The sequence below is a fragment of the Streptomyces sp. NPDC058221 genome (genome assembly GCF_042882365.1).
Lineage (GTDB): Bacteria > Actinomycetota > Actinomycetes > Streptomycetales > Streptomycetaceae > Streptomyces.
Window position 1 is genome coordinate 1 of the sequence record NZ_JBHVWF010000015.1, and the last position, 56,187, is coordinate 56,187.

Below are 56,187 nucleotides of genomic sequence, written 5' to 3' on the forward strand. Positions count from 1 at the left end.
CAAAGTTGAACGCTTCAACCGCACCCTGCTGGAGGAATGGGCCTACCTACGGCCCTACACCACCAACACCGAGCGGACAGCAGCCCTCGACGACTTCCTCCACAGCTACAACTACCATCGCTGCCACACCGCACTCGGAGGCCAGCCCCCGATCAACCGAGTCAACAACGCTGCGGGTCAATACACCTAGGGCCTGTCGTCGGGCCGTTGTCCCGCTCCGGGGTGGGAACCGGATGGCGGTTCGCCGGGTGAACGGCGCTCCGCGCGGTGAGGATGTGGGCATGGGATTCCATGTCGACTCCGAGGCCGGGCGGCTGCGCCGCGTCATCCTGCACCGCCCGGATCTGGAACTGAAACGGCTCACTCCGAGCAACAAGGACGCGCTGCTCTTCGACGACGTGCTCTGGGTGCGCCGGGCCCGCCAGGAGCACGACGGCTTCGCGGACGTGCTGCGCGACAGGGGCGTCGAGGTGCACCTCTTCGGGGACCTGCTCCGCGAGTCGCTGGAGATCCCGGTGGCCCGGCGGCTGGTGCTGGACCGGGTCTTCGCGGAGAAGGAGTACGGCCCGCTCGCCACCGAGCACCTGCGGGCCGCCTTCGAGGAGCTGGACGCCACCGAGCTCTGCGAGGCGCTGGTCGGCGGGATGACCAAACGGGAGTTCCTGGAGCGGTACCGCGAGCCGACGTCGGTCCGCTTCCACGTCATGGACCTGGACGACTTCCTGCTCGGACCGCTGCCGAACCACCTCTTCACCCGTGACACCTCGGCCTGGATCTACGACGGGGTCTCCATCAACGCCATGCGCTGGCCGGCCAGGCAGCGGGAGACCGTCCACTTCGAGGCGATCTACCGTCACCATCCGCTCTTCACCGGCCCCGACGCGGGCGCCTTCCATCACTGGTCACAGGGGCAGGACGACTACCCCTCCACCATCGAGGGCGGCGACGTCCTGGTCATCGGCCGCGGCGCCGTGCTCATCGGGATGAGCGAGCGCACCACCCCGCAGGCGGTGGAGATGCTGGCCCGCGGACTCTTCGACGCGGGGTCGGCCCGGACGATCGTGGCGCTCGACATGCCCAAGAGCCGGGCGTTCATGCACCTCGACACGGTGATGACGATGGTCGACGGGGACACCTTCACCAAGTACGCGGGCCTGGGCATGCTCCGCTCGTACACGATCGAGCCGGGCGACGGCCCGCGTGACCTCAAGGTCACCGACCATCCGCCCGAGCAGATGCACCACGCCATCGCCGAGGCGCTGGGGCTGGACTCGATCCGGGTGCTCACCGCCATCCAGGACGTGCATGCGGCCGAGCGCGAGCAGTGGGACGACGGCTGCAACGTCCTGGCCGTCGAACCGGGCGTCGTCGTGGCCTACGAGCGCAACGCCACCACCAACACCCACCTGCGCAAGGAAGGCATCGAGGTCATCGAGATCCGCGGCAGTGAACTGGGCCGCGGCCGGGGCGGGCCCCGCTGCATGAGCTGTCCGGTGGTCCGGGATCCGGTGTAGCCGGCTCGGTCAGCGGCTGCCGGCCTGTTCCGGCTCACGGGCTTCGCTCAGCGGTGCGCCGAACCACCGGTGCAGTGCGGCTCGCAGACCGCTGACGTCGGCCGGCTCGTATCCGGTCCACGCCATGTGGCAGTCGGGACGCAGCAGCAGACCGGTCGCGTTCGTGCCCTCGGCCTTGCCGCTCATGACATCGACCCGGTCGTGCCAGGGCTTCGCGGCCTCGGCGAAGTCGCCGCACAGGTCCAGCAGCAGGGGCCGGGCGCTGGTCGTCAGGTCGGCCAGCCGTCGGGCGCCCGCACCGGTGTGCACGACGAGGTCGGGCGCGAAGCCCTCGGTGGTTCCGGCGAGCAGGTGGGCGATGCGTTCGGTGCCGCCGGGTGAGGCGAGCAGGTCGCCGAAGACGGTCCGCAGGGCACTGACCTCCGGTCCGGGGCGCATCAGCGCCGACTGGGACAGGGTCGAGGCCACGACGCGTTCCGCGACAGGACGGCGCTCCTCGTCATAGGTGTCGAGCAGGCCCTCGGGGGCCCACCCCTGCACCGTGGCGGCCAGCTTCCAGCCGAGGTTCACCGCGTCCTGCAGACCGAGGTTGAGGCCCGGGCCGCCGATCGCCGAGTGCACATGGGCCGCGTCGCCCAGCAGCAGGACCCGCCTGTCCCGGTAGCGCTCCGCCAGCCGGGTGTTTCCGCCGACGAGCCGTCGGAGCAGGTGCGGTCCCTCTCCCACCGGCGGATCCAGCGGGACCGGGACGCCCAGCACGCGTTCGGCGCTCGCCATCATCTCCCCGAACGTCATGGGGGTGGTGTGCTCGTCCGGCGTACCGGTTTCGGTGGTGTGCAGTGCGGGCGGACGGCCGGGCAGCAGCCCCCACACGATGGTGCCGCGCTCCGTGCGCACGTACAGGGCGGGCGGCAGGCTGCCGTAACCGGGGACGGTCAGCTCGCCGTCCGGGCTCAGGTAGTCGTCCGCCACGGACACGTTCGCGGAGCGGGTGACGAAGTCGTCGGTCGTCACTCCGGGGAAGTCGATGCCGGACAGGCGCCGCACCATGCTGCGACCCCCGTCGGCCCCGACCAGATAGCGGGCGGTGAGGGTCTCACCGCCGGCGAGGGTGATCCGGACGAGGTCGCTGTCCTGGTGCAGACCGGTCACCTCCTCGCCCATGCGGACGTCGACCCCGAGTTCCACGGCACGTTCGGCGAGCACCTTTTCTATGTGCTCCTGCGGTGCCGGGAGCACGTGCACAGGGTTGTCACCGAGACCTGTGAGGTCGAGCGTGAACGCGCCGAACATATAGCGGGGCGCGGGCAGGGGCGGCTCGCTGGATCCGCTGATGCGTGTGTAGAGGCCACGCCGGTCGAGCATGCGCACCACCTGACCGACCAGACCGTTCGCCCGGGGCTCCGTCTTCGGGCCGGCGAGACGCTCCAGCACGACCGGACGCATCCCGGCCAGTGCCAGTTCGCAGGCGAGCATCAGTCCGTTCGGGCCACCGCCGACGATTACCACATCAAGCATGACAATTCTCCTCTTCGGGGCATGGAGGGGCAGGGGCTGCGGGTGGCAGCCCCGGTACGGGGTGGGATCGAGGGGTCTGGCGAGGGGGCTACGGAGTGGGGAGTCCCGCGGCCACCATGCGCAGAGCCCGGGGCAGCAGGGTCTTCATCGGCTCGCCCGTGCCGCCGTCCACGAACAGTTCGATGGCGACGTGGTTGGCGGCCATCACGCTCGCGGCCACCAGGCGGGGGTAGAGGTCGGTACCGGGATCCGTGCCCGTGCGGTCGGCGACGGCCGCGGCGAGTTCCTTCTCCGCGATCTTGCTCGCACGCAGCATCTCGGCCTCCAGCGCGGGTTCGGCCAGCATCACCCGCAGGCCGGCCGCCCACTCGTCGGGCCCCTGGGGCGGCATGTGCTCCACCTCGGGCCCCGGCTCCAGCTGCCGCAGCGCCGCACGAGTGATCGCCTCCCACAGGGGTTCACCGGGCGGCCCTTGACGCAGCTCGGCCGCGAGCCGCAACGAGCGCTCGAGGTAGCGGAACACAATCGCTTCTGCCTTGCTGGAGAAGTAGTTGTTGTAGGTGCGCGGAGACACACCGACCGCCGCGGCGATGTCTTCGACCTTGACCGCACCCAGCCCGTGCTCGACCGTGAGCCGGGTCGCGGCCCAGCTCAGTGCCGCGCGTGTGGCTTCCTTCTTCCGTTCCCGAAGACCGCTCATGTGTTTCACATTAACAGAAGTTGCGTGTCACGCAAATATTCGCGCCACGCAACCTTGGCGCGCACGAGAGTGTCGATCCTCTGCCGCTGCGCGCCTGTATAGCGATGCATTCGGTCGTATAGACTTCCAGGGTTATTGTTTGCGTCCCCCGCCCGAACCAGGAGCAGTCACCATGGCCATAGACCTCGCAGGCCGCCACTTCATCAAGGAGCTGGACTTCACGGCCGAGGAGTTCCGCGGCCTGATCGAGCTGGCCGCGGAACTCAAGGCCGCGAAGAAGGCGGGGACCGAGGTGCAGCGGCTGCGGGGCCGGAACATCGCGCTGATCTTCGAGAAGACCTCGACCCGCACCCGGTGCGCGTTCGAGGTGGCAGCCGCAGACCAGGGCGCGTCCACCACCTACCTGGACCCGGCGGGCTCCCAGATGGGGCACAAGGAGTCGGTGAAGGACACCGCACGGGTCCTCGGCCGGATGTTCGACGGGATCGAGTACCGGGGCGACAGCCAGGCGTCCGTCGAGGAGCTGGCGGCCTACGGCGGGGTGCCCGTCTACAACGGGCTCTCCGACGACTGGCACCCCACCCAGATGCTCGCCGACTTCCTCACGATGACCGAGCACAGCACGAAGCCGCTGGAGCGGATCGCCTTCGCCTACCTCGGGGACGCCCGGTTCAACATGGGCAACTCCTACCTGGTCACCGGCGCCCTGCTGGGGATGGACGTGCGGATCGTCGCGCCCAGGGCCTACTGGCCGGCCGACGGGATCGTCGCGGAGGCCCGCAGGCTCGCCGGGGAGAGCGGGGCGACCGTCACCCTGACCGAGGACATCGCCGAGGGTGTGCGCGGCGCCGACTTCGTCGCCACCGACGTCTGGGTCTCGATGGGGGAGCCCAAGGAGATCTGGGACGAGCGCATCACCGCCCTCGCGCCGTACGCCGTGACCATGGACGTCCTGCGGGCCACCGGGAACGCCGATGTGAAGTTCCTGCACTGTCTCCCGGCCTACCACGACCTCGGCACCAAGGTCGGGCGGGAGATCCATGCCCGGCACGGTCTGACCGAGCTGGAGGTCAGCGACGAGGTGTTCGAGTCCGACCGCTCGGTCGTCTTCGACGAGGCGGAGAACCGGATGCACACGATCAAGGCCGTGCTGGTGGCGACGCTGGCGGGGCCCTGACCCGGGCAAACCGCATGTTCATGCGACCAATTGGGTGAACATGCGCACGGGTGCCTATCATGGTCCCCGTTGGTGGGGTTCGAGCTCGCACGCTCGAACCCCATTTTCGTGCGCCCCACCGGCCCCCACGGCCTCCGGCGCACCCCCCCCCGCATGAGTCACCAGAGATGAGAACAGCCCCGTGAGCCCCCTGCGCCTGCCCGGCCCGCCGCACCGCGTCAAGGACCCCCACCAGCTGATCGCCGAGTCGGGGGCCGACCTGGAGGGGCACGGCCTCAAGCGCACCATGGGGCTCTTCCAGCTGGTGTGCTTCGGAGTCGGCGCGGTCGTCGGCACCGGCATCTTCGTCGGGCTCTCCGACAGCGTCGCCGAGGCCGGACCCGCCGTCGTGCTGTCCTTCGTGCTCGCCGCGATCACCTGCATCTTCACCGCGTTCTCCTTCGCCGAGCTGGGCAGCGCGATCCCGGTGTCCGGAAGCTCCTACTCGTTCGCCTACGCCACGCTCGGCGAACGCGTCGCCTTCCTCGTCGGCTGGTGCCTGCTCCTGGAGTACGGCGTCTCGGTCTCGGCCGTGGCGGTGGGCTGGAGCCAGTACGTCAACGAACTGCTCAACAGCCTCTTCGGACGGCAGCTGCCCGACGCGCTCTCCGCCGGCCCCGGCGACGGCGGTGTGATCAATCTGCCCGCGGTCGTCGTGGTCATGATGGCCGCCACCCTGCTGGTGCGGGGCATCCGCGAGAGCGCCGGGGCCACGGCCGCGATGGCCGTCCTCAAGATCACCGTCCTGATCATGTTCTGCGCCATCGCCTTCACCGCCTTCGAGCACGGCAACCTCACCCCGTTCGCCTCCCACGGTGCGGGCGGTGTCACGGCGGGGGCGTCACTGGCGTTCTTCTCGTACATCGGCTTCGACGCGATCACGACCGCGGGCGAGGAGGTCAAGAACCCCCGGCGGAACATCCCGGTGGCGATCATGATCTGCATCGGCCTGGTCACGCTGCTCTACTGCGCGGTCGCGCTCGCCGCCATCGGTGCCCTCGGCCCGGACGCCGTCTCCGACAAGCCGGCCGCGCTCTCGCTGATCGTCGACCAGGTCACCGACTCGACGGTCGGCGGCGGGATCATCGCCTTCGGGGCGATCGTCGCCATCGCCTCGGTCGTCCTCGCCGTGATGTACGGACAGACCCGCATCCTGATGTCGATGTCGCGCGACGGGCTGGTGCCGAGGGTCTTCGAGCGGGTCTCGCCGCGGACCTCGACGCCGGTCGCCAACACCTGGATCGTGGCCACCGTCTTCGCCGTACCGGCGGCCTTCTCGTCCCTCGACGTGGTGGTGAACCTGACGACCATCGGAACGCTCGCCACCATGGTCGCGGTCAATGTCGCGGTGATCGTGCTGCGCCGCCGCAACCCCGAGGTGAAGGGCTCCTTCCGGATCCCGCTCCACCCCGTCGGCCCGGTGCTCGGCGTGGGTTTCTGCGTCTATCTCATGTACGGCACGGGCTGGACGACCTGGGTGCAGTTCGCGGTGTTCCTCGCGGTCGGGGCCGTGCTGTACGCCTGCTACGGGCGCGGCCGCTCCCGGCTGGCCGGGAGGAGCACGGGCTGACCGCCCGACGGCCCGCCGACCGGGTCAGTCCACCGGCCCGGCGGGCGAGGGCAGGGTGAACCACACGGCCTTGCCGCGTTCCGTGGTGCGGTGACCGCAGGAGGAGCTGAGGGTGCGGATCAGCAGCAGCCCCCGGCCGTGCTCCTGCCAGGGGTCCGGCTCGCTGCCGGGACCGGGCCGGGAGAGATCGCCCGGCGGGGCGGGGTCGTGGTCGTGCACCTCCACCTGGCAGCCGTCCGGCAGCAGCTCCACCACCAGCTCGATGGGCTCGTCACCGGGGGTGTGCTCCACCGCGTTGGCGACCAGTTCGGCGGTGAGCAGTTCGGCCGTGTCGCTGTCGGCGGCGGAGTCGATGTCCGCCAGCGCCGTGCGGATCAGCGCACGGGCGATCGGCACAGCCGCGGCAGAGTGCGGCAGTGCGACCCGCCAGGAGGCGGGGGCGGGGACATCGGGCGGCACGGCGGGGGCTTCCGTTCGGAGGGGGAGGCGTTCATCGAACGCACTGCTTCATGGTTTCAACCATACGAAGCCCCACGGCCGGGACAAGGGCCTGTCGACCGGTACGAAGGGGACGTTCGTCACTACGGTCTCACGCTCCGCTTATCGCGTACTCGTGACGGAAGTCACGTACGAGTGATAAATTCGAGGTCGGCAGCAGCCCACGGCTGAAGGGGATCGCCCTCCATGAGTCCGTTTCCGAGCTCCGCAGCACGTACGGAGAACTGGCGCCATCTCCGGGTCACGACGTGCGACGGCGTCGCCACCGTCACCCTCGCCCGCCCCGAGAAGCTCAACGCGCTGACCTTCGGCGCCTACGCCGACCTGCGCGACCTGCTGGCCGAGCTGTCCAGGGAGCGTTCCGTGCGGGCACTGGTGCTGGCCGGTGAGGGACGCGGGTTCTGCTCCGGCGGCGACGTGGACGAGATCATCGGTGCCACCCTCGCGATGGACACCGCCCAGCTGCTGGACTTCAACCGGATGACCGGCCAGGTGGTACGCGCTCTGCGCGAATGTCCGTTCCCCGTCGTCGCGGCCGTGCACGGGGTCGCCGCGGGAGCAGGCGCCGTCCTCGCGCTGGCCGCCGACTTCCGGGTAGCCGACCCGACGGCCCGGTTCGCCTTCCTCTTCACCCGCGTCGGGCTCTCCGGCGGCGACATGGGCGCGGCCTATCTGCTGCCCCGGGTGGTGGGTCTCGGCCATGCCACCAGACTGCTGATGCTCGGCGACCCCGTCCGCGCCCCCGAGGCGACACGCATCGGGCTGATCAGCGAGCTGACCGACGAAGGCCGGGCCGGTGAACGGGCCGCGGAGCTCGCCCGCCGCCTCGCGGACGGCCCGGCGCTCGCCCTCGCCCAGACCAAGGCGCTGCTCACCGCCGAGCTCGACATGCCGATGGCCGCCGCTGTGGAGATGGACGCCGCCACCCAGGCCCTGTTGATGCACGGCGAGGACTACGCCGAATTCCATGCCGCCTTCACCGAGAAGCGGCCGCCCAAGTGGCAGGGCCGGTAGGGCGATGACGTCGCCAGGAGCGCCGGGCACCGGCACCCGGTCCGGGGGCCCGCAGCGCATCGCCGTCATCGGCGGCGGCCCCGGCGGGCTCTACGCCGCGGCGCTGCTCAAGCGGCTCGGCCCGGAGCGCGAGATCACCCTCTGGGAGCGCAACGCCCCCGACGACACCTTCGGCTTCGGCGTCGTCCTCTCCGACGAGACCCTCGGCGGCATCGAGCACGCCGACCCCGTCGTGCACCGCGCGCTCCAGAAGGAGTTCGTCCGGTGGGACGACATCGACATCGTCCACCGCGGCCACACCCAGACCTCCGGCGGCCACGGCTTCGCCGCCCTCGGCCGCCGCCGCCTCCTGGAGATCCTGCACGAGCGCTGCGCGTCCCTCGGGGTACGGCTCCGCTTCCGGACCCAGGCACCGCCCGCCGCCGAACTCGCCGCCTCGTACGACCTGGTGATCGCCGCCGACGGCGTGCACAGCCTCACCCGCACCGCGCACGCCGACAGCTTCGGCCCTCGCGTCACCACCCACCGCTGCCGCTACATCTGGCTCGCCGCCGACTTCGCCCTGGACGCCTTCCGCTTCGAGACCGCCGAGACCGCGTACGGCGTGATGCAGCTGCACGGCTACCCCTTCGCCCCGGACGCGTCGACCGTCATCGTGGAGATGCGCGAAGAGGTCTGGCGGGCCGCCGGGCTCGACACCTGCGACCCCGCGGAATCGACCCGGCACTGCGCGAGGATCTTCGCGGACGCACTCGGCGGCCGGCCGCTGCGCTCCAACAACTCCTCCTGGCTCACCTTCAGCACCGTCGTCAACGACCGCTGGTCGCACGGCAACACGGTCCTCATCGGCGACGCCGCCCACACCGCTCACTTCTCCATCGGCTCCGGCACCAAGCTCGCCGTCGAGGACGCCCTCGCGCTCGCCGCCTGCATCGAGGAACAGCCCGGCCTGCCCGCCGCCCTCGCCGCGTACGAGAGCGAGCGCCGCCCCGTCGTCGAATCGACCCAGCGCGCCGCGGCGGCCAGCCTGCGCTGGTTCGAGGAGCTGGGTACGTACGTCGACCAGCCGCCCCGCCAGTTCGCATTCAACCTCCTCACCCGCAGCCGCCGGGTCACCCACGACAACCTGCGGCTGCGCGACGCCGGGTTCGCCGCGGCCGTCGAGGAGGAGTTCGGCTGCCCGCCCGGCACCCCGCCGATGTTCACCCCGCTGCGGCTGCGCGGACTGGAACTGCGCAACCGTGTCGTCGTGTCGCCCATGGACATGTACTCGGCCACCGACGGCGTCCCCGGCGACTTCCACCTCGTCCACCTGGGGGCCAGGGCGCTCGGCGGGGCCGGGCTCGTCATGACGGAAATGGTCTGCGTGAGCCCGGAGGGACGCATCACCCCCGGTTGCACCGGTCTCTACACCGACGGACAGGCCGCGGCCTGGCGCCGGATCACCGATTTCGTGCACACCGGATCGCCCGGCACCGCGATCGGGATCCAGCTCGGCCACTCCGGCCGCAAGGGCTCCACCCGGCTCATGTGGGACGGCATCGACCAGCCCCTCGACGAGGGCAACTGGCCCCTGACCGCCGCCTCCCCGACCCCGTACGCACAGGGCGTCAGCCAGGTCCCGCACGCCCTGGACGAGGCCGGTCTCGACGCCGTGCGCGAGCAGTTCACGGCTGCCGCCCGGCGCGCCGACGCCTGCGGATTCGACCTCCTCGAACTCCACTGCGCCCACGGCTATTTGCTCTCCGGCTTCCTCTCCCCGCTCACCAACCACCGCACCGACCGGTACGGCGGACCGCTGGAGAACCGGCTCCGCTTCCCGCTTGAGGTCTTCGACGCGGTCCGGGAACGGTGGCCGGACGACCGGCCGATGACCGTACGGATCTCCGCCACGGACTGGGCCGAGGGCGGCACGACGGCAGAGGACGCCGTCGAGATCGCCCGTGCGTTCGTCGCGCACGGCGCCGACGCCATCGACGTCTCCACCGGGCAGGTCGTCCCCGGCGAACGGCCCGAGTACGGGCGCTCCTACCAGACCCCGTACGCCGACCGGATCCGCAACGCCCTGTGCGTTCCCGTAGTCGCCGTCGGCGCGATCTCCTCCTGGGACGACGTCAACTCCCTGCTGCTGGCGGGGCGCGCCGACCTCTGCGCCCTGGCCCGCCCGCACCTGTACGACCCGCACTGGACGCTGCACGCGGCCGCCGAGCAGGGCTACGCGGGGCCGGGCGCACCCTGGCCGCTGCCGTACGGCGCGGGCAGCCGCCCCCCGCCGACCGGCCGCACCGACGCACCCAGACCACGGCTCACTCTGGGCTGAGCGGCAGGCACTCGTGACAGAGGCAGGGGTCGGGGTGCGGGGCGCCGTGATGGTGGTGCCGCTCGTGCCGCGCTATCCGCTCCAGCAGCGCGGCCAGCTCCTCGGCCTCCTCGCGGGTGCGCGGCTCGGTGCCGCACCGCCTCAGCACCGCCGGGCTGTACACCAACTGGGCCCGGAAGGTGTGCAGATGGCGGGTCCCGGTGTCGATGGTGATCCACCGGCCGTTGCCCCGGCCGTGGCCCACCGCCGTCAGCTGCTCGTTGCCCATTCCGGGGTAGGTGCCGATGACGTAGACCTTCGCCCCGCCCCGGAACGCCTTCGTGCCGGGCCGCAGCTCCTGCCCCAGATCCCCGTACCGGCGCCACCGCACCACGTTCGCCGCGACCAGCCAGACCGGCTCCGTCGGGTCATCCATCACGCTCCTCCTCGGCGCTGACCAGCAGCCGGTCCGAGACCGCACGGTAGCCGATGCGCGTGTACACACCGTTGCTCGTCGGGTTGGCGAGATCGGTGAACAGCAGCACCTCGTCCGCCCCCGCTGCCCGGGCGGCCCGGCTGACCTCGGCGGTCACCGCCGCCGCATAGCCGCGGCCGCGGTGCTCCGGCGGGGTGTAGACCGGAGCGACGCGCGCCGTGCCCGCGAGCTGCGGCGAGATGCCCGCCATCGACACGGGCACACCGTCGTGCTCCCAGAGGGTCAGCCGGCCTTCCTCCGTCCGCTCGTCGACCGCCCGCCCATGCCGTTCGCCGTGCCCGGCCGGCCCCCCGATGTCCTCGGCGAACGCGGCATACCACCGCAGCAGCAGGTCCCGGTCCGCAGGAGTCGCGGCCCTCGCCCGGCCGCCGGGGGCAGGCGACGGCGGGACCAGCTCGCCCAGCCGGTACAGCCGCTGCTCCTCGTCGACACGGTGCCCCGGCCAGTGGGCGGCCACCGCCTGAGCCGTGGCCCGGTCGGCGTTGACGTGGGTGAGCCGGCGGGCGGCCATCAGCGGACCCACCGCCTCAGGGACGAGCGCGTTCAGCGTCGCGGGATAGGGCGGGGTCTGGAGCAGGGTGCCCGCCACCTCGCCGTCGGCGCCGCGCCACCAGCCGAACACCGGGGCGTGGTCGCCGTAGGCGTGCGGGCCGTGGCGGCGCAGGGCCGCGGTGACGGTCAGCACGACCGTGCTCTCGGCCGGCCGGGCGGCCAGCGAGGGGCCGACCGTGTCGAGGAAGAGGTCGACGTCGTCCGTGAAGGTCCAGGTCATGCGTCAGCATTCTGCCGGGCGCACCACCCGCGGAGCATGTGCTTTAACCGCGGACGAACTCCGCCCCCGCGTCCCGCAACCGCTCGTGCAGCAGCCCGAAGACCTCCGCGGATCTGCCGCCCGGCCACTTCCGCGGCAGCAGCTCCTTCGACAGCCCCGGGTCCGCGTACGGCACCTGCCGCCAGGAGTCCAGCGCCGTCAGGTAGTCCCGGTACGCTGCCTCCGGATCGGGCGCCTCGTCCGGGCGGGACTCCCAGGACCGCAGCACCGGTTCGTGGTGCTCCAGGAAGTCGTCGTGCAGCCGGGCCACGGCCTCCAGGTCCCACCAGCGGGCCACCGACTCCGCGGTGGCCGCGAAGCCCAGATGGTCACCGCGGAACAGCTCCACGTACGGGGCGAGTTCCAGTCGCTCCAAGGTGTGCCGGGTCTCGTCGTACAGCCTGGCCGGCGCGATCCAGACGCCGGGCGCCGCGGTGCCGAAACCGAGCCGGGACAGCCGTGAGCGCAGCAGGTGCCGCTTGTGGCGCTCGGCTTCCGGTACGGAGAACACGGCGAGCAGCCAGCCGTCCTCGATCCGCGGTTCCGGGTGCCGGTAGATCCGCCGGTCCCCGTCGTCGAGGAGCTGCCGGGCATCGGGGGAGAGGGCGTATCCGGCCGCCCCGCCCGCCGTACGGGCGGCGACGAGCAGCCCGCGCCGCTTCAGCCGGGACACGGAGGACCGCACGGCCGGGGCCTCGACACCGACGGCTCCCAGCAGCCGGACGAGTTCGGCCACCGGCAGGGGGGCGTCGTCCGGAGTGCGGCCGTACGCCCCGTAGAGGGTGACGATCAGAGAGCGGGGTGTGTGCGGTTCGGCCATGTGATCATTCTCGGTCCGGTGGGCCTGCCGCCGCACCGGGTTCGTCCTCCCGGAGCCGGAACCGCTGCAGTTTGCCGGTGGCGGTCCGGGGAAGTGCGGGCAGGAACGCGATGAGTCGCGGGCATTTGTGCGGGGCCAGCTCCGTCCGCATGAAGGCGCGCAGTTCGTCGGCCGAGAGCGCGGAGCCTTCCCGCAGGACGACGTACGCCGCCACGATCCGGCCCCGCAGCTCGTCCTCGCGGCCCACCACAGCGGCCTCCGCCACGTCCGGGTGGCGCAGCAGGGCATCCTCGACCTCGGGGCCGGCGATGTTGTAGCCGGAGGAGATGATCATGTCGTCGGCGCGTGCCACGTACCGGAAGTAGCCGTCCGCGTCGCGCACATAGGTGTCGCCGGTGAGGTTCCAGCCGTGCCGTACGTACTCCCGCTGCCGCTCGTCGGCGAGGTAGCGGCAGCCGACGGGGCCGCGGACGGCGAGCAGCCCCGGCTCGCCGTCCGGCACCGGTGCGCCCTCCCGGTCCACCACCCGGGCCTGCCAGCCGGGCACCGGGACGCCGGTGGTGCCCGGGCGGATCGCGTCGTCGGCGGCGGAGACGAAGATGTGCAGCAGTTCGGTGGCGCCGATGCCGTTGATGATGCGCAGACCGGTCCGCTCGTACCAGGCCCGCCAGGTCGCGACCGGCAGATTCTCACCCGCCGACACACAGCGCCGCAGTGCGGACAGATCGTGCCCGTCGAGCTGGTCGAGCATCACCCGGTAGGCGGTGGGCGCGGTGAACAGCACCGAGACGCGGTGGGCGGCCAGGGCGGGCAGCAGCTGTTTGGGGCCGGCCTGTTCCAGCAGCAGCGCCGAGGCGCCGGCCCTCAGCGGGAAGACGACCAGTCCGCCGAGCCCGAAGGTGAAGCCCAGTGGCGGGCTGCCGGCGAACACGTCGTCGGGCACCGGCCGCAGGACGTGCCGCGAGAAGGTGTCGGCGATGGCGAGCACATCGCGGTGCAGATGCATGCAGCCCTTGGGGCGGCCCGTGGTCCCCGAGGTGAACGCGATCAGCGCGACATCGTCCGACGCGGTGTCCACGGCCCGGTAGGGGCCCGGTCTGGCGGCAGCCAGCCGCAGCAGATCGTCCGGGGCGTCACCCCCGAACGCGGTGATCCGCAGCCCCGGAACCTGTGCCCCGGCCAGGTCGTCGACCGAGCGGACGTCGCACAGCGCGTGGCTGATCCGGGCGATCGAGCAGATGGTCGCGAGTTCGGTGGCCCGCTGCTGGGCCAGTACGGTGACGGCGATGGCGCCGGCCTTCAGCACCGCAAGCCAGCAGGCGGCCAGCCGGGGTGTGGTGGGGCCGCGCAGCAGCACGCGGTTTCCCGGGACGACCCCCAGGTCCGAGGTGAGGACATGGGCGATCCGGTCGACCAGGTCCCGCAGCTCCCCGTAACCGATCACCGCGCCGTCCGGTGTGCGGAAGGCGGGGCGGTCGGCCCCGAAATGGTCCGCCGTGCGGTCCAGGAGCTCGACGGCGCAGTTCAGCCGGTCCGGATAGTGCAGCTCGGGCAGGTCGAAGACCAGTTCCGGCCACTGGTCCGCGGGTGGCAGATGTTCCCTGGCAAAGCTGTCGATGTGCGCTGAGGTCTTCGGGTCCAAGACGGATCGCCCCCTTGTCGCCTCTGGAGCGTATCGTTTGAGTGACGGTAGTCAACGGTCCGCGATAAAACGGGGTACGAGGCAAGGCGCGACAGAACGGCATGCGGAGAGCTGCCGACGGGACTCCGACAAGAGAGGCGCCGGTATGACGGCATTCTCGCTCGATCCGGACCGGACCGCCTGGTGCGAGGAACTGCGCACCCTTGCCGAGCAGCGCCTGCGCCCGCTCGCCGAGAAGGGCGATCCGGGCCATGTGAACCGCCCGCTGGTCGCCGCCCTCGGCGAGCTGGGCCTGCTGGACCGGCTGCTGGGCTCCGGCGCCCTGGACCTGTGCCTGCTGCGCGAGTCCCTCGCCCGCGGCTGCACGGAGGCCGAGACCGCCCTGGCGCTCCAGGGCCTCGGCACGTACCCCGTGGTGCAGGCGGGCACCCCGGCCCACCGCGAACGGTGGCTGCCCGAGGTGCGGGCGGGCCGCGCCGTCGCCGCTTTCGCGCTCTCCGAGCCGGGGGCCGGTTCGGATGCGGCGGCCCTCGCCCTCGATGCCGCGCCCGCACCGGACGGCTGGCGGCTGACCGGCGAGAAGTGCTGGATCTCGAACGCCCCCGAGGCCGACTTCTACACCGTCTTCGCGCGGACGACCGAGGGCGCCGGAGCCCGCGGCGTCACCGCATTCCTGATCCCCGCCGACCGCCCGGGGCTGACCGGCACCTCCCTCGACATGCTCTCGCCGCACCCCATCGGCAGCCTCGCCTTCGACGGCGTACCGGTCACCCCCGACGACGTGCTCGGCGAACCGGACCGGGGCTTCCGGGTCGCCATGAACACCCTCAACCTGTTCCGCCCCAGCGTCGGCGCCTTCGCCGTCGGCATGGCCCGCGCCGCCCTCGATGCCACCGTCGGACACACCGCGGAGCGCACCGCGTTCGGCGGCCCGCTCAAGGACCTGCAGTCGGTCGCGCACCAGGTCGCCGAGATGGCCACCCGCACCGAGGCCGCCCGGCTGCTGGTGTACGCGGCCGCCGCCGCGTACGACGCGGGGGAGCCCGGCGTCCCGCGCCGGGCCGCCATGGCCAAGCTGTACGCGACCGAGACCGCGCAGTACGTCGTGGACACGGCCGTCCAGCTGCACGGCGCCCGCGCCCTGCGCCGCGGCCATCTGCTCGAACACCTCTACCGCGAGGTCCGCGCCCCGCGGATCTACGAGGGCGCGAGCGAGGTGCAGCGCACCATCATCGCCAAGGAGCTGTACGCGAACCGGGAGCCGTCCGCATGAGTCCGATCCACCGGATCAACCCCGCCGAACTGTCCCCGCCGGCGGGCTTCTCGCACGCCGTCACCGCCACCGGGAGCCAACTGGTCTTCCTGGCCGGGCAGACCGCGCTCGACCAGCAGGGCGGCATCGTCGGCGACACCCTGCCCGAGCAGTTCGCCACCGCCCTCGGCAATCTGCTCACGGCCCTGCGCGCCGCGGGCGGTTCCCCGCAGGACCTGGCCCGGGTCACGGTCTACGCCACCGATGTCGCCGACTACCGCGAGCACGCCGCTGAACTGGGCCGGATCTGGCGGCGGCTCGCGGGCCGCGACTACCCGGCGATGGCCGTGATCGGGACGGCCCGGCTCTGGGACGAGCAGGCGCTCGTGGAGATCGACGGGGTGGCCGTACTGCCCTGAGACCTCGAACGCCCGGTGGGGACCCTGGAGTCCGGGTCCCCACCGGGCGTTCAGGGCATGCGAAGCGGTCAGTGCACGAGCCCGGTCAGTACGGCTGCACCAGCACGTGCGCCGCACCCGGGATGCCGACCTTCAGCAGCTCGTCCTCCTCGGGCGTCGTCTCCCCGCCCGTCTCCTGCTTGAGCACGGCGCGCGACATGGCCTGCACCCACATGGCCCGGGGGCGGCGGCGGGCCTCCCACGCGTCGAGGGCGGCCGGGACATCCGCCTCGGCGTCCAGTGACTCGGCGAGCACCAGCGCGTCCTCCACGGCCATCGCCGCGCCCTGTGCGATGTGCGGGGTGCTCGCGTGGGCCGCGTCCCCGGCCAGCACGACCCGGCCCACGTGCCACGGCTCCTCGACGGTCACCTGGGAGATCCGCGAGTAGACCACCGCTTCAGGGCCGGTGACCGTGGCGAGCGCCTCGGCGACCGGGCCGGAGAACATCGGCAGCCGCTCCTTGAGCTGCTCGTGGGACCTCGTAGGGTCGGGCCTGAAGTCCTCGGGCTCGGCGAACACCGCTCCCAGGTACATCAGTTCGTCCGTGATCGGGGTGAGCAGCGCCTTGGCGGCCTGGCCGGCGGTGCTCATCACGACACCCTTGACCTGCTCCTGACGGGGCACGGTGACACGCCAGTTGGCGAAGCCGGTGTACTGCGGGGCATAGCGGTCGCCGTACAGCCGGGTGCGCAGCGGCGAGCCGATGCCGTCGAAGCCGACGACCAGGTCCCAGCGGCCGGCCGAGCCGTCGGACAGGGTGACGTCCACGCCCTGGCCGTCGTCCGCGAGCTCGGCGACGGTGGTGCCGAAGCGGATGGTGGCCCCGGCCGCCGTCGCGGCGGCACCGAGTACCTGGGCCAGCGCGGGGCGGGGGATGCCGTTGTTGGAGGGCGCGTCGCCCATCCGGGGCTGCGGTATCTCCGCCAGGGTGTTGCCCGCCGGGTCCGCGATGGTGAGGGTCTCCCACTCGAAGCCCGCCTTCAGGCAGTCGTCGAGCACCCCGATCTCCCGCATGACGTGCAGGGCGTTGGAGGGCTGGATGATGCCGACGCCGAGTGCGTCGAGCTCGTCACGGAGCTCGGCGACCTCGACGGTGTGGCCACGCCGGGCCAGGGCGGTGGCGAGCGTCAGCCCGCCGATGCCGCCGCCGTGAATCAGGACGCGCAGGGGTGTTGCCATATCGGATCTCTCCAGAGCGGGAAACAGCGGGAAGACTTACGGGAACAAAACGTCAGCCGGCCGCGACGGGCAGGCTCATCAGATGGTCCACCAGGGCCAGCAGCACATCCCGGCCGAACGGCCGCTCGCGCACGTCGCCGACCAGCAGGGGGACATGCGGATCGAGGTCGAGCGCGGCCCTGATCTCGTCCGTCGTACGGGTGTTGTGGCCGTGGAAGCAGTTGATCGCCACCACGAACGGGATGTCCCGGCTCTCGAAGAAGTCGATCGAGGCGAAACTGGTCTCCAGCCGGCGGGTATCGGCGATCACGACGCCACCGAGGGCGCCGTTCACCAGGTCGTTCCACATGAACCAGAAACGCTCCTGGCCCGGGGTGCCGAAGAGGTAGACGACCAGCTCGGGGCTGACCGTGATCCGGCCGAAGTCCAGCGCCACGGTGGTCGTGTCCTTCTGGCCGACCCCGGCCAGGTCGTCGACGCCGACGCTGGCCTTGGTCAGGAACTCCTCGGTCCGCAGGGGCGCGACCTCGCTGACCGCGCCCACCAGGGTGGTCTTGCCGACGCCGAAGCCACCGGCGATCAGGATCTTGACGGCGGCGGGGGCCGCCTGACTGCTTGTCATCTGCTCAGAGTCTCCGGAGTCCGTCGCGAACAGCGGCCAGCACGCCCATGTCCGCACCGCCGGCCGCGCGTGCCACCGAGAGCGGGGCACGGGCCAGCAGCAGGCCATGGGTCACCAGGTCCGCCAGCAGGATCTTGGTCACCGAGACCGGGAGGTCGAGGTCCGCGGAGACCTCGGCGACCGCCGCGGGACGCCGGCAGCGCTCCAGGATCATCCGGTGCTCGGGCTGGAGCCGGCCGGGCCTGGCCGCCGCGCCGTGTTCGTCGCGTGGGTCGTGTGCGGTCGTCAGCACGGTGATGAGGGTGAAGTCGTCCCGCTCGGGGGCGGTCCGGCCACGGGTGATGGTGTACGGGCGCACCATGGTGCCCGCGCCGTCCTCCTCCGGCTCCTCGTCCTCCCGGTGCGGGGTCACGCGTGCGTCCCGTCCCCGCCGCCGAAGGCGTCGAAGTCACCGCGCACCGGGGTGCTGAGCTTCTGACCGACCTGCTGGACGAGGTTGTGCATGGCCAGCGACATGATCTCGGCGTCCACCTCCTGGGAGGCGACGACGGCCAGGTGCGTGCCCCGGGCGGCCGAGATGATGAAGAGCCACAGGTCCGACAGCTCGACGATCACCTGGTGCACGCCGCCGCCGTCGAAGAGCTGGCCGACACCGCGGGCCAGGCTCTGCTGGCCGGTGCAGATGGCGGCCAGCCGCTCGGCATCGGAGCGCTCGACGGTGCGCGAGTGGCTCACCACCAGACCGTCGTCGGAGAGCAGCACTGCGTTCAGGGTCTCGGCCACCGAGTCCACCAGACCGTCGAGCAGCCAGTCGAGGTCCTGGTGAGTGGCGGTTGTGCGTGTCATGACCGGTCTTCTCTCGTGGGGAGGTGGGCGGGCGGGTCGGGCTCCGTCGGCGATTCGTCGGTCGCGCGGGCGGCGCGCGAACGACGCTGGAAGGCCGCGATCGCTGCTCCGGCCCGGCGGGGGGCCGGCCGCGGCGGCGGGTTCTCGTCCCGGCCCGGCGGCTTCGGCGCGGCAGGCCCGGCGGCCGGGTCGATCCGCAGCTCGTCCGCGAGGCTGGCCTGCCGTACCCGGCGCGGCAACGGCGGCTCCGCGGCGGGCGAGGACGGCAGCGCGGGCCGGCCGGATCCGCTGTGCGGGGCGATGGCCTCCGGTGACGGCGGTGCGGGATGGTCGGGTTCGGACACCGGCAGCTGCGCGGGGTGCCCGGCGGCGGGTTCCGGCTGCCGGGGCCCGGGGACCGGGAAGCCGTCCTGATCCGTGGTGACGCCCGGATACGGTCCCGGGTAGGGCTGTTGCGGAGTCATGTGCGGCTCCTCGGGCGTCGGATACGGCTGGTGCGGCACCGGGTACTGGCCCTCGGCCTTCATGTACGGCTCTTCGCCCGCGGCGTACGGATCCCGGGATGAGCTGTACGGGTCCTGGGCGGAGCCGTACGGGGGCACCGGACCGGCGAAGCCGTAGGGAGCCGCCCCGGGCGGGCCGGCATACGGCGGGTACGGGTGCTCGCGGTCACCGAACGGGTCGTCGGCGGGCGCGGGCTGCGGCTGCTGCGCCTCCCGGTCGGGGAAGGGCTCGGCCGCCACGGTGTACGGGGCCGCGGTGGCGTCCGGCGGCGCGCCGGACGCGTGCAGCGCGGTGACATCGGCGAGGGCCTGGCCGCGGCCCCGGCTGGGCAGTGCCCCGCCGTCGCCGGTCGCGGCGGGCACCGGCGGTGCGGTGGGCACGGCGGGCTCGGGGGACGGTACGCCCACCGGACCGTTGCCCGGCTCGGGAACCGTCAGCGCGTCGGGGACGAGCACGACGACCCGGGTGCCGCCGAAGGCGGAGGGGCGGAACTCCACCCGCAGGCCGTGCTGGTCGGCAAGGCGCGCGATCACATACAGGCCCAGACGGATGTCGTCGGAGTGGGCCAGCACGTCCATCCTGGGCGGACGGCTCATCAGCTCGTTCGCCTCGGACAGCTGTTGCTCGTCCATGCCGAGCCCGCGGTCCTCGACCTCGATGGCCAGACCCCGGCTCACCCGGGCCGCCCTGACCTCGACGGGGCTCGGCGGCCTGGAGAAGCTGAGGGCGTTCTCGATCAGTTCGGCCAGCACATGGGAGACCGGTCCGACGGCCCGCTCGGCCAGCCACGGGGTGCCGTCCAGATCCAGCACCACGCGCCGGTAGTCCTGCACCTCGCCCTGCGCGGAACGCATGACGTCCAGCAGCGGAACGGGCTTGCGCCAGCGCCGGTGCGGGGAGCCGCCGGCGAGAATCACCAGATTCTCCTCGTAGCGCCGCAGACGGGCGGTGAGGTGGTCCAGGTCGAAAAGACCGTCCAGCACCTCGGGGTCCTCGTGCTTGCGCTCCAGTTCGTCCAGCTTCTTCAGCTGCTGGCCGATCAGCTGCTGGGTGCGGCGGGCGATGCGCTGCAGCAGCCGCTCGAAGCCGCGGTGCTGGTCGGCCTGTCTGACGGCCGCCTGCACGGCGCTGGTGCGGGCGAGGTTGAGGGCGTTGCCGAGTTGTGTCAGCTCGTCGGACGTGCCGCTCTTCCCGTCGTGTGCGATGGCACCGGCCTCGGCCTCGATGTCGATGCGCTCACCCTTGGAGAGCCGGTCGACGACATCGGGCAGCGTCTTCTCCAGCTCCTCGGCGCGCTCCTGCAGCCCGCCGATGCGGCGGCGCAGATTGCGGGTGAGGCGCCAGGTGAACCAGATGACCGCGATGACCGCGAGCAGGCCGACCACCGTGGTCAGCACGACCCTGATCAGCAGCGAGATGACACTGTCCTTGCCGTTCTCGACCACGAGATCGGTGCGGTGCTCCATCAGCTTCACCAGCTCGGGGGTGAGCCGGTCCATCGCGCCGCGCCAGGTCTTCTCCTCGGCACCCAGGCTGACGAATCCGGCGCTGTCCGCATCCGCGGGCCGCAGCACCCTCGTCTCCACCTGGGTCTTGGTCTTCCAGGCGGGACTGCCGGCGATCTCGTCCCACATCGCCTTCTCGTCCGGCGGGAGGTAGGGGGCGACCTTGGTGGAGTACTGGAACGACTGGCCGGAAACGGCCTGCCGGACCTGCTGGAGGTCCTCCGTGCTCAGCTTGCCCTTCGGCCAGCCACGGGCCAGCAGGGCGTCCGAGCGGGAGATCATCTCCTTGGCCCAGAACAGGTCGACCAGTGGCTGCGAGAGCGTGGTGATCTTGCCGTTGTCCACATGGCTGAGCGCGGTGAACAGCTTGAGGTCGACCGCGATGAGATCCGTGTAGTAGCCGTACACGGCCTTCTGCTGGTCGTTGTCGCCCTCGTCGACCAGGGTGCGCTGCGCGGGCAGTTGGCTGATCGCCTGGCGGGCCTGTCCGACCGCGTCCCGGACCTCGCCGGGCGCGTCGTCGGTGTCCACGTCCGAGAGCGACTGGAAGCTGGTGATCGCCTCGTCGGTCAGCTTGCGCTGCTTGCGCAGCGCATCCGTGCCGCCGTCGGGGCGGGCCAGCGCCGCGGCGCTCAGCCGGCGTTCCTCCTGCAGGTTGTAGTACACGATGTTGGAGGGCTGGCCGGCTTTCTGGGCCAACTGCCCCTGGGCTGCCTGGGTCTGGAAGTCGAGCAGAGTCTGACCACTGGTGACGGCCCAGAGGGCGGCCAGTGCGACACCGGGGACGATGGCCAGTACGAGCAGGGCCGTCCGCAGCGACATGGTGGTCGAGTCGCTCCGCCGAGACGCGCGCGTGCGCAGGGCATGCTCCTTGACGATGATGCCAGCCTCACGACTGGTCAAATCCGTTTAGAACTTCGACAGATAGATATTAGTCACACTGCAAATATGGCGAGGAAGCGGGCTCACATGTGCAACACCGATCACGCACACCTTCACCATCCGCATGCGGAGCCGTCGCGCCCGATCTGACTGCGCCCGGGTGGGCGCGGCGCGCCGTACGGGTGAAGCAGGGCTGGGGATATATCTGTATTTAGTGCCTTCTGTTCGTGCAGCAACCCCCCGTGCAGCAACCCCCCGTGCCGCACCGCGCCGCGCCGCATCTCCCGGCGGCCGTGCCGGAGCACTTCGCGCCGCAGTGCTCCGCGCAGTGTCGGCCAAGCCCCGGACGCCCTCCCGAGGCGGGCGCGGGACGCCCCGCGGAGCCGTATGACCGTCCTCATCGTCTGTCACTTCGTCCTGGCCGCCTTCGCCCACCCGCTGGTCCGGCGGCTCGGCACCCGCGCCTTCGTCGTGCTGGCGCTGCCACCGGCCGCCACCACCTGCTGGGCCCTCACCCAGTGGGACACCGCGGCCTCCGGCTCCTCGGTCACCTGGTCGTGGAACTGGATCCCGGACTACGACGTCTCCCTCGGCCTGCGCCTCGACGCGCTCGCCGAACTGATGGTGCTGCTCGCGGCCGGTGTCGGCACGCTCGTCCTGCTCTACTGCGCCTCGTACTTCACCGACGGCACCCCGCAACTCGCCGGATTCGCCGGGAACCTGCTCGCCTTCGCCGGAGCGATGCTCGCCCTGGTGCTCACCGACGACCTGATCTCGCTCTATGTGTTCTGGGAGCTGACCACGGTCTTCTCCTACCTGCTGATCGGATACAACAGCGAGCACCGGCACAGCCGCCGCTCCGCACTCCAGGCGCTCACCGTCACCACGCTCGGCGGTCTCGCCATGCTGGTCGGCTTCCTGATCATCGGTCAGGCATCAGGCACCTACCGGATCTCAGCCATCCTCGACGATCCGCCCCGCACGAGCGTCGCCGTCTCCGTGGGTGTGGTGCTGATCCTGTGCGGGGCGCTGTCCAAGTCGGCGATCTGGCCGTTCAGCCTCTGGCTCCCGAACGCGATGGCCGCTCCGACACCCGTCAGCGCGTATCTGCACGCCGCCGCCATGGTCAAGGCCGGGGTCTACCTCGTCGCCCGCCTCGCACCCGGCTTCGCGGAGGTCCCCGTATGGCGGCCCGTCGTGCTGGTCCTGGGTGCGGCGACCATGCTGCTCGGCGGCTGGCGGGCGCTGCGGCTCAACGACCTCAAGCTCGTCCTGGCCTACGGCACCGTCAGCCAGCTCGGCTTCCTCACCCTGCTGGCCGGCGTCGGCAACCGGGACGCGGCACTGGCCGCCGCCGCGATGATCCTCGGCCACGCCCTCTTCAAGGCGCCGCTGTTCCTGGTCACCGGCATCGTCGACCACGCGACCGGCACCAGGGACCTGCGCAGACTCTCGGGAGTCGGACGGGCGTTGCCGCACGTCTGCGCCGTCGCCGTGATCGCCTCCGCGTCCATGGCCGCACTGCCTCCGCTGCTGGGATTCGCCGCGAAGGAGGCGGCCTTCGACGCACTGCTGCACGGCGACACGGCGGACCGCTGGGCGCTGGGCATCGCGGTCGCCGGGTCGATGCTGACCGTCGCCTACACCGTACGGTTCGTCTGGGGAGCCTTCCTGCGCAAGCCCGGTGTCCCCGACACCCCCGTCCACCGGGTCGGCTGGGCCTTCCTCGCCCCGCCCGCGCTGCTCGCCGGCTGCGGGCTGGTCCTCGGGCCCGGTGTCGGCTGGACCGACCGGCTGCTGAGCGCCTACGCGGACGCCTTCCCGGCTCCCGCGCACCCCTACCACCTCGCGCTCTGGCACGGATTCGGCACCGCGCTGCTGCTCTCGGCCGTCGCCGTGGTGGGCGGCGCCGCACTCTTCGCACGGCGGGGCGAGGTCACCCGGTTCTCCCGGCGGGTCGCCTGGCCGACCGCGGACAACGTCTTCGGCCATCTGCTGCTCGGCCTGGAGCGGCTCTCCCTCCAGGTCACCGGCTTCGTCCAGCGAGGCTCGCTCTCCGTCTACCTCGCGACCACGCTGCTCGTCATGCTCGGCGGGCAGCTGACCGTGCTCGGCGTGGACCGTCCCTGGCACGGGGCCGCCGCGCCCCGCCTCTGGGACGCACCGCTGCAGGGCGCCGTCGCCGTACTGACATGCGCTGCGGCCCTCCTCTGTCTCACCGTCAGACGGCGCATGAAGGCCGTGGTGCTGGCCGGACTCACCGGCTACGGGACCGCGTTGCTCTTCGTCGTCCAGGGCGGCCCGGACCTGGCGCTCACGCAGTTCTGCGTGGAGACCGTGTCGATGATCGTGTTCGTGCTGGTGCTGCGACGGATGCCCGTGCACTTCCAGGAGTCCGTCAGCAGCTGGCGCCGCACCATGCGTATCCCGGTGGCACTGGCCGCGGCGGCCACCCTGAGCGTCGTCGTCTGGGTCGCGGCGGCCGCGCGCACCGCGAGACCGGCGGGCGCCGCCATGGTCGAGGAGACCGCGCACCACGGACTCAAGGACGTCGTGGCCACCATCCTGGTCGACCTGCGTGCCTGGGACACGATGGGGGAGTCCGCCGTGCTCGCCGCCGCGGCGATCGGTGTGACGAGCCTGATCTATCTGCACCGCCGCGCCGAAGGTGCCGCGGCACCCCCGGAGCAACAGGGGCGCACGGCCTGGTCGGAGACCACGACCCGGCTGACGGGGCTGCCGCAGGGCGACGAAGGGGCCCCGGAGCGCGGCTGGCTGGCGGCCGGTGCCACCCTCGCGCCGGAGCACCGCTCCATCGTCTTCGAAGTGGTGGCCCGGCTGCTGTTCCACCCGATCCTGGTGCTCTCGGTGTATCTGCTGTTCTGCGCCGAGAACATGCCGGGCGGCGGTTTCGTGGCCGGGTTGGTCGCCGGCGTCGCCCTGATCACCCGCTACCTGGCGGGCGGCCGCTTCGAACTCGCCGAGGCCGCTCCGCTGCAGCCGGGCCTCTTCACCGGCCTCGGCCTGTTCCTCTCCACCGGAGTCGGCCTGCTGGGCCTCGCCCACGGCACCGTCCTGCACGCCTGGACCTACCACGGGCACCTGCCGCTGATCGGGGACTACCACTTCGGCACGCCGGTGATCTTCGACTTCGGTGTCTATCTGCTGGTGCTGGGCGTGGTGCTGGACATCGTGCGGGCCCTCGGCGCCAAGATCGACCGGCAGATCGAGCGGGCCGCCGCCGAACTGACGACGCCCGGGCCGACCGGGCCGGCCGCCCCGCCGGAGCCCGGGACGGAGGGCACCGCATGACCGTCAGCGCCTCGCTCCTCGCCACCGCCGCTGTGCTGTGCGCGGTCGGCGGCACCCTCATGCTCACCCGGCCCCTCACCCGGATCCTGCTGGGCGCGGTCATCGCGGGCAACGGCATCAACCTGCTCGTCCTGTCCGCCACCGGAACGGCCGGCCGCGAACCCCTGCTCTACGGGGTCGCGCTGAGCCGGGTGACCGATCCGCTGCCCCAGGCCATCGCGCTCACCGCCATCGTCATCACGCTCGCCACCACCGCGTTCCTGCTGGCCATGGCCTACCGCAGCCATCAGCTGACCGGCACGGACGAGGTCCACGACGACCTGGAGGACCGGCGCATCGTGCTGCGCGCCGAGGTGCTGGACGAGCGCGACGAACTGCGCGAGCAGTACCGGTCCGAGTCCGGCCGTACTGACGAGGAGCGCCGCCGCTACCGCGCGGAGCGACGCCGGCTGAGAGCCAGACTGCGCGCCGACCGCGCCCTGCAGGCCCGTGGCCGGAACGCGACCGGCGATCTGTGGCACGACGTCCTGGGCGCGGACCCGGAGCACTACGCGGCGACGGCTGACGGCGAGGGCCCCGCCCCTGGACCGGACGCCGCACCGGGTCCCGGCACCGGCTTCGCCTCCGGAACCGGCGAGGGACCGGCCCCGGGTCCCGGCGCGGGACCCAGCTCCGACTCCGCCCCCGACGATCCGAACCGAGGAGACACCGGGTGAACGCACTCGTCCCGCTGCCGGTGCTGCTGCCGCTCTGCGCCACCGGCCTGAGCCTCGCCTTCGGCACCCGCCTCAAACAGTTCCAGCGCTTCATCAGCGTCGCCGTGCTCACCGCCGTACTGGGCCTCTCGGTCACGCTGATGATCGACGCGGACATCGAAGGACCGCTCACCGTCCACCTCGGCGACTTCGCCCCGCCGCTCGGCATCACGCTGGTCGCCGACCGGCTCTCCGGGCTGATGCTGACGGTCTCCTCGGCCGTGACCCTGTGCGTCCTCGTCTACTCGCTCGGCCAGGGCATGGCCGACCGGGACGAGGAGACACCGGTGGCGGTCTTCCACCCGGCCTACCTGATCCTGGTCGCCGGGGTCTCGTGCACCTTCCTCGCCGGCGACCTGGTCAACCTCTACGTCGGCTTCGAGATCATGCTGGTCGCCAGCTTCGTGCTGCTCACGCTCGGCGGCACCGGCCCCCGGGTCCGGGCCGGCTCCACCTACGTGATCATCTCCCTCTTCTCCTCGATGCTCTTCCTGACCGCCATCGCCATGACGTACGCGGCTACCGGCACCGCCAACTTCGCCCAGCTGGCCGGGCGCCTCGCCGCGCTCCCGCTGGGCGTCCAGACCCTGATCCAGGCGATGCTGCTGACCGTCTTCGCGATCAAGGCCGCCGTCTTCCCGCTCGCCGCATGGCTGCCCGACTCCTACCCGACCGCACCGGCCCCGGTCACCGCGGTCTTCGCCGGACTGCTCACCAAGGTGGGCGTCTACTGCATGCTGCGCACCGAGACGCTGCTCTTCCCCGGCAACCGGCTCGGCGACCTGCTGATGGCGGCCGCGCTCGCCTCGATGGTCGTCGGCATCCTGGGAGCCGTCGCCCAGACCGACCTGAAGCGACTGCTCTCCTTCACCCTCATCAGCCACATCGGTTACATGGTCTTCGGTATCGGGCTCGCCACCCGGCAGGCGTACGGCGGCGCGATCGTCTACGTCGTCCACCACATCACCGTGCAGACCACGCTCTTCCTGGTGGCCGGGCTGATCGAACGCCGGGGCGGCACCACCGAACTCACCCGGCTCGGCGGAATCGCCAGGGCCGCACCACTGCTGGCCGTCCTCTTCTTCGTACCCGCGATGAACCTCGCCGGGATTCCGCCGCTGTCCGGATTCATCGGCAAGCTCGGACTCATGCGTGCCGGTGTCGCCGACGGCGGTGTCTGGGCCTGGATCCTCGTCGTCGGATCGGCGGCGACCAGCCTGCTCACGCTGTACGTGATGGCCAAGGTCTGGAACCTGGCCTTCTGGCGGGCCGCACCTCCCGGGCAGGCGCTGGACGGCACGGTCCTGGAGTCCGACGAGGAGGACGACAGCGACGCCGACGAGGGCCCGGACCGGATGCCCGGCACCGGCGACGAAGGGGTCCGACCGCGCCACCAGCCGGCCGGACGCGCGGTGGCGGCCACCCTGCACGGTCACGCGGTCACCACCACGACGAAGCTGCCGCGGCCGATGACCTGGGCCACCGCCGCGACGGTCGCGCTCGGACTCGCCTTCACCGTGTTCGCCGGACCGCTGACGTCGTACACCGACCGCTCGGCCGCCGAACTCATCGCACGTTCCCCCTACATCGAGGCGGTGCTCGGACGGTGAAGCGACTCATCACCCTCTCCTACCGGAACAAACGCCTGCCGCCCTTCAGCTGCGAGTTCGGCGGCCGCCGGCGGCGCGTGCTCGACCTCCCGCTGATCGCCTGGCTCACCGTCATCTGGGTGCTGCTCTGGTCCAGCCTGCACTGGGCCAACGTGCTGACCGGGGTGGTGGTCGCGGTCGCCGTCTGCCTGGCGTTCCCGCTGCCGCAGGTCGACCTCGGTCTCCGCCTGCACCCCTGGGGGATCCTGCGGCTGGCCGGCTTCCTGCTCTACGACATGTACACCTCCGGCGTGAAGGTCACCCGCCAGATCTTCGACGACCGCCCGCACCGGGCCGCCGTGATGGCCGTACCCCTGCGCTGCCGCTCCGACCTGATGCTGACGGCGACCGCCGTCGCGGTGTCCAACGTGCCCGGCGGTTCGGTCGTCGAGGTGCGCCGCGCGACCGCCACCGTCTTCCTGCACGTTCTCGATGCGGACCGGCCCGCCGAACTGGACGCGGCCCGGCGTTCCGTATGGCGCCTGGAGGAGCTGACGGTCCGGGCCTTCGGCACCCCGGACGAGATCGAACGCGTCGCCGCTCCGCCACCGACGGCACCAGGCACCGGCGAGCAGCCGGGAGAGCAGGGGGAGGACGCATGAGCGTTCCGGAGACGGTCGACCGGGTGCTGCTCACCGCAGCCGTCGTCGTGATCATCATCGCCGGGGCGGGCCTGCTGACCCGAATCTGGCGCGGCCCCTCCATGCTGGACCGGGCGATCTCGCTGGATGTCTGCGCGGCCCTGATCATCGCCGGGCTCGGCGCCAAGTCGGCCTTCGCGCGCGACCCGTTCTACTTCCCGATCATGCTGGTGCTGGCCTTCCTCGGCTTCACCGGTTCGGTCGGCATCGCGCGCTTCATCGCGGTACGCGACCGGCCGCCGGGCCATACGCGTGCCGACGGCCCCAAGAGGACGGGCGGGGACACACCATGAGGGTCTGGGTCCAGATCACCGACACGGCAGGCGCGGTCCTCGTCCTGCTCGGCGCCGCCATCTGCCTGCTGGGTGTCATCGGCATGCTGAAGCTGCCGGACGTCCTGTCCCGCAGCCATGCCGCCACCAAGCCGCAGTCCCTCGGCATGCTGATCGTGCTGGCCGGGGTCGCTCTGCGGCTGCGCAGCGGCATGGACCTCGCCACCCTGGCGCTGATCGGCTTCTTCCAGCTGATGACCGGCCCGGTCGCCGCACATCTGGTCGCGCGCTCCGCGTACCGGACCGGACAGATCGAGCACGGTGAGCTGCTCTTCGACGAGCTGGACGAGCAGCTCACCGAGGAGAGCTGACGGCGACGAGGCAGCCGCGCCACGGCCGGTATCGAATCAAGTCGCTCTGCTGCCCCGAATGTTGGAGAGGCCCGGGCCCGCGTCGCGGCCTCGCGTCCGGTCGGCCTGCGCGCTGTCCATGACCTCGGCGAGGAGCGCCAGTGCGTCGAGCACCCTCGTCCGGTCCTCGCCCAGGCCGGAGAGCAGCTGCGCCTCGACGGCGAGCTGGCGCGGGAAGAGCTGGTCGATGGCCTGCTTCCCCGACTCCGTGATCGTCACGAGCGCGGCCCGCCGGTCGGCGGGGTTCTGCGTGCGTTCGATATGGCCGCGCTTCTCCAGCTTGGCCAGCGTCTTGCTGACCCCGGCCCGCGACATTCCCATGTTGTCGGCCAGCCGGCGGGCGATGGCCGGTTCGGTGGCCCAGCGGAGCGGAATGAGCAGATCCGCCTCGGGCGCGGTGAGCGGGGCGCCTTCGTAGAGCGGTTCGAGAGCGCGGTCGAACAGCGAGGACACCTGCTTGACCAGCGCCACGACCTCCATGGCGGAGACGTTCAGGCCAGGGTTGTGGCTGACCCATTGATCACGGACCCCGTCGGGATGGGACTGCACCAGCACTCCTTTGTTAACCAGTGAACCATCGGTTATCTTTATCTCCATGCTATCGCCTTCCTCCGCCTCCGACGAGGCGGCATCCCACGCTGCCCGGTCCGAGTCGCCGTCCCACCCCGGGTCCCGGCCCCGGTCCGGCCCGCCCGCCTCGCCGAAGCAGCTCTCCGCCCTGGTCGCCGTGCTGGGCGCGCTCACCGCAGTGGCCCCACTGGCCACCGACATGTACGTGCCGGGCTTCCCCTCGATGGGGGCCGCACTGCATGCGAGCGGTTCCGCCGTGCAGCTCACGCTGACCGCGTTCCTCGTCGGCATGGTGGTGGGCCAGCTGCTGATCGGCCCGATGAGTGACGGCTGGGGCCGCCGCAGGCTGCTGCTCGCCGGTACGGGGGGCTTCGTCCTCTTCTCCCTGCTGTGCGCCGTCGCCCCGAACGTGGAACTGCTCACGGCCGGCCGGTTCCTCCAGGGATTCGCGGGCGCGGCCGGCATGGTGCTCGCCCGCGCGGTGATCACCGACTGCTTCCGCGGGGCGGACGTACCCCGCTACTTCGCGCTGCTCTCGCAGATCCTCGGCATCGCGCCGATCGCAGCGCCCGTCGTCGGCGGACTGGTGCTGTCACTGTCGACCTGGCGCGCCGTCTTCGTGGTCCTCGCCGTGCTCGGCGGGCTCCTGCTGTTTGCCGTACTGAGGAAGGTCCCCGAGACGCTGCCGCCCGAGCGCCGGCACAGCGGAGGCCTCACCGGCACCTTCCGCACCATGGGCACGCTGCTCACCCACCGGGCCTTCATGGGGTACGTGCTCGTGCTCGGTTTCACCTCGGCGGCGCTGTTCGCCTATATCAGCGGGTCCAGCTTCGTCTTCCAGAACGTCCACGGCGTATCGCCCACCGTGTACTCGCTCATCTTCGCCTCGAACGCCGTGGGCATGCTGATCGGCGGATTCACCTTCGCGCGGCTCGCCGCACGGGTCCGGCTGAACACTCTCCTGATCTCCGGCCTCGCCATCTCCGGCGCCGGCGCCGTCGCCCTGCTCGTGATCCCGGCCCTGGCCGGCCAGAGCCTGGCCGTCAGCTGGATCTGCCTGTTCGTCACCATGTCGGGCATCGCCCTGATCTTCCCCGCCACCATGAGCATCGGCCAGCACCTGGGCGGCAGCGCACCGGGTGCGGCATCGGCGCTCATCGGCGGTCTCCAGTTCCTGTTCGGCGCAGTGGCCTCACCGCTCGTCGGCCTCTTCGGCGAGGACACCGCCACCCCCATGGCCGTCATCATGCTCATCGGGCTGGCCCTGGCGGGCCTCGCCCTGGTCCTGCTTGCCCGCCCGTGGCTGAGCCACGGCGAGATCGCCCCCGAAGCGCGGCCCGGGGACAGCCGCGCCTGACGGCAGCACGCGGGTGCCCGGGAAGCGCCCCGGACCGACCGGTGGCCGCCGCATCCGCCCACCGGTCGGAAAGTCGCTGTCCCGGCGGCCGGAAAGGACGGAAACTCATGGCGTGGCTGACATGGAGGCGTTCAGAGAAGCGGTGACCGCATGGGCGGCGGGTGGCCAGGGCGGCCCCGCCCGCGAGCTGGCCGAGCGGCTTCCCGTGCGCACGGCAGTCCTGCTGGAAGGGCCGAGCGACGTCGCAGCGGTCGACGCGCTGGCCGCGAGTCGCAGCCGGCAGCTGACAGCCGAAGGAGTCTGCGTGCTGTCGATGGGCGGTGCGATGAGCGTCGGGCGGTTCGCCGCCCTCCTCGGGCCGTCCGGACTGGGTCTGCGTCTCACGGGCCTGTGCGACGAGGCGGAGCGCGGCTACTACAGCCGCGCCTTCCAGCGGTCCGGCGCGGCGCAGCCGGATTTCTTCGTCTGCGCGGCGGATCTGGAGGACGAGCTCATCCGCGCGCTGGGCGTGACCCGGGTGCAGGAACTCGTCCGGGAGGAGGGCGACCTGCGCGCGCTGCAGACCTTCATCCGCCAGCCCGCGCAACGGGGCCGCGCTCCGCAGCAGCAGTTGCGGCGCTTCCTCGGCACGAAGAAGGGGCGCAAGATCCACTACGGCCGCGTCCTCGTCGAGGCGCTCGACCCCGACCGCGTACCGGCCCCGCTCGACGGGCTGCTCGCGAGCCTCTGATCACTGATCACTGACCGACGTCGGGCGACGCCCTCGGACCGGTGCTGTGCACGGCGCTGAACGCTCGTCAGGCGGCGTTGTCAGTGGCTCCTTCTAGTGTGAAGACATCACTCGGGGAGCTGCGGAGAAGGAGCAGAATCATGTCCAACAGGATCCAGCACAAGGTGAATCATGTCGCGCTGGTCGTGGACTGTTCGGGTTCCATGCGCCCGCACCAGAGCCAGCTCATCCGCGTCGTGGACGAGTTCGTGGCGGGTCTGAAGGCCGAGTCCGACAGCCTCGGGCATGAGACCCGGATCAGCCTCTACTCCTTCGACCACAGGGTGGAGAACCTGGTCTGGGACATGGACGTCAAGCATCTGCCCTCCATGCGCGGCCTGTACCAGGTCAACAACGGTGCCACGGCCCTCATCGAGGCCTCGCTGAAGTCCCTGGACGATCTGGGCCACATCTGGGAGGAGTACGGCGAGCACAGCTTCCTCCAGATCGTGGTGACGGACGGCGAGGAGAACGCCTCCGGCGGCGACAGGCGGCACGACGGCGACATGGCGATCCTCGGCCCCTGGCTCGACAGGATCGCGGCGAGGATGGGTGCGCTTCCGGGCCACTGGACGTCCGCGATCCTCGTCCCGAACTCCCTCGCGAAGCGAACCGCTCAGAACTACGGCTTCCCGTCCGGGAACATCGCGATATGGGACGCGGATTCGCAGCAGGGCGTCGAGGAGGCGATCGGCACCGTCCGGGCCGCGGCCACGAGCTTCCTCCGGGGGCGCGAGCAGGGTGTGCGCGGCACGAAGAACCTGTTCGCGGTCGGCCAGGACATATCGGTCGACGACGTACGGGCGAGCCTCGAACCGGTCCCGGCCGACAAGTACCGGCTCCTGAAGGTCGACACGGAGGTCGAGATCCGTTCCTTCGTCGATTCGCATCCAGGTGTGACGTACGAACGAGGCGCGTGCTACTACCAGTTGGGCACCCGGGTTCAGGTCCAGCCCGACAAGGAAGTCATCGTGGTCGAGAAGGACACCGACCGCGCCTATACGGGCGACGCGGCGCGCAGTCTGCTGTTCGGCGCGGGGGTCCGGGGGACCGTCTCCGTGAAGGCGGGGAACAACCCCGAGCTGGAGGTGTACGTGCAGAGCCGTTCGGTGAACAGGAAGCTCAAGGCGAAGACGCGTCTGCTCATCATGCTGTGAGATGGGCGGACGAGCGGAGGGCGGGGACCGGCCTGCGAGCGGAGGTCTCGTTCCCACCGCCGGCCTGGCTGACGACGGCGTGAAGGAAGAGAGCCTGTGGACGAGAACCGCATGAGGGCACGCGAGTCGGGCATCCCGCTGACAGGCGAGCCGGGCCGGTGGAACGCGATCACGGACGTGCCCGGTGTCGAGGTCGGCTATGTGACCCTCTGCGAGGGTGATGACATACGCACCGGAGTGACCGCGCTGCTGCCGCGCGGCCGGGAGGGCGTGGGGCAGCCCTGCGCGGCCGGCTGGCACTCGTTCAACGGCAACGGCGAGATGACCGGCACCGCCTGGATCGAGGAGAGCGGCTCACTCGCCGTACCGGTGCTCATCACCAACACCTACGCGGTGGGACCGGTCCACCGCGGTGTGGTCGAGTGGGTGGGTGCCAACTGCCGTGGCATGGCGCCCGAATGGCTGCTGCCGGTGGTCGCCGAGACCTGGGACGGCCACCTCAACGACATCCACGGCACGGCCGTGGAGTCCCGCCACGCCGCGGCCGCCATCGAAGCGGCGGCCTCGGGTCCGGTCGGGGAAGGCTGCGTAGGCGGCGGTACGGGGATGCGCTGCTACGGCTTCAAGGGCGGCTCGGGGACCGCGTCACGGCTGGTGGAGTACGGCGAGGACCGCTACACAGTGGGTGCGTTCGTCCAGGCCAACTTCGGCGCCCGGCGCGAACTGGTGGTGGCGGGTGTTCCGGTGGGCCTCGAACTGCCCGACAGCCCCGGCGGGGCGCCCGACGGCGAGCGTCAGGTGCCGCCCGGTGCGGGCTCGGTGATTGTGGTGGTGGCGACGGACGCGCCTCTGCTTCCGGGGCAGTGCAAGGCGCTGGCGCGCCGCGTCACCCTGGGGCTGGCCCGCACGGGCACCACCGGCAGTCACTTCTCGGGAGACATCTTCCTGGCCTTCTCCACGGCCAACGAGTCCGCCCTGACCAGCACGTTTCCCACCGATGACGGCAGTGCTCCGTACGAGTCGATGCGGTTCGTGCCGTGGGGCCGGATGGATTCCTTCTACAGCGCGGTCGTCGAGTCGGTGGAGGAGGCAGTGCTCAATGTGCTCACGGGTGCCCACTCGATGACCGGCCGTGCGGGCCACCACGTCCAGGCACTGCCACTGGACAGGATGTCCGAACTTCTGGCGGCACGCGGGGTGATGGCCCGGTAGGGGCCCGGCCACGAGCGACGGACCGCGCCCGGCGAGAGGCCGGTCCGTCCCGGCCCACTGCCCTCGACTGCTCCCTGTGTGACACAGGTCTCAAAGGTGCCGTGCAGCAGAACCGGCCCCTGCGCAGTCAATGGGGGGACAGGAAGGGAGGGGCGGTGTGGCTCTGGCAGCCAAATGGAATTCACTGCTTTCCGAGACGAGTCGAACGGACCGGCCCGGGTGGGGAAACCGGAGCGACCGCAGTGGCCGGTCCGATCCGGCACCGGCCGGAATGCGCCCGGGAATGGATTTCCACTCCTTCGTCGCGGTCCGTTCGGCGGCGCTGTTCCGAGGGGCCCTGGTCCTGACCGGAAGCCGTGAGGCGGCCGAGGATCTGGTCCAGGAAACTCTGGAACGTGCCTGCCGTCGTTGGCGCACCATCGCAGCCAAGGATGCCCCGGACGCTTATGTGCGGCGCATCATGGTGAATCTCGCCAACGACCGCTGGAAGCGGTTCCGCCGTGTCGTACCCCAGCAGGACACCGGTGACGACCGGCCGTCCCCGGGTGACGAATACGGGCGTATCGACAGCCGGGACCAATTGGTCCGTGCCTTGCAACGTCTGCCGATAGGCATGCGCACCGTCGTGGTGTTGCGCTACTTCCACGACCTTTCGGATGCCGAGATCGCCGAGGATCTGCATATCTCGGCGAGCGCCGTACGGTCCCAGCTCACCCGAGGCCTCGAAAAGCTCCGGACCCAGATGCCCGCACTGTCCGAATCTTCGTCGCCGTCGCTCCGGAAAGGAACCTCGACCCGATGACCGGCTACGCGTCGCCGCCCTCGGACGGCCGCGACGGTGACACCTCCCTCGAATTCTTCGAACAGGAACTGGTAACCGCCTTGAACGACTTCGCGAACACCTCTCCCGCGCCGCAGTTCGACGCCACCGGCATCAGGAGCCGCACCCGCCGCAGGCGTGCCGGAGTCATGGCCGCCGTCTCCGCGGCCCTTGTCCTGGCCGGCGGCGGCACCGCCCTGGCCACCATCGGCAACGGTTCACACACCGCGCCTTCCAGCGCCGCCCACACGGGCACGGCCGAAACCAAGGGGAAGGGGAATGTCACCACCGTGCCGTACATCAAGCCGTTCGACGTGGGGGGCATGAACCTGGACATGGCCAGGGAGGCTCTGGGGCAGGGCGGCCTCAAGGTCGGCAAGGTCACCTATGCGAAGATCGCCCGCTGCAAGCCGGGCGCGGTCATCGCCGTCTCCCCGCTCAGCCCGACGGTCCTCCGGAGCGGCGACAAGGTCGACCTGACTCTCTGCGGCTGATCCTGCCGTTCTGCCCGCGCAGCTGCCGTCGCCTCTTTCCGATCAGGGATTCTCCTGGTCCGGAAAGGGGCGCCGGCATCTGCGCGCAGCGCGTCGACCGTGGAGCTGCGCGTACCAACTCCACCGCCCAGGCACCGGATTGCGGTGGGGCATGCGTGGGAGTCGTGAGGGTTCGTGCAAGGTTCCCGGGAGTCGGTGACGGGAGCGGAAAGCTCGGAGGGCTCACCCGGCGCTCTCGAACAGGTCCGGCGCCGCCCTATGCGATGGGAGACCGATCAACGATGTTCACTCTGGTACGGAGCAGAGTGCGAACGGCCGCGCTCGCACTCTCGGCCGTCGCGGCCCTCGCCTTCGGCACGACCGTCACGACCGGCGCGGCAGCGGCCCCCGTTCCGGCTCCCGCTCCCGCGAAACAGGGGCCGACCTCGGTGGCGTACGTCGAGGTGAACAACAACAGCATGCTCAACGTCGGCAAGTACACCCTCGCCGACGGCAGCAACGCCTTCGACGTCGCGGTGATCTTCGCAGCGAACATCAACTACGACACGGGCAAGAAGGCGGCGTATCTGCACTTCAACGAGAACGTGCAGCGCGTTCTCGACAACGCTGCCACGGAGATACGGCCGTTGCAGGAGAAGGGCATCAAGGTCGTCCTCTCGGTGCTCGGCAATCATGAGGGCGCGGGCTTCGCCAACTTCCCGAACGAGCAGGCGTCTTCGGCGTTCGCGACGGAACTGTCGGACACCGTGTCCAAGTACGGCCTCGATGGCATCGACTTCGACGACGAGTACGCCGAGTACGGCAACAACGGCACCGGCCAGCCCAACGACAGCTCGTTCGTGCAGTTGGTGACGGCACTGCGCACGAACATGCCCGACAAGATCATCAGTCTCTACAACATCGGCCCGGCCGCATCACGGCTCTCCTACGACGGCGTGGACGTCTCGTCGAAGTTCGACTACGCCTGGAACCCGTACTACGGCACCTGGCAGGTCCCCGGCATGGCCATGCCCAAGTCGAAGCTGTCGCCGGCAGCCGTCGAGATCGGCCGGACCGCGCAGAGCACGGCCGCCGACTTCGCCCGCCGCACCGTCAGCGAGGGGTACGGCGTCTATCTGACGTACAACCTCGACGGCACCGATCGCAGTGCCGACGTCTCCGCGTTCACCAGGGAGCTGTACGGCAGTGATGCCGTCTACACGCCGTAGGGCGGCCGTGGGTCCGGCGCGAGATGCCCTCTCGGGGCCTGTGGCATCCCGTGGGGACGCGACCCGCACAGACCGCGGCTTCGACAACGATGTCGGGGGTGCGGTCGCACGCCACGGTCCCGACCGGAGGCCCCGGTAGGCCCCAGCGGGGTCCCGGCGCAGACCGATGCTCTCCTCCTGCTGAGGGTCGGCTCAGAGGGCAGGCATCGGTACGGCTGACGGTTGCCACTCTCGCCTGATCAACCCGAACACCCACGAATCGGATACCTCGCCGTTCACGACGCAGTCCTCCCGCAACGTCCCTTCGCGCACGAATCCGATCTTCTCCAGCACTCGGGCCGATGCCACGTTGCGGGTATCCGTCTCGGCCTGGACTCGATTCAGGTCCAGTGAGTCGAATGCCCACCGGAGCAAGGCATGCGCGGCTTCGGTCGCGTAGCCGTGGCCCCACATCGCATCGTCGAGGACATAGCCCAACGACGCGCTGCGATAGTCCTGGTTCCACCCGCTCAGAGCGCACCAGCCGACGAAGGCCCCGTCAGAGGCGCGGTCGATGGCCACCCGCGCTCCGGTGCCTGCGTCCGCCATCTTCCGGCACATCGTGATGAAGCGCTCGGCGCGGGCCCGGTCGGTCCATGGCGGGGAGTCCCAGTAGCGCATCACGTAGGCGCTGCTGTGCAGTGCGAAAAGGGGGGCCGCGTCGGTGTCGGTGAAGGGTCGCAGTCGCAGGCGAGCGGTGTGCAACACAGGGGTGGCCAACGTCATGTGCACCATCTTGTGTCCCCATGGGGCGGGCGGACCACCGAATTTCTGATCCTGTCCGACCCTCATGTCCCAGGCACCGCCTGCCGGCAGTTCGTGCGGGCCTGCCTTCAGCCGGCACCCCGGGGCAGGCCGAGGGCCGCACCGGCGGAGTGCGGCGCCACCTCGACCGGGATGCCCGACCGGCCCGAAATCGAGCGGGAGATCTTCTTGCGCACCGGAATCACCGCGGACGAGCCAGGATTCGCGTGACAGGACACGCGTAGACAGCGTCTAACGGGTCGTGGTAGACACTGCCTACGCATCATTGGGGCTCCCTGCGAGAGCGGTTGGTCGACGACGACCGCCTCGGCCCCACCGTCCGAGCCGTGCGCCGGCTACCTGAGTGCTGTAGCCGCGTTGTCGGTGGCCGCCGGCCGGCTCGGTGACCGGTACGGTCCCTTCCGGCTGTTGGTGATCGGGGTGCTCGGGTGCGGGGCCACCCTGGCCGCTCTCCCTCTGCTCACCGCCCGGCTGCTGCTGCCCGGCACCGGCCCCAGACCGTGATCCCCTCATCAGAGTCCACTCGCCGGCCGAAGGAGAAGGTGCAGTGAATCCCGAACCAACTGACGGAGATTTCGAAGTCCCCCCAGATGACCGCTATTTCGAGGATTACACCGCCGGCTTCACTCAGGAGTACGGCAGCCTCGTCGTCACCGAGCAGGAGATCATCGGCTTCGCCGCCCAGTTCGACCCCCAGTCCTTCCACCTCGACCCCGCCGCGGCCAAGAACGGTCCGTTCGGCGGCCTGATCGCCAGCGGGTGGCACACCGTGGCGCTGATGATGAAGCTGTTCGCCGAGCATTACCTGTCCACCGTCGCGAGCCTGGGCAGCCCAGGTGTCGACGAACTGCGGTGGCTCGAACCGGTACGCCCCGGCGACCGCCTGCATCTGCGCGTGCACACCCTGGACACCCGGCTTTCCCGCTCCGACCCAGGGCGCGGCGTGGTCCGCACCCTGGCGGAACTGATCGACGCTGCGGGCTCACCAGTCCTGCGCGTGACCGTGGTCAACCTGCTGCGCACCAGGCATTGCGACGGCTGACCGACTCAACAGACCGCCGGCCGGCCCGCCCGGCCCCGGTTGGCCGGCGTGCCGCATCAACACCCGGCATGTCGCGGGCGGGTTCCATCAAGAAGGCCGCGACATCCGGGACTCCCGTGGCAGCCTTGTCGCACGGTCTCGACAGTTGGCCATACTCCAGTGGCTGAGTGGGCGTTCGGTCCTTCGAGGCGGAGCACGGCGTCGTTCTCCCGAAGCCGTACCGCCCGTTCGTGGGAGTCCTTGTCGAGATCGGGGCAGGCCTGGGTCTCCGGCAAGGAGAGGTGCTGGGGCCGAGTGCTGATGGCTTCGGCATTGCCGAGGAAGCCGGCCATGGCCGGAGCAGGCGTGCCAGGAAAGCCCCACAGATGCCGCCGCCCCTTTTCGAGCCGGCGCTTCGCCTGGTCGGAGAGGGGGGCGGCATCTGCCGATCAGATGTCCCGGAAGACACCGCGCAGTTCCATGACCTGCGACGATACGCGGTTGCAGAGCGTCGACCTGCGTGGATCATCTTTCAGATGTCTCCTGTGCGTGCACGTTGATGCGGCCGAAAGTCCCAGAGAAGTCCCAGGGGTCCCTGCAGCCAACGACCGTTCTCCGGGCTACACGCGGACCTTTGCGATGCGAGCACGGTGGAACGGATTACCCGCGTGTGCGGTCGGCGGTGTAGGAGCCCTCCACCACAGGAGACTGGACGGCGCCGCGAGTGCGGGAAATCGTCGAAGTGTTTCCGATGACGTCGCATGTTGAGTGTGTGGCGATCCTCGAGCCTACTGACAAGGGTGCCTGACCTGCGGGTTCGTGGCGGGGTCGGGCGTCGACCTGTTTCCCTCCGTGCAGCGGGTCGAGCGGACGGAACGATCCTCGCAGGCTGCCTGACCTGCGCGTCCATGGGGGAGACGCCCGCATCGGCGGCGCCTTCAGGGTCGCGTTCGGAGCTTCCTGACGCTCGGATGACGCTTGCCTCGGGGCCCTGAGCAGTCGCACTGCTCTGGTGACTGGGGCGATCGCAGGGCGATTTCGGTACCTCGGACCCTGCGGGGAGGTTCAGTTCCCAGAGCCGTCGATGTGCTTCGGGTGGGGAAGTCGGTGGCTCCGGGATCGCCACGCACTCAGTGGGTCGCACGCACAGCCATGGCGTGACGCTCCCGTGGCGGACTACGGTGAGGCGGGTTCCTCGTGACCTCAGTCCTGGACCGCTCCGCCGCCCGGCCCACCGACGGACGGCAGAGCGGCAAGGTCCCGCAGGAGCTCACCGGCGGCGCCGGTGAGCAGCCCGACGTCGGAGGTGACGGCGAAGAACGACGCCCCGGCAGCGAGCCACTCGGGCAAGTGCGCCTGTGGTCCCATGACGCCGGCCGGTCTCCCTGCCGCGCGCGCCTGACTGATTGCCTCGCAGGATGCCGCGACGACGTCCGGGTGCCCGGGACGGCCGGGGTGTCCCATCGAGGCGGCCAGGTCGGACGGGCCGACCAGGACGGCATCCACGCCCGGCGTGGCGGCGATGGCGGCGACGTTCTCGACGGCGGCCACGGACTCGACCTGGACGATCACCCCGATACGGGAACCGGCCACCGCGACGTAGTCCTCGTACCGCCGCCAGCGGGACGACCGGCCGAGGCCGCTCCCCATGCCCCGTATGCCCTCGGGCGGATACCGGGTCGCGGCCACGACCGCCGCCGCTTCCCGGGCCGATTCCACCATGGGTACGAGGATGTTCTCCGCACCGATCTCCAGGTACCGCTTGACAGTGACAGGGTCGGCCGACGGCAGTCGTACCACGGCCTGAGAGGTGGGGCGCCCTGCGGGGAGACCGGACGCCGCGCTGTCGATGGCCTGGAGCTGACGCAGTACCGAGCGGATGTCGTTGGGTGCGTGTTCCGCGTCGATGAGCAGCCAGTCGTAGCCGATGCCGGCGAGGATTTCCGCCGTGTACGAATCGGCGAGCGCCAGCCACAAACCGATCTGCCTTTGGTACGCCTGCAACTGTTCCAGGAACCTGTTGCGGGGAGAGGGACGAGCGTGAGTCATGCCGCGGTGTCTCCGTCCAGGCGGAAGGAGATGGTGCCGAGCGGTCCGTAGTCGGCGTGGAACACGTCGCCCCGGCGTCCGGCGACGGGACGGGTGAAGGACCCGGAGAGTACGACCTGACCTGCTTCAAGACCCTCGCCGAACGCGGCGAGCTTCCTGGCCAGCCAGACGATTCCGGCTGCGGGGTTACCGAGGACGCCTGCGGCCACCCCCGTCTCCTCGATGACCTCGTTGCGGTACAGCAGGGCGCTCGCCCAGCGCAGGTCCAGGTCCCACGGGCGGACCGGACGGCCGCCGAGGACGATGCCGGCGTTGGCCGCGTTGTCCGAGATGGTGTCCAGCACGGTGCGCGGTGTCCCGCTGCCCGCCGCGAACCGCTCGATGCGGGAGTCGATGATCTCCAGGGCGGGCAGGATGTGGTCGGTGGCCGCCAGTACGTCGGCGGCCGTCAGGGCCGTCCCCCTCAGGGGGCGGGCCAGGACGAAGGCGAGCTCGACCTCGACCCGCGGTTCGATGTAGCGGGTGAACGGGATCTCGCTGCCGGACTCGTGGAACATCTCGTCGAGCAGTACACCGAAGTCGGGCTCCGTGATCTGGGAGCTGACCTGCATGGCCCGGGACGTGAGCCCGATCTTGTGGCCGCGCACGACCTGCCCCTCGGCGGTCTTGAGGCCGACCCATTCGCGCGCGATGGCGTACCCGTCGGAGATCGTCATGCCGGGGTGGCGGCCGGAGAACTGCGCGACGGGGAGCCGTTCGTATTCGGCGCGGTGGAGTTCGGCGGCGAGTGCTGTGATGTCGGCAGCGCTGAGTGTCGTCCGCGTCATCGGACACCTGCCGTGGTCACGGCACGCTGGACGAACGGCACGGTCGCCGCGGTGAACTCGGCGGGCTGCTCGTACTGTGCCCAGTGATCGCACCCGCCCAGTTCGACGAGTTCGGTGGCCGGAGCCGCGGCGTGGACGGCGTAGGCGTTGTCGAGGAACATGCCTGGGGCGTCGACCGCGGCGATGACCATGACGGGCTGCTGGATGCGGGCCCATTCCTCCGGGCTGAGGTGCTGGCCTCCCCGTGTGAAGGCCAGCAGGCGTGGCATCGCTGCGGTCATCGAGGGCTGCCGGTAGATGGCGAGCCGTACGGCGATGAGATCGTCCATCAGCTGCTCGGGGTCGAGGACCAGCGAGGTCATGGCGGCCGACACGCTCTGCCACGAGGGTTCCGTGGCGGCGGCGGTCCGCCGCTTGCGGACGCCTTGGGCCACGGCTGCCTCCTGCTCCGCGTCGGTGATGATGCCCGCAGGAGCGATCATGACGAGCGAGGTGACCCGCCCGGGGTGGTCGTGCGCGAGCCGGGCCGCGACCCAGGACCCCAGGGAGACCCCCACCAGCGCCGCCGAATCGACGTCGAGGGCGTCCAGGAACCCTCGGAGGTGTTCGGCGTAGTCGGTGATCAGGTAGTCCTGCTCAGGCTTGTCGGTATAGCCGCAGCCCAGCATGTCGAGCGCCAGTACGCGGAAGTGCTCGGCGTACGCCGCGACGTTGACGCAGAAGTTCTCCAGGCTGCCGGCCGTGCCGTGCAGCATCACCACGACCGGGGCGTCGGCGGGCCCCGCATCGAGGAAGCGCGTCGATACCCCGTCGACGTCCACCCAGGACAATCGGTGCGGTGTGGTGTTGAGATGGGTCCACACACTCTCGTACTCGGACACGCGGGTCGTCCTCCCTCACGCGGAATGTAGGGCGACCGTAGTAGCCACCGGCCTCGTGGTCTTCGGCCAGAAGAACCGAAGGACACCCGTCGTTCGTCACGACGGTCAGCGGGCCGCGCCGGAAGGGTTCAGGCCGTGAGCCCGACGTCCCGCAGAGTGAGCCACAGGCGGCTCGCGACATCGGGATGGTCGATATCGACCTCGAGGAGGCGCTGAGCGGTCGCGATGCGGTACCGCAGCGTGTTGCGGTGCACGGACAGAGCCTCAGCGGCGGACTCCCAGCGTCCGCGGGCGCGCAGATACTCGACGACGGCGGCGAGGACATCGGGGCCGCCCTGTTCCTGCAGTGCCTTGACCCAGTCGCTCGGTGTCGATCCGCTGTGCTGGGAGACGTCGATGAACGATCCGACCGGACGCTGTCGCAGCACACGGCCCCAGGACTGTCGCCGGTGGAACAGCTTCGTCACGGGCACCTGCTCACTGATGAGCATGGAGAGGGCCCCGTCCTCCGCCAGGAGCCCCCGGCCCTCGCGGAGGACGCCCTCCACCTGTACGGGTGTCAGCAGGATCCAGAGCTCAGCGCCCTCGGCGTAGGCGAGCAGGTGCTGACTGCCCCGGGGCATCGCGGACTCGAGTCGGTCCAGTACGCCTTCCGTATCCCCCTCGGTACGGCGAAAACAGGCCACATGCGGGCGGGCGGGCGGGGCGGCGACACCCAGATCGGCGGCGAGCTCCGTGGCGCTGGCCGTGTGACCGGCGAAGACCAGGCGGGCGATGCAGTCCCGCACGATGCGGGACGCGGCCTTCGACGCGCGGACGTCCCGCATGAGACGGCTGAGTAGGGCGCCTGCCTCGGTACCGAAGCGGTACGCCTTGGTGTCGAAGTCCTCACGGCCAGCGATGACAAGGACGCCCAACGGCCTCCTGTCCAGCCCGACGCAGACCGCCAGGATGCTTGTGCCGTCGGCGTCAGCGTCGGCCGTCACCGCCGTACGCCCCTTCGCCGGCTCGACGAGGCTCAGCGCAAGGGAGACGGCGGCGGGCCCCGCGGACCGCGGAGGATGCTCCTCGATCACGTGTCCCGAGGGGGTGACGAGTGCCGCCCACTCGCCGATTGCGGACGTCAGGGTTCTGAGCACGGCCGACGTGGGATGGGACGTCGAGACCGCCGCCCTCACCAGCTCGGCATAGGGCAGTTCATCCGACATGCGAGACCTCCTGAAAAGCCGTCGAGCACCCCTCCGCCGGGCACGTGTCGCACTGGCGGAGAGGTGGCTCAAAGCTATCCAGCAGGACGTTCCCTGGGAAGTCCCGTCAGATGAGCGCCAGCTGGTACTTCTCGAAGTCGCTCAGCGGTTCGATGTCGACATCGAGGTGGGTCATCACCCGGGAGACCATCCGGTAGAAGCCGATCAGGAGGAAGACCTCGACGAGCTGCCGTGCGTCGAGGTCCTTCGACACAGCCTCGAAGAGGTCGTCGGGCATCCGTGTCTCGTCCAGCACGCTGTCGGTAAAGAAGATCAGCAGTTGCTCGAAGTCGGTGAAGATCTCCGAGATCTCGGGGAAGGCCGCGATCGCGTCGATCTTCTCGTCCGACAGCCCGGCGCGCCGGGCCGCGCGCCGGTGCTTGGAGAGCTCGTACTCGGCTTCGCAGGCGTGCCCCACCCGCAGCAGAACGAGTTCGCGCTGGGCGGGATCGAGGGTGCTGTGGCGGCTGAGGGACTGCCCGAGGTCGAGGACCATCGGGGCTGCGGCGCCGGCGTGCGCCAGCATGGAGAAGATGTTCAGCTTGGAACGGTTGGCCAGAGCGAGTTTGAGCTCGTCCTCGGCGTCCGCCACGTCGTAGTAATCGATACGGGCCATCGGTGCTCTCCTGAGGTGGGGGGATGATCGGAACTATCGCGCTGCCGCGGCGCTGTGTTCGGGTACGGGGCGCGGATGGTGACAGGCGACGGTGTGGTCGGGTCCGGCGTCCACCGGCTCGGGGGCGTCGCTCCAGCACACCCGCGTTGCCGCAGGGCAGCGTGGCGCGAAGGGACAGCCGGCCGAATCGCCCGGCTGCGAGTGGGGCTCCGGTCCCGGCGCCTCGGACGGCCGCTGTGCGTACGCGTTCGGGACGGACGAGAGCAGCAGCCACGTGTACGGGTGCCGCGGTTCCGCGTACAGGTCCTGGGACGGGGCCACCTCGCACAGTCTGCCGCGGTACATGACGGCCACCCGGTCGCTGACGTTGCTGATGACGGCGAGGTCGTGCGAGATGAAGACCATCGACAGAGAGTGCCGCCGCTTCATCTCCTCCAGGAGATTGAGCACCTGCGCCTGCACCGAGACGTCGAGCGCCGAGACGGGCTCGTCACAGATCACGACGTCCGGGTCCTGGACGATGGCGCGAGCTATCGACACGCGCTGGCACTGTCCGCCCGAGAGCTCGTGCGGGCGCCGCTGCGCCATGTGCTCGTCCACCCCGACCTCGGCGAGGACGGCCAGTGCCTTCTCCTCCGCGCCGCTCACCTTCCTGAACAGCAGCGGTTCGGCGACGATCTGCAGTGCGGTGCGCCGGGGGTTCAGGGAAGAGATGGGGTCCTGGAAGATCAGTTGCAGGCGGCGTCGGACCGGGCGCAGGGCCCGCTGGGACAGTCCCGTGATCTCCTGCCCGTCAAGGACGACCCTGCCCGAGGAGGGGGGCGGCAGCTGGACGAGCGCGCGTCCTGTGGACGACTTGCCGCAGCCGGACTCGCCGACGAGCCCGAGGGTTTCCCCCGTACGCAGTTCGAGCGAGACGCTGTCGACCGCGCGGAAGGCGCGACCCTTCTTGTCGCGGTACTCGACGACGATGTCCGACGCGTCGAGGACAACCGGTGTGTCCGGTCCGGGTCGCTCGGGTGCCGTCTCGGTCTGGGTGATCATTGGGTGACTCCTTGGGGCGTCCGAGCCCCGTCTGCCGGTGCGAGTGCGACCGGGTGGAAGCACGACACGGAACGGCCGGGGCCACTCTCCCTCGGTGCGGGGATGTGTTCGAGGCAGTCGTCCTGGGCCCGGGGGCAGCGCTCGGCGAAGGCGCAGCCGGGCGGGAGGTGGGTCAGCGGGGGCGGGTTCCCCTGGATCGTCCGCAGCACGGTGTGCGGCTCGTTGTCCAGCTGCGGCCGGGCTCCCTCGAGCAGTTGGCTGTAGGGATGGTGCGGGCCGGCGAAGATCTGCTTCGCGGGGCCCGACTCCACGATCCGACCCGCGTACATCACCGAGACCTCGTCGCAGCGCTCCGCGATGAGCTGGAGGTCGTGCGAGACGAGGAGCACGGAGAGCCCCCGCTCGGCCCGCAGTCGGTCGAGCAGGTCCATGATCTGTGCCTGTACGGTCACGTCGAGTGCGGTGGTCGGCTCGTCAGCGACGATCAGCTCGGGGTCGCACGAGAGTGCGATGGCGATCATGACCCGCTGCCGCTGGCCGCCAGACAGCTCGTGGGGGTAGGCCCGCATGCGGTGGGCGGCACGGGGGATGCCCACCTGTTCCAGGAGGTCCAGCGCCTTGGCGGCGGCCTGCTGCCGCGAGAGGCCGAGGTGGCGGCGGACCGGGAACGCCACCTGGTGGCCGATGCGCATGGCCGGGTTCAGCGCCGTCATGGGGTCCTGGAAGACCATGGAGATGCGGCGGCCCCGCATCTCCGCGCGCATCTGCTCCTCGGAGAGTTCGAACAGGTCCCGGCCGTCGTAGCGGACACGGCCTTCCTTCAGCCGTACCGCGCCGGAGGGCAGGATGCCGAGGACGGCGCGCGAGGTGACGGACTTGCCGGAACCGCTCTCTCCGACCAGACCGTGCATGCTGCCCTTCGCGACAGCGAGATTGACGCCCTGCACCACCCGGGCGACGCCGCGTGCGGAGGCGAAGTGCAGGTGGAGGTCCTCGATGCTCAACAGGGGCGTGTTCACAGGGCCGACTCCCGGATATCGAATCGCCGGCCGAACTGCTCGGCGAGGAAGTTGAGCGCGAGCAGGGTGAGCATCATCGCCAGCGCCGGCAGCAGTACGATGTGCGGTTTCGAGTTGAGCTCCGAGCGGCCGCTGCCCATCATCGAGCCCCAACTGGACGACGGTGGTGGTACACCGAGCCCGAGGAAGCTCAGGCTCCCCTCCGCCACGATGGCGACGGCGAGCAGAACCATGCTGTACGCCAGTACCGGCACGATGACGTTGGGCAGCACCTCGCGGCGGATGATCCGCCAGCTTCCCGCCCCCATGCCCTGTGCGGCGACGACGAACTCACGCTCGGCATACGTCTTGGTCGCCGCGCGGCTGACCCGTGCGACGGCGGGCGCGCTGACGATCCCGATCCCGACGACGATCGTGATGAGACCCGGCCCGAGAAACACGACGAGGGCGATCAGGGCCACCAGGGCGGGGAAGGCCAGCTGGATGTCGATCACGGTGCCGATCACCGGCGCGACCCAGCCCCTGAAGTAGCCGGCGAGGATTCCCAGTGGTGCTCCCGCGAGAACCGCGATCGCTACCGCGCCGATACCGACGAGGAGGCTCACCTGGCCGCCCGTGATGAGCCGGGCGAGAATGTCACGGCCGATCTCGTCGGTGCCGAGCAGGTGCGCTCCCGAGAAGCCTGGAGGAACGGCGACGTTCTGGTAGTCGCTCCTGGCCGGATCGGGCAGTGGAAGGAGCGGCCTGACCGCCGCCAGGGCGACGAGGAAGACGATCCAGAGCAGCGAGAGTGCGACCATCGGCCGGGCCCGCAGCGAGATCAGGGCGCGACTTTTGATCGGTGGTGTGCCGCACTCCGCGGCCGGTGGGGCTGCGGTCAGCGTGTTCATGCGCGGGTCCTCGGGTCTATGACGGTTTGCACGAAGTCCACGGCGAAGTTGGCGACGACGTAGGCCGCGGCGATGAACAGGACGACACCTTGGACGAGGATGTAGTCGCGGTTGTTGATGGCGGTGAAGAGCAGGCTGCCCATCCCGGGGAGCCCGGTGATGAGCTCGATCACGAGCGTGCCGCCGATCAATGTCCCGATGTTGATGCCGATGACCGTAACGAGGGTGGGCAGCGCCGGCCTGAGGGCGTACCGGAACAGGATGGTGCGGGATCTGAGACCCTCGGCCCGGGCCACGAGCACATGGTCTTCCTGCAGTACGCGGATCATCTCGTTGCGCAGGACGCGAATGTAGACGGGTACGAGAGTGAACGACAGGGCGATCGTGGGAATCGTGACGCTCTGGGCGTTCTCCCACACGCCGTCCGACAGCGGGGTGAAGCCGACCGCCGGCAGGACGCCGAGTGTCACGGCGAACAAGAAGATCATGACGAGGCAGACCATGAAGTTGGGTACGGACTGCATCCCGAAGGTCAGTACGGTGACGACTCGGTCGAGCAGGCGGTCGCGGTGGTGGGCGGCGTACACCGCGAGGGGCACCGCGACGGCCACCGACAGCGCCAGGGCGAGGACGAGCAGCTCCACCGTCACCGGGAGGCGGCCGCCGATCGCTTCGGCGACCGCCTCCTTGCTCCGGTAGGAAATGCCCAGGTCGCCCTGGAGCGCGTGTCCGAGCCAGGTGGCGTAGCGCTCGAAAAACGGTTCGTCGAGGCCGAGTTGGGACCGGACCCGCGCCTCCGCCTCGGGCGACGGATCGTCGCTCCCGGCGACGAGCACGGACGCCGTGTCTCCCGGCAGCAGGCCAAGAAGCAGGTACACCAGGAAGCTCACCCCCAGCAGCACACTGCCGAGTTGAGCGATTTTCACGGCGAACGACCGCAGTTTTCTTGTCACGTGTTCTCTCCTCTCCACAACCTGCCGGTCCGGGGCAAGCGGCTACTTCCTGACCCAGACCGTGCGGCCGTCCCACCACTGGGTCTGCGGGATGGTCCCTCCGAATCCGGCGACACGGTCCCCGACCAGGTAGGCCACGGACTGCTGGAGCAGAGGGATGACCGGCGACCAGGTGGTGAGCCGGGCCTGGATCTTCTGGAGGATCGGTCGGCGCTCTTCTTCCGTTGCCGTACGCCCCTTCGCCAGCAGCGCGTCGAGATCGGCGTCGCCGGACTTGGTGAGGTTCGCCGGGGACGTACTGCCGTAGGCGGTGGAGAAGATCTGGAGCGGGTTGGCGGGCACGCTGGTGTAGCGCAACTGGGCCTCGAACGCTCCGCTCTGGACCGCGCTGATCAACGAGGGCTGTTCTGCGACCTCCAGCCGCATCTCGATGCCCACGTCCCGCAGCATCTGCTGCATGATCTGGGACTGCTTCTGGAACTCGGGCGGGGCGGTGGACACCAGCGTGAAGTCCGTCCGCTTCCCCTGGTTCTTCAGCTCGGCGACCGCAGCTTTGGCTTCCTTCGGGTCGTACGCCGGCCATCCCGTCTTGACGTGATCGGGGCTGCCCGGAGGGACAAGGCCCGAGGTCGGGGCGGCCATGTTCTGGAACACGGCCGCACTGAGTGACTTCAGGTCGATGGCCTGGGTGACGGCCTTGCGGAACGCCGGGCTGTCGAAGGGTTGCCGACTGAGGTTCATGACGATGTCGTAATACGTCACCGCGGGCTGTCTCAGTACGCGCAGGCCGGCTTTCTCGGCCTCGGGGAAGTCGGTGGGCACCTGTGACAGGGCGAAGTCGATGTCGCCCGATCGGACGGCGGCGAGTCTGGCGTCGCTGTCGGTCATGGGCGTGAAGTCGATACTGCTGAGGTAGGGCTGGCCCTCGACGCGGTAGTCCGGGTTGGCCTTGAGGGCGATGTCACCACCCGGGCGGAACGATGTGACCTGGTACGGGCCGACGCCGACCGGGTGCAGGCCGTACTTGTCCCCGTACTTCTTCACGGCCGCCGGGCTGGCAATCATTCCGGGTGCGCCACTCGACCCGCCGGACGGGGCGAAGATTTCGTCGAAGCCGGTCCAGGGCTGGGAGAGCCGGAACTCGACCGTGGTGGTGTCGAGCGCCGTCACGCTCTCAAGCGTCTTCAGGGTGGACTGGCCGGCGGCCTTGCAGCGCTTGGTGTTCGCCACGACGGCGGCGGCGTCGAAGCCGGTGCCGTCGGTGAACTTCACTCCCGACGGGAGGGCCATCGTCCATGTCAGCCCTTTGTCGTCGGTAGTCATCGACTTGGCGAGTTCCGGCTCGACCGAACCGTCCTTGGTCGTCGACATCAGCGTGTCGTGGACGAGCAGCCCGACCTGCTTGGTGTCGAACGAGGTGTTCTGGCACAGATCCAGGCTGAGCACACCGGACGTGAGGGCGGTCTTGACCTGCCCGCCCCGGGCCGGGGTGTCCGATACGAGTTGCTGTCCACCCCACTTGTTGAGGGTGACTCCCTTGCCCGTGGCGGTGATGGGCCCGGTCACCGACGCCGACGGAATGGTTCGTGAGTAGGTTGTGCAGGCGGACAACAAGGCACAGGCGGCTGCAAGGACGGCCACAACGGGTAGTCCTCGTGTGCTTCTGAACAATCGAGGTGACCTTTCTGGCGGTCCGGGCCGGTGGCCCGGACGCGTGTCGGCTGTGCGGCTCCGACAGTCGACAAGCGCCGCGGCAGGCAATGTTTGCCCGTCAAGGAGCGGCGAGAGTGAGTGCCGGGCGTCGCGACGGGGCGAACGCTGCCTGCTGCGGCACTAGTGCGCGAGGCGGACCTTCGCGGCCTCCATCTTCTGAGCCATTTCAGCGATCCACTCCTCGCGCGGACGGGCACCCGGGTCCTTGGCGGCGATCTCGTCGGTCTCGCGCAGGATCTCCTGCTCGCTCTTGTCGAGGTCGAGGGGGTAGCTGCCGGGCTGCGGGATGTAGTAGGGCGAGTGGACGTAGACCTCGACGAAGTTGCCGTCGGGGTCGTTGACGTAGACACTCCACGCGTTCCCGTGATTCTTGATCACCTCGACCGGGATCCCGGTCGCCAGGACGTGCTGGTAGAACGCCTTGAGCGCGGTCAGTGAGTCCAGCAGGAAGGAGATCTGCGCGACCGTCCCCGGCGCCTCGGGATCGCGGCCGGAGATCAGCGCCAACTGGTGGTGCTCGGTGGGATCGGCGCTCAGGAACGCGCCGGGCCGCCGGGTGTAGTTCTTGCCCGACGCCCCCATGCCGCTGTCCGTGACGATCATCCCGAAGTTCTTGCAGTAGAACTCCGTCATCGCCTCGAGGTCCTTGACGAAGATGCCGGCGTGCTTCAGCCGGGGTGAGAAGTCGATCGCGTCGGGCATAACTGCCTCCATGGGATGCGCGGTGGGTGCCGGGTGGTGAAGTGGTGTTCCTGCGAGACGGACACAGCTGCTGAACCGGCCGCATCGACTTCGCCTTTGACTGGTGTGGAGTGAAGCAGCGGTGCGAGGTGGTGTCTTTGGTCAAGCGAGCCAAGGGTGCGGGCACCTTTGGACAGATGGACTCACGTGGTCCGGGCGTACGTGCCGCAGGCCCCTCCTGCCCGCGCGCAGCGCGAGCGGTGTGCTGATCCGATCCATCCAAAGCCGGCGAGAGCGTTGGCGTTCTTGACCGAAGACACCCTGCGGCAGTGTGCCTACTCTCGCCGGACACCGCATGGAAGAACCGCCCGGCGGACCCCTTCCCGTACCGGAACCGGCGGAGCGTCGTGTTTTTCGCCCCGGCGGTCTGACGCGCAGCCGCCCCCACCCATGGAGATTCGTATGGCCGATGACATCGACTTCTCAGCCCGTCGCGCCGACTGGTCGTCCTACCGGGACCGTGCCCAGGCAGCGGGACGCGAGCTCCTCACGGCCGTGGACGGCATCACCGAGGGAATCAGCTCCCGGCGTACCGAGTCCGAGCAGCACGGACGCGTGCCCCACGCCTCTGTGGACGCCATGATCGAGGCCGGCGTCTTCCGCGCGTTCACGCCGCTGCGCTACGGGGGCCTGGAGACGGATCCTGCCTCGTTCTTCGAGGCGATCATGAAGATCGCGGAGGCGGACAGCTCGGCGGCGTGGATCGGCGGGCAGCTCAACGTCCACTCCTTCGAGATCGCGCTCATGGACGAGCGCATGCAGGACGAGTTCTGGGGTGACGGCCCCGACACCCGCGCCTCCAGCTCCTACGCGCCCATCGGCAAGGCCGTAGCTGTCGACGGTGGGCACCGGCTCTCCGGCACCTGGACATTCTCCAGCGGTGTCGACCACGCCCAGTGGGTCGTCCTCGGTGGCGGCGACCGGAACTTCGTGGTGCCGCGCGGCGACTTCGCCATCGACCACGACAGTTGGGACGTACAGGGGCTCAAGGGCACCGGCAGTAAGTCGGTGACCCTCGACGACGTCTTCGTGCCGGAGTACCGCACACACAGGCTCGTGGACACCTACCGCGACACCAACCCCGGCTGGCTCGTCAACAACCGGCCCCTGTATTGGATGTCGTTCACCGGCGTCTTCAACTCCACGCCCACCAACACCGCGGTCGGCACGGCTACAGGCGGCATCACCACGTTCTTCGAGCAGTCGAAGCGCCGGTTCACCCGCCAGGGGACCGGAGCTCCGGTGGCCGCGAACCCCTTCATGCACCTCAAGCTTGCGGACGCCACGACCCGGGTGCGGACCGTCCGCGAGCGGCACCTGGCCAACTGGCGCGCGCTGTTCGAGCTGGCCTGCCGGGGGGAGGAGGCCCCGCCGCTGGAGCGGATGCGCGTCCGATTCGAGGCCGCCGACACGGTCGCGACCTGTTTCGACGCGCTGACCGAGATCTGGCCCATCGCCGGAGCCGCCGCGTCCGCCACCGTCAACCCGCTGCAGCAGTCGTTCCGCGACCTCATGGCCGCGCGTAACCACGGCTCCGCGGGCCGCGAGCTGGCGGCGAGCCTGTACATCAAGACCAGGCTCGGCATGGACCCGGCTCCCTTCACCGACCTGGGCACGCTCGCCTACTACAAGTGACCGCCGACCGGACCCGGCTTCGGCCCGGGGCCGTGGCGACCGACCTGAACCGTCCCGACCACCCGAGGGCAGGGATCACATGAACGCGACCGCAGTCAGCCGTACCGTCCAGGAACCCATCGAAGCGGGGGACCCACGGGCTGAACCTCGTGCCTTCCGCCGGTGCCTCGGCCAGTTCGCGACCGGCGTCACCGTCATTACCACCGCGCACGGCGACACACCGGTCGGCATGGCCGTCAACTCCTTCGCGGCCGTCTCCCTGGACCCGCCCCTGATCCTGTGGTCCGTCCGCAGGGAATCCCGCAGCCTGCCGGCCTTCCTCGAAACGGCCCGCTTCGCGGTCAACGTGCTCTCCGCGGACCAGGTGGAGGTGTCCCAGGCGTTCGGCTCCGGGCACCCGGAGCGGTTCTCGCTTGCGCCGTGGTCCGCGGGCACCCACAGTGGCGCCCCGCTCCTCGACGACGCCGTCGCCCACCTGGAATGCCGCCTCGAAGCGGTCCACGAGGGCGGCGACCATCTCATCCTCGTGGGACACGTCGAGCAGTACGCACGGTTCGACGGCAGCCCACTGCTCTTCGCCCAGGGCACCTACGCGGTGGCCGATGACCATCCGGCGGGCCACGACTCCACCACGGACCCCGGGCCGGCCGAGGCCCCGGCGACCGACACGGACGCGCTGTTCACCACTCTGCTCAAGGACGCGGCCCACCGCATGTCGACCCTGTTCGACGAGCACCGCCACACCATCGGCGTCAACGACGTCACCTCGCGCGTCGTCAATCGGCTCGGCGCCGGGCCGTGCGGGAGCGAGGAGCTGGAGCACGCCACGTACCTCGGCAGGCGCGCCGTCGAGGACGCCCTGGCCGAACTTGTGGAGCAGGGCCATGCCGGGCGGGACCCACACGGACGCTATGAACTCACCGCGAGCGGCCGCCGCATCGGCCAACGCCTCCGCCACAGCGCCCGGATGTTCACCGGACAGCAGCTCAGCGGCATCCCCGAGGCAGACATCGCCGCGGCGAGGCGCGTGCTGCTTGCCCTCCAGCCATCCAGCTGAACGACACCGCCACGCCACATCCACAGACGTCCCGAGGAGAGCGACACCGTGACCGAGATGATCGACCGCATCGTGAGCCATGTGCTCGACACGCCGTACGAGAAGTTCGGCGCAGCCGACGTGCTCGCCGCGAAGAACCGGGTTCTCGACACACTCGGGTGCGCGCTCTCCGGCTCCCGGGTGCCGAGTAACGCCCCCCTGCTGGACCTCGTACGACGCTGGGGCGGCGCGCCCGAGGCCACCCTGCTCGCTCAGGGGGGACGGGTGCCGCTCCACCATGCCGCCATGGTCAACTCGCTCCAGGCCCGTTCCTTCGACTTCGAGGTCACGGGCCCCGAACCGGAAGGTGCCAACAAGGGCAAGATGGTCGGCCACGTCGGCAGCACCACGGAGCCGACGGCACTAGCTGTCGGCGAGTTCCACCACGTCACCGGCAAGGACCTGATCGCGGCCGTCATTCTCGGAGGGGATGTCGCGGCGCGTGTCTCGGTCTCCGACACCTTCAGCTTCGACACTTCCTTCGAGGTGTGCGGGACCTCCAACGCCTTCGGTGCCACCGCGGTGGCCGGACGGCTGATGGGGCTCGACCACAGTCAGTTGCGCAACGCCTTCGGTATCCTCGTCAACCTTATGGCCGGCACCTTCCAGGGCATCTGGGACGGCGTCCCCAGCTTCAAACTGCCGGGAGCCATGGCCGCCTTCAACGGCGTACTCGCCTGCGAGATGGCGCAAAAGGGATTCTCGGGCGTTCGCGACCCACTGCTCAGCCCGCGGGGCTACTTCGCGATGTACACGAGGGACCCCCAGCCGGAGAACATGCTCGTCGACCTCGGCGAGGTCTTCTACGTCCGCGGACAGCACAAGCTGCACCCTTCGTGCTACGGGAATCACAACCCGATCGAGTGCGCCCTCGAACTCCGCGCCAAGGGGGAGTGGAAGGCCGACGACATCGAGTCCGTGGTCCTCGACGTACCGCCCCACCGGATCGAGCACTTCCTCAACCAGCCGTTCACGGCGGCTGACGAGCAGGCCAAGGCGCTCTTCAACATCCCCTTCGGGATTGCCAACGCGCTCCTGCACGGCAGGCCGGAACTGGAGCACTACCTGGAACCGCACATTCACGAACCCGAGTTGCTGTCCCTGGTCTCCCGGGTCCGCCTGGAGCCGAACATGCCCGGGTCCAAGAGCCACGCCAACCGGCTCACCGTGACGTTCAAGGACGGCGAGAGCATCGAGGCGTACCGGGAGGACCCGATCGGCTGGCTCGACAACCCCGCACCGCAGAGCGAGATCGACGCCAAGTTCCGGCGCAACGCGGCATTCTGCCGGACTGTCTCCGAGGACAGGGCGGAGGACGCGTTCCGTCTGATGCGGACGCTCGAGGAGTGCCCCGACGTGGCGGAGCTCGCCACGCTGCTCGCCGGATAGCCGGGGCCGGCCGGACGAGCGGTCGGCAGCGGGGCCCCGGCACGGCACGTACGAACGGATGGAGAGGCAGGCCGATGCGGCAGAACAGAAGCAGCGACGTGACGATAGGCGCATTCGACCGGTCCGTGAGGTCCCTGCGGAGCCTGGTCGCGGGGGAGTGGCGGGACGGCGAGGGTGACGAACTGCTCGACGTCAGCCCGGCGAGCCCTGGCGAGACCGTGGCCGCTGGGCGGCTCGCCCGGAACAGTGACCTCGACGACGCCGTGGCCGGCGCACGCGACGCCTTTCCCCGCTGGGCGACGACACCCCACCACGTACGCGGCCGGATCCTGGAGCGAGCAGCCGACGTGCTGGACGCGCGGGCCGTGCCGTGGGGTGAGGAACTGTCGTGGGAGGAGGGCAAGGTCCGGGCCGAGGGCATCGGCGAGGTGCGGCGGGCTGCGGAGATCCTCCGCTTCTACGCGGGCGAAGCGTTCCGTCCGGTCGGCGAGGTGTTCGCCTCACCGCGGCCCGGCGAGCAGATTCAGGTGATCCACCGCCCGGTGGGCGTCACCGCTGTGGTGACCCCCTTCAACTTCCCCGTCGCCATCCCGGCGTGGAAGATCGCACCCGCTCTCGGCTATGGCAACACCGTGGTGTGGAAACCCTCCGGCCTGGTGCCGCTCCTGGCCGTACGCCTGGCCGAGGCGCTGGTCGAGGCGGGACTGCCGGACGGCGTGCTGTCGCTGCTCCTGGGCGACGGGGCCCTGGGCGGCCAACTCGTCGAGCACCCGGGCGTGGACGCGGTGACGTTCACCGGGTCGACTGCCGTCGGGCGGAGCCTGATCGCCACCTGCGGGCGCCTGGCCCGCCCCGTCCAGGCGGAGATGGGTGGCAAGAACGCGTCCGTGGTGCTTGCCGACGCGGACCTGGAACCGGCCATGGAGGAAGTGCTCGCCGGAGCCTTTCGCTCGGCGGGCCAGAAGTGCACCGCCACCTCCCGGCTCGTCGTCGAAGAGCCGGTCGCCGACGCGTTCCTCGCCCTGCTCACCGAGCGCGTCGCGCAGCTGCGCGTCGGTGACCCGTTGGACGACTCGTCCGAGATGGGACCTGTGGTCTCGCTGCGGGCCCGGGACGAGATCCGGCGGGCCGTGGACGCCGGAACCTCCCGTCCCGGGTTCAGCATCCTGACGGGCGGCCACCCCTACGACGACGACCGCCGGACGGGCGCGTTTCTCCGGCCCACCGTGGTCGGTCTGGACGTGGACGACCCGTTGTGGTGCGAGGAACTGTTCGGCCCCGTGCTGTCCGTGCGGCGGGCCCGGGATATCCAGGAAGCGTTCCGGCTGGCCGACGACGGCGACTTCGGGCTCTCCGCGGCCGTGTTCACCGACGATCTGCGGGCAGTGACCGCTGCCACGGAGCAGTTGGACGTCGGCGTGCTCCACATCAACTCCGAGACCGCGGGGGCCGATCCGCACGTACCGTTCGGCGGCGCGAAGCAGAGCGCGTACGGGCCCAAGGAACAGGGCCGCGCGGCACGCGAGTTCTTCACGCGGACCAAGACCGTGTATGTGCGCGCCTCGGAGAGGCGGGCCCGATGAGCGCGGCGACCGGTGGGCCCCTGTCCGGCGTTCTCGTCGCCGACTTCGGCCGCGTCCTGGCCGCCCCGTACGCCACGATGCTCCTCGCGGACCTCGGCGCCGACGTGATCAAGGTCGAGCGTCCGGGCACCGGGGACGACACGCGGGCGTGGGGGCCGCCACAGGTTCAGGGCGAAGCCACGTACTACCTGTCGGTCAACCGCAACAAGAGGTCCGTCGTGCTCGACCTGCGTGATGAAACGGACCGCCGACGGGCCACTGAACTCGTCCGCAGGTCCGACGTCCTGTTCGAGAACTTCCGGTCCGGGACCATGGAGAAGTACGACCTCGGGTACGACCGGGCACGTGAGCTCAACCCTGGTCTCGTCTACTGCTCGGTGACCGGCTTCGGCGCCGGGGCGGGGGCCGCCCTGCCTGGCTACGACCTGCTGATCCAGGCGGTCGGCGGCCTGATGAGCGTCACCGGGCCGAGCCCCGGCCGACCGGTGAAGACGGGCGTGGCCCTCGTAGACGTACTGACCGGACTGCACGCGGTGACCGGCGCCCTGGCCGCCCTGCGCCACTGCGACGCGACCGGCGAAGGACAGCACGTGCAGGTCGACCTGCTCTCCTGCCTGCTGTCCAGCATGGTCAACCAGGCAGGCGGATACACCCTGGCCGGCAGCGTGCCGGGCATCATGGGCAACCGCCACCCGTCGATCGCGCC

Annotated in this window: 54 protein-coding genes (1 of these 54 only partly in view); 29 read left to right on the plus strand and 25 right to left on the minus strand. The window is 70.2% G+C overall.

What is annotated here, in order from left to right; genetic code table 11:
- A partial coding sequence (locus tag ACFVW8_RS07530) for an integrase core domain-containing protein (RefSeq protein ID WP_389687082.1) occupies positions 1-190 on the plus strand: 190 nt, incomplete at its 5' end.
- Positions 191-281: 91 nt separating this feature from the next.
- Positions 282-1,514 (plus strand): arginine deiminase, encoded by a 1,233-nt coding sequence (locus tag ACFVW8_RS07535; RefSeq protein ID WP_389687084.1) that lies wholly within the window; start codon positions 282-284, stop codon positions 1,512-1,514.
- 9 nt (positions 1,515-1,523) lie between these two features.
- Here ACFVW8_RS07535 and ACFVW8_RS07540 read toward each other — a convergent pair whose 3' ends face one another.
- A complete protein-coding gene (locus ACFVW8_RS07540) occupies positions 1,524-3,032 on the minus strand; it encodes an FAD-dependent monooxygenase (protein ID WP_389687086.1) in 1,509 nt (502 codons plus the stop codon).
- 88 nt (positions 3,033-3,120) lie between these two features.
- Entirely contained in the window at positions 3,121-3,732 is a 612-nt protein-coding gene (locus tag ACFVW8_RS07545; RefSeq protein ID WP_389687088.1) for a TetR family transcriptional regulator, read from the minus strand.
- Between the two features lie 172 nt (positions 3,733-3,904).
- On the opposite strand from ACFVW8_RS07545, the gene argF reads away from it, so the two are divergent.
- Together argF and ACFVW8_RS07555 are read left to right on the plus strand one after the other, a co-directional pair.
- A complete protein-coding gene (argF, locus tag ACFVW8_RS07550; protein WP_389687090.1) occupies positions 3,905-4,909 on the plus strand; it encodes an ornithine carbamoyltransferase in 1,005 nt (334 codons plus the stop codon).
- Positions 4,910-5,090: 181 nt separating this feature from the next.
- Positions 5,091-6,518, plus strand: a complete 1,428-nt coding sequence (locus ACFVW8_RS07555) for an amino acid permease (RefSeq protein WP_389687092.1) — start codon at positions 5,091-5,093, stop codon at positions 6,516-6,518.
- Positions 6,519-6,542: 24 nt separating this feature from the next.
- Here the strand turns inward: ACFVW8_RS07555 and ACFVW8_RS07560 are convergent, their stop codons facing one another.
- Positions 6,543-6,977 carry an ATP-binding protein gene (locus ACFVW8_RS07560; protein WP_389687094.1) on the minus strand — a complete coding sequence of 145 codons (435 nt, stop codon included), beginning with the start codon at positions 6,975-6,977 and terminating at the stop codon, positions 6,543-6,545.
- Positions 6,978-7,202: 225 nt separating this feature from the next.
- Between ACFVW8_RS07560 and ACFVW8_RS07565 the strand changes: the two genes are divergently transcribed.
- Together ACFVW8_RS07565 and ACFVW8_RS07570 are read left to right on the plus strand one after the other, a co-directional pair.
- On the plus strand, positions 7,203-8,030 hold the full coding sequence (locus ACFVW8_RS07565) for an enoyl-CoA hydratase family protein (protein ID WP_389687096.1): 828 nt from the start codon (positions 7,203-7,205) through the stop codon (positions 8,028-8,030).
- Between the two features lie 4 nt (positions 8,031-8,034).
- Entirely contained in the window at positions 8,035-10,350 is a 2,316-nt protein-coding gene (locus ACFVW8_RS07570; RefSeq protein WP_389687098.1) for a bifunctional salicylyl-CoA 5-hydroxylase/oxidoreductase, read from the plus strand.
- Here ACFVW8_RS07570 and ACFVW8_RS07575 read toward each other — a convergent pair.
- Genes ACFVW8_RS07575 through ACFVW8_RS07590 form a run of 4 tightly spaced genes read right to left on the minus strand, consistent with a single transcriptional unit; the run spans position 10,337 to position 14,098 of the window.
- The gene (locus ACFVW8_RS07575; RefSeq protein WP_389687100.1) at positions 10,337-10,765 is read right to left on the minus strand and encodes a hypothetical protein; all 429 of its coding nucleotides are present in this window, start codon (positions 10,763-10,765) and stop codon (positions 10,337-10,339) included. The two genes, ACFVW8_RS07570 and ACFVW8_RS07575, sit on opposite strands and share 14 nt — an antisense overlap.
- Positions 10,758-11,597 (minus strand): GNAT family N-acetyltransferase, encoded by an 840-nt coding sequence (locus ACFVW8_RS07580; protein ID WP_389687102.1) that lies wholly within the window; start codon positions 11,595-11,597, stop codon positions 10,758-10,760. Before ACFVW8_RS07580 ends, ACFVW8_RS07575 begins: the two co-directional genes overlap by 8 nt.
- Before the next feature lie 43 nt (positions 11,598-11,640).
- Positions 11,641-12,456 (minus strand): PaaX family transcriptional regulator C-terminal domain-containing protein, encoded by an 816-nt coding sequence (locus tag ACFVW8_RS07585; protein ID WP_389687104.1) that lies wholly within the window; start codon positions 12,454-12,456, stop codon positions 11,641-11,643.
- A gap of 4 nt (positions 12,457-12,460) precedes the next feature.
- On the minus strand, positions 12,461-14,098 hold the full coding sequence (locus tag ACFVW8_RS07590; RefSeq protein ID WP_389687106.1) for an AMP-binding protein: 1,638 nt from the start codon (positions 14,096-14,098) through the stop codon (positions 12,461-12,463).
- Between the two features lie 145 nt (positions 14,099-14,243).
- Here ACFVW8_RS07590 and ACFVW8_RS07595 point away from each other — a divergent pair, with 145 nt between their 5' ends.
- Together ACFVW8_RS07595 and ACFVW8_RS07600 are read left to right on the plus strand one after the other, a co-directional pair.
- Positions 14,244-15,371 (plus strand): acyl-CoA dehydrogenase family protein, encoded by a 1,128-nt coding sequence (locus ACFVW8_RS07595; RefSeq protein ID WP_389687108.1) that lies wholly within the window; start codon positions 14,244-14,246, stop codon positions 15,369-15,371.
- Entirely contained in the window at positions 15,368-15,769 is a 402-nt protein-coding gene (locus tag ACFVW8_RS07600; protein ID WP_389687110.1) for a RidA family protein, read from the plus strand. The genes ACFVW8_RS07595 and ACFVW8_RS07600 overlap by 4 nt, the downstream gene beginning before the upstream one ends.
- Before the next feature lie 85 nt (positions 15,770-15,854).
- Here the strand turns inward: ACFVW8_RS07600 and ACFVW8_RS07605 are convergent, their stop codons facing one another.
- The 5 genes from ACFVW8_RS07605 to ACFVW8_RS07625 are packed head-to-tail and all read right to left on the minus strand — an operon-like array spanning position 15,855 to position 21,287.
- On the minus strand, positions 15,855-16,988 hold the full coding sequence (locus ACFVW8_RS07605) for an FAD-dependent monooxygenase (protein WP_389687112.1): 1,134 nt from the start codon (positions 16,986-16,988) through the stop codon (positions 15,855-15,857).
- A gap of 52 nt (positions 16,989-17,040) precedes the next feature.
- Positions 17,041-17,610, minus strand: coding sequence for an ATP/GTP-binding protein (locus ACFVW8_RS07610; protein ID WP_389687114.1), 570 nt, complete (start codon positions 17,608-17,610; stop codon positions 17,041-17,043).
- A 4-nt stretch (positions 17,611-17,614) separates the two neighbouring features.
- The gene (locus ACFVW8_RS07615) at positions 17,615-18,022 is read right to left on the minus strand and encodes a DUF742 domain-containing protein (RefSeq protein ID WP_389687116.1); all 408 of its coding nucleotides are present in this window, start codon (positions 18,020-18,022) and stop codon (positions 17,615-17,617) included.
- Entirely contained in the window at positions 18,019-18,456 is a 438-nt protein-coding gene (locus ACFVW8_RS07620) for a roadblock/LC7 domain-containing protein (protein ID WP_389687117.1), read from the minus strand. The genes ACFVW8_RS07615 and ACFVW8_RS07620 overlap by 4 nt, the downstream gene beginning before the upstream one ends.
- On the minus strand, positions 18,453-21,287 hold the full coding sequence (locus tag ACFVW8_RS07625; protein ID WP_389687119.1) for a nitrate- and nitrite sensing domain-containing protein: 2,835 nt from the start codon (positions 21,285-21,287) through the stop codon (positions 18,453-18,455). The genes ACFVW8_RS07620 and ACFVW8_RS07625 overlap by 4 nt, the downstream gene beginning before the upstream one ends.
- Positions 21,288-21,734: 447 nt before the next feature.
- Between ACFVW8_RS07625 and ACFVW8_RS07630 the strand changes: the two genes are divergently transcribed.
- Genes ACFVW8_RS07630 through mnhG form a run of 6 tightly spaced genes read left to right on the plus strand, consistent with a single transcriptional unit; the run spans position 21,735 to position 28,347 of the window.
- Positions 21,735-24,659, plus strand: coding sequence for a Na+/H+ antiporter subunit A (locus ACFVW8_RS07630; RefSeq protein WP_389687121.1), 2,925 nt, complete (start codon positions 21,735-21,737; stop codon positions 24,657-24,659).
- Positions 24,656-25,375, plus strand: a complete 720-nt coding sequence (locus ACFVW8_RS07635) for a Na(+)/H(+) antiporter subunit C (RefSeq protein WP_389687122.1) — start codon at positions 24,656-24,658, stop codon at positions 25,373-25,375. The genes ACFVW8_RS07630 and ACFVW8_RS07635 overlap by 4 nt, the downstream gene beginning before the upstream one ends.
- A complete protein-coding gene (locus ACFVW8_RS07640) occupies positions 25,372-27,024 on the plus strand; it encodes a Na+/H+ antiporter subunit D (protein ID WP_389687124.1) in 1,653 nt (550 codons plus the stop codon). Before ACFVW8_RS07635 ends, ACFVW8_RS07640 begins: the two co-directional genes overlap by 4 nt.
- On the plus strand, positions 27,021-27,665 hold the full coding sequence (locus tag ACFVW8_RS07645; protein ID WP_389687126.1) for a Na+/H+ antiporter subunit E: 645 nt from the start codon (positions 27,021-27,023) through the stop codon (positions 27,663-27,665). Before ACFVW8_RS07640 ends, ACFVW8_RS07645 begins: the two co-directional genes overlap by 4 nt.
- A complete protein-coding gene (locus ACFVW8_RS07650; protein ID WP_389687128.1) occupies positions 27,662-27,997 on the plus strand; it encodes a monovalent cation/H+ antiporter complex subunit F in 336 nt (111 codons plus the stop codon). Before ACFVW8_RS07645 ends, ACFVW8_RS07650 begins: the two co-directional genes overlap by 4 nt.
- Positions 27,994-28,347 (plus strand): monovalent cation/H(+) antiporter subunit G, encoded by a 354-nt coding sequence (mnhG, locus tag ACFVW8_RS07655; protein ID WP_389687130.1) that lies wholly within the window; start codon positions 27,994-27,996, stop codon positions 28,345-28,347. Before ACFVW8_RS07650 ends, mnhG begins: the two co-directional genes overlap by 4 nt.
- Before the next feature lie 36 nt (positions 28,348-28,383).
- Here mnhG and ACFVW8_RS07660 read toward each other — a convergent pair whose 3' ends face one another.
- Entirely contained in the window at positions 28,384-28,935 is a 552-nt protein-coding gene (locus ACFVW8_RS07660) for a MarR family winged helix-turn-helix transcriptional regulator (RefSeq protein WP_389687132.1), read from the minus strand.
- A 46-nt stretch (positions 28,936-28,981) separates the two neighbouring features.
- Here ACFVW8_RS07660 and ACFVW8_RS07665 point away from each other — a divergent pair, with 46 nt between their 5' ends.
- The 7 genes from ACFVW8_RS07665 to ACFVW8_RS07695 all read left to right on the plus strand — a co-directional run bounded on the left by ACFVW8_RS07665 (position 28,982) and on the right by ACFVW8_RS07695 (position 35,973).
- The gene (locus ACFVW8_RS07665; RefSeq protein WP_389687134.1) at positions 28,982-30,313 is read left to right on the plus strand and encodes a multidrug effflux MFS transporter; all 1,332 of its coding nucleotides are present in this window, start codon (positions 28,982-28,984) and stop codon (positions 30,311-30,313) included.
- A 112-nt stretch (positions 30,314-30,425) separates the two neighbouring features.
- Positions 30,426-31,043 carry a TOPRIM nucleotidyl transferase/hydrolase domain-containing protein gene (locus ACFVW8_RS07670; protein ID WP_389687136.1) on the plus strand — a complete coding sequence of 206 codons (618 nt, stop codon included), beginning with the start codon at positions 30,426-30,428 and terminating at the stop codon, positions 31,041-31,043.
- Between the two features lie 137 nt (positions 31,044-31,180).
- On the plus strand, positions 31,181-32,239 hold the full coding sequence (locus ACFVW8_RS07675; protein WP_389687228.1) for a VWA domain-containing protein: 1,059 nt from the start codon (positions 31,181-31,183) through the stop codon (positions 32,237-32,239).
- A 111-nt stretch (positions 32,240-32,350) separates the two neighbouring features.
- Positions 32,351-33,451: a P1 family peptidase gene (locus tag ACFVW8_RS07680; RefSeq protein ID WP_389687230.1), complete on the plus strand. Its 1,101-nt coding sequence runs from the start codon at positions 32,351-32,353 to the stop codon at positions 33,449-33,451.
- A gap of 271 nt (positions 33,452-33,722) precedes the next feature.
- Positions 33,723-34,253, plus strand: a complete 531-nt coding sequence (locus tag ACFVW8_RS07685; RefSeq protein ID WP_389687232.1) for a SigE family RNA polymerase sigma factor — start codon at positions 33,723-33,725, stop codon at positions 34,251-34,253.
- Entirely contained in the window at positions 34,250-34,765 is a 516-nt protein-coding gene (locus ACFVW8_RS07690) for a PASTA domain-containing protein (RefSeq protein ID WP_389687138.1), read from the plus strand. The genes ACFVW8_RS07685 and ACFVW8_RS07690 overlap by 4 nt, the downstream gene beginning before the upstream one ends.
- 281 nt (positions 34,766-35,046) lie before the next feature.
- Positions 35,047-35,973: an endo-beta-N-acetylglucosaminidase H gene (locus tag ACFVW8_RS07695; protein ID WP_389687140.1), complete on the plus strand. Its 927-nt coding sequence runs from the start codon at positions 35,047-35,049 to the stop codon at positions 35,971-35,973.
- A gap of 192 nt (positions 35,974-36,165) precedes the next feature.
- On the opposite strand, the gene ACFVW8_RS07700 is transcribed toward ACFVW8_RS07695, so the two are convergent.
- Positions 36,166-36,738 carry a GNAT family N-acetyltransferase gene (locus ACFVW8_RS07700; protein WP_389687142.1) on the minus strand — a complete coding sequence of 191 codons (573 nt, stop codon included), beginning with the start codon at positions 36,736-36,738 and terminating at the stop codon, positions 36,166-36,168.
- 396 nt (positions 36,739-37,134) lie between these two features.
- Between ACFVW8_RS07700 and ACFVW8_RS07705 the strand changes: the two genes are divergently transcribed.
- From ACFVW8_RS07705 to ACFVW8_RS07715, 3 genes are read left to right on the plus strand one after another with little or no spacing between them, the layout of a single operon-like run.
- The gene (locus tag ACFVW8_RS07705) at positions 37,135-37,281 is read left to right on the plus strand and encodes a hypothetical protein (protein WP_389687144.1); all 147 of its coding nucleotides are present in this window, start codon (positions 37,135-37,137) and stop codon (positions 37,279-37,281) included.
- A 43-nt stretch (positions 37,282-37,324) separates the two neighbouring features.
- Positions 37,325-37,819 (plus strand): MaoC family dehydratase, encoded by a 495-nt coding sequence (locus ACFVW8_RS07710; protein ID WP_389687146.1) that lies wholly within the window; start codon positions 37,325-37,327, stop codon positions 37,817-37,819.
- A complete protein-coding gene (locus ACFVW8_RS07715) occupies positions 37,806-38,120 on the plus strand; it encodes a hypothetical protein (RefSeq protein WP_389687234.1) in 315 nt (104 codons plus the stop codon). Before ACFVW8_RS07710 ends, ACFVW8_RS07715 begins: the two co-directional genes overlap by 14 nt.
- An 881-nt stretch (positions 38,121-39,001) precedes the next feature.
- Here the strand turns inward: ACFVW8_RS07715 and ACFVW8_RS07720 are convergent.
- From ACFVW8_RS07720 to ACFVW8_RS07770, 11 genes are all read right to left on the minus strand, one after another.
- Positions 39,002-39,847, minus strand: a complete 846-nt coding sequence (locus ACFVW8_RS07720) for an HpcH/HpaI aldolase/citrate lyase family protein (RefSeq protein WP_389687148.1) — start codon at positions 39,845-39,847, stop codon at positions 39,002-39,004.
- Positions 39,844-40,674, minus strand: a complete 831-nt coding sequence (gene hpaH / locus ACFVW8_RS07725; RefSeq protein ID WP_389687150.1) for a 2-oxo-hept-4-ene-1,7-dioate hydratase — start codon at positions 40,672-40,674, stop codon at positions 39,844-39,846. The genes ACFVW8_RS07720 and hpaH overlap by 4 nt, the downstream gene beginning before the upstream one ends.
- Entirely contained in the window at positions 40,671-41,555 is an 885-nt protein-coding gene (locus ACFVW8_RS07730; protein ID WP_389687152.1) for an alpha/beta fold hydrolase, read from the minus strand. The genes hpaH and ACFVW8_RS07730 overlap by 4 nt, the downstream gene beginning before the upstream one ends.
- A gap of 128 nt (positions 41,556-41,683) precedes the next feature.
- The gene (locus tag ACFVW8_RS07735) at positions 41,684-42,763 is read right to left on the minus strand and encodes a helix-turn-helix domain-containing protein (protein ID WP_389687154.1); all 1,080 of its coding nucleotides are present in this window, start codon (positions 42,761-42,763) and stop codon (positions 41,684-41,686) included.
- A gap of 106 nt (positions 42,764-42,869) precedes the next feature.
- Positions 42,870-43,418: a carboxymuconolactone decarboxylase family protein gene (locus ACFVW8_RS07740; RefSeq protein WP_389687156.1), complete on the minus strand. Its 549-nt coding sequence runs from the start codon at positions 43,416-43,418 to the stop codon at positions 42,870-42,872.
- Between the two features lie 33 nt (positions 43,419-43,451).
- A complete protein-coding gene (locus ACFVW8_RS07745) occupies positions 43,452-44,462 on the minus strand; it encodes an ABC transporter ATP-binding protein (RefSeq protein ID WP_389687158.1) in 1,011 nt (336 codons plus the stop codon).
- On the minus strand, positions 44,459-45,481 hold the full coding sequence (locus ACFVW8_RS07750) for an ABC transporter ATP-binding protein (RefSeq protein ID WP_389687160.1): 1,023 nt from the start codon (positions 45,479-45,481) through the stop codon (positions 44,459-44,461). The genes ACFVW8_RS07745 and ACFVW8_RS07750 overlap by 4 nt, the downstream gene beginning before the upstream one ends.
- Positions 45,478-46,371, minus strand: a complete 894-nt coding sequence (locus tag ACFVW8_RS07755) for an ABC transporter permease (RefSeq protein ID WP_389687162.1) — start codon at positions 46,369-46,371, stop codon at positions 45,478-45,480. Before ACFVW8_RS07755 ends, ACFVW8_RS07750 begins: the two co-directional genes overlap by 4 nt.
- Positions 46,368-47,324, minus strand: a complete 957-nt coding sequence (locus tag ACFVW8_RS07760) for an ABC transporter permease (protein WP_389687164.1) — start codon at positions 47,322-47,324, stop codon at positions 46,368-46,370. The genes ACFVW8_RS07755 and ACFVW8_RS07760 overlap by 4 nt, the downstream gene beginning before the upstream one ends.
- A gap of 42 nt (positions 47,325-47,366) precedes the next feature.
- On the minus strand, positions 47,367-48,890 hold the full coding sequence (locus ACFVW8_RS07765) for an ABC transporter substrate-binding protein (protein ID WP_389687166.1): 1,524 nt from the start codon (positions 48,888-48,890) through the stop codon (positions 47,367-47,369).
- Positions 48,891-49,157: 267 nt separating this feature from the next.
- Positions 49,158-49,739: a VOC family protein gene (locus tag ACFVW8_RS07770; protein ID WP_389687168.1), complete on the minus strand. Its 582-nt coding sequence runs from the start codon at positions 49,737-49,739 to the stop codon at positions 49,158-49,160.
- A 441-nt stretch (positions 49,740-50,180) separates the two neighbouring features.
- Between ACFVW8_RS07770 and ACFVW8_RS07775 the strand changes: the two genes are divergently transcribed.
- From ACFVW8_RS07775 to ACFVW8_RS07795, 5 genes are all read left to right on the plus strand, one after another.
- Positions 50,181-51,413 carry a hypothetical protein gene (locus ACFVW8_RS07775; RefSeq protein WP_389687170.1) on the plus strand — a complete coding sequence of 411 codons (1,233 nt, stop codon included), beginning with the start codon at positions 50,181-50,183 and terminating at the stop codon, positions 51,411-51,413.
- A gap of 79 nt (positions 51,414-51,492) precedes the next feature.
- Positions 51,493-52,470: a flavin reductase gene (locus ACFVW8_RS07780; protein WP_389687171.1), complete on the plus strand. Its 978-nt coding sequence runs from the start codon at positions 51,493-51,495 to the stop codon at positions 52,468-52,470.
- A 57-nt stretch (positions 52,471-52,527) separates the two neighbouring features.
- Positions 52,528-53,898, plus strand: coding sequence for an MmgE/PrpD family protein (locus ACFVW8_RS07785; RefSeq protein WP_389687236.1), 1,371 nt, complete (start codon positions 52,528-52,530; stop codon positions 53,896-53,898).
- 98 nt (positions 53,899-53,996) lie between these two features.
- Entirely contained in the window at positions 53,997-55,481 is a 1,485-nt protein-coding gene (locus ACFVW8_RS07790) for an aldehyde dehydrogenase family protein (protein WP_389687173.1), read from the plus strand.
- Positions 55,478-56,187: the 5' portion of a CaiB/BaiF CoA transferase family protein gene (locus ACFVW8_RS07795; protein WP_389687175.1), read on the plus strand. The gene runs 445 nt beyond the window's last position; 710 of the gene's 1,155 nt are visible here — the first part of the coding sequence; its start codon is at positions 55,478-55,480; its stop codon lies off the right edge, out of view. The genes ACFVW8_RS07790 and ACFVW8_RS07795 overlap by 4 nt, the downstream gene beginning before the upstream one ends.

What these genes read in the sequence shown, in the direction of transcription:
- hpaH (WP_389687150.1), bottom strand. Translation starts at nt 40,674, where the DNA reads ATGACGCGGACGACACTCAGCGCTGCCGACATCACAGCACTCGCCGCC.
- ACFVW8_RS07665 (WP_389687134.1), top strand. Translation starts at nt 28,982, where the DNA reads ATGCTATCGCCTTCCTCCGCCTCCGACGAGGCGGCATCCCACGCTGCC.
- ACFVW8_RS07625 (WP_389687119.1), bottom strand. Translation starts at nt 21,287, where the DNA reads ATGTCGCTGCGGACGGCCCTGCTCGTACTGGCCATCGTCCCCGGTGTC.
- argF (WP_389687090.1), top strand. Translation starts at nt 3,905, where the DNA reads ATGGCCATAGACCTCGCAGGCCGCCACTTCATCAAGGAGCTGGACTTC.
- ACFVW8_RS07685 (WP_389687232.1), top strand. Translation starts at nt 33,723, where the DNA reads ATGCGCCCGGGAATGGATTTCCACTCCTTCGTCGCGGTCCGTTCGGCG.
- ACFVW8_RS07745 (WP_389687158.1), bottom strand. Translation starts at nt 44,462, where the DNA reads ATGATCACCCAGACCGAGACGGCACCCGAGCGACCCGGACCGGACACA.
- ACFVW8_RS07635 (WP_389687122.1), top strand. Translation starts at nt 24,656, where the DNA reads ATGACCGTCAGCGCCTCGCTCCTCGCCACCGCCGCTGTGCTGTGCGCG.
- ACFVW8_RS07610 (WP_389687114.1), bottom strand. Translation starts at nt 17,610, where the DNA reads ATGACAAGCAGTCAGGCGGCCCCCGCCGCCGTCAAGATCCTGATCGCC.
- ACFVW8_RS07740 (WP_389687156.1), bottom strand. Translation starts at nt 43,418, where the DNA reads ATGGCCCGTATCGATTACTACGACGTGGCGGACGCCGAGGACGAGCTC.
- ACFVW8_RS07575 (WP_389687100.1), bottom strand. Translation starts at nt 10,765, where the DNA reads ATGGATGACCCGACGGAGCCGGTCTGGCTGGTCGCGGCGAACGTGGTG.
- ACFVW8_RS07540 (WP_389687086.1), bottom strand. Translation starts at nt 3,032, where the DNA reads ATGCTTGATGTGGTAATCGTCGGCGGTGGCCCGAACGGACTGATGCTC.
- ACFVW8_RS07585 (WP_389687104.1), bottom strand. Translation starts at nt 12,456, where the DNA reads ATGGCCGAACCGCACACACCCCGCTCTCTGATCGTCACCCTCTACGGG.
- ACFVW8_RS07695 (WP_389687140.1), top strand. Translation starts at nt 35,047, where the DNA reads ATGTTCACTCTGGTACGGAGCAGAGTGCGAACGGCCGCGCTCGCACTC.
- ACFVW8_RS07545 (WP_389687088.1), bottom strand. Translation starts at nt 3,732, where the DNA reads ATGAGCGGTCTTCGGGAACGGAAGAAGGAAGCCACACGCGCGGCACTG.
- ACFVW8_RS07785 (WP_389687236.1), top strand. Translation starts at nt 52,528, where the DNA reads ATGATCGACCGCATCGTGAGCCATGTGCTCGACACGCCGTACGAGAAG.
- ACFVW8_RS07570 (WP_389687098.1), top strand. Translation starts at nt 8,035, where the DNA reads ATGACGTCGCCAGGAGCGCCGGGCACCGGCACCCGGTCCGGGGGCCCG.
- ACFVW8_RS07775 (WP_389687170.1), top strand. Translation starts at nt 50,181, where the DNA reads ATGGCCGATGACATCGACTTCTCAGCCCGTCGCGCCGACTGGTCGTCC.
- ACFVW8_RS07595 (WP_389687108.1), top strand. Translation starts at nt 14,244, where the DNA reads ATGACGGCATTCTCGCTCGATCCGGACCGGACCGCCTGGTGCGAGGAA.
- ACFVW8_RS07565 (WP_389687096.1), top strand. Translation starts at nt 7,203, where the DNA reads ATGAGTCCGTTTCCGAGCTCCGCAGCACGTACGGAGAACTGGCGCCAT.
- ACFVW8_RS07630 (WP_389687121.1), top strand. Translation starts at nt 21,735, where the DNA reads ATGACCGTCCTCATCGTCTGTCACTTCGTCCTGGCCGCCTTCGCCCAC.
- ACFVW8_RS07535 (WP_389687084.1), top strand. Translation starts at nt 282, where the DNA reads ATGGGATTCCATGTCGACTCCGAGGCCGGGCGGCTGCGCCGCGTCATC.
- ACFVW8_RS07735 (WP_389687154.1), bottom strand. Translation starts at nt 42,763, where the DNA reads ATGTCGGATGAACTGCCCTATGCCGAGCTGGTGAGGGCGGCGGTCTCG.
- ACFVW8_RS07770 (WP_389687168.1), bottom strand. Translation starts at nt 49,739, where the DNA reads ATGCCCGACGCGATCGACTTCTCACCCCGGCTGAAGCACGCCGGCATC.
- ACFVW8_RS07700 (WP_389687142.1), bottom strand. Translation starts at nt 36,738, where the DNA reads ATGACGTTGGCCACCCCTGTGTTGCACACCGCTCGCCTGCGACTGCGA.
- ACFVW8_RS07780 (WP_389687171.1), top strand. Translation starts at nt 51,493, where the DNA reads ATGAACGCGACCGCAGTCAGCCGTACCGTCCAGGAACCCATCGAAGCG.
- ACFVW8_RS07650 (WP_389687128.1), top strand. Translation starts at nt 27,662, where the DNA reads ATGAGCGTTCCGGAGACGGTCGACCGGGTGCTGCTCACCGCAGCCGTC.
- mnhG (WP_389687130.1), top strand. Translation starts at nt 27,994, where the DNA reads ATGAGGGTCTGGGTCCAGATCACCGACACGGCAGGCGCGGTCCTCGTC.
- ACFVW8_RS07605 (WP_389687112.1), bottom strand. Translation starts at nt 16,988, where the DNA reads ATGGCAACACCCCTGCGCGTCCTGATTCACGGCGGCGGCATCGGCGGG.
- ACFVW8_RS07620 (WP_389687117.1), bottom strand. Translation starts at nt 18,456, where the DNA reads ATGACACGCACAACCGCCACTCACCAGGACCTCGACTGGCTGCTCGAC.
- ACFVW8_RS07720 (WP_389687148.1), bottom strand. Translation starts at nt 39,847, where the DNA reads ATGACTCACGCTCGTCCCTCTCCCCGCAACAGGTTCCTGGAACAGTTG.
- ACFVW8_RS07600 (WP_389687110.1), top strand. Translation starts at nt 15,368, where the DNA reads ATGAGTCCGATCCACCGGATCAACCCCGCCGAACTGTCCCCGCCGGCG.
- ACFVW8_RS07755 (WP_389687162.1), bottom strand. Translation starts at nt 46,371, where the DNA reads ATGAACACGCTGACCGCAGCCCCACCGGCCGCGGAGTGCGGCACACCA.
- ACFVW8_RS07690 (WP_389687138.1), top strand. Translation starts at nt 34,250, where the DNA reads ATGACCGGCTACGCGTCGCCGCCCTCGGACGGCCGCGACGGTGACACC.
- ACFVW8_RS07680 (WP_389687230.1), top strand. Translation starts at nt 32,351, where the DNA reads ATGAGGGCACGCGAGTCGGGCATCCCGCTGACAGGCGAGCCGGGCCGG.
- ACFVW8_RS07580 (WP_389687102.1), bottom strand. Translation starts at nt 11,597, where the DNA reads ATGACCTGGACCTTCACGGACGACGTCGACCTCTTCCTCGACACGGTC.